This is a genomic window from Thermocladium modestius (genome assembly GCF_055398215.1).
This window is the reverse complement of record NZ_AP043731.1, coordinates 794145-851562: the sequence shown is the minus strand read 5'-3', so window position 1 is coordinate 851562 and position 57418 is coordinate 794145. Positions and strand designations below refer to the sequence as shown.

General features: G+C 49.0%; 57 protein-coding genes (2 of these 57 only partly in view). 34 read left to right on the top strand and 23 right to left on the bottom strand.

Features of this window, described 5'->3' with window-relative positions:
- Both ACZ5ZS_RS04275 and ACZ5ZS_RS04270 read left to right on the top strand, forming a co-directional pair.
- Positions 1-134: the 3' end of a tRNA pseudouridine(38-40) synthase TruA gene (locus ACZ5ZS_RS04275; RefSeq protein ID WP_188597114.1), read on the top strand. Its footprint begins 682 nt before the window's first position; 134 of the gene's 816 nt are visible here — the last part of the coding sequence; the start codon falls outside the window, past its left edge; the stop codon is at positions 132-134.
- Between the two features lie 186 nt (positions 135-320).
- Positions 321-1316 carry an AAA family ATPase gene (locus tag ACZ5ZS_RS04270; protein ID WP_075059316.1) on the top strand — a complete coding sequence of 332 codons (996 nt, stop codon included), beginning with the start codon at positions 321-323 and terminating at the stop codon, positions 1314-1316.
- 234 nt (positions 1317-1550) lie between these two features.
- Here the strand turns inward: ACZ5ZS_RS04270 and ACZ5ZS_RS04265 are convergent, their stop codons facing one another.
- A complete protein-coding gene (locus ACZ5ZS_RS04265) occupies positions 1551-2618 on the bottom strand; it encodes a GHMP family kinase ATP-binding protein (protein ID WP_188597113.1) in 1068 nt (355 codons plus the stop codon).
- 210 nt (positions 2619-2828) lie between these two features.
- Between ACZ5ZS_RS04265 and galT the strand changes: the two genes are divergently transcribed.
- The 3 genes from galT to ACZ5ZS_RS04250 all read left to right on the top strand — a co-directional run bounded on the left by galT (position 2829) and on the right by ACZ5ZS_RS04250 (position 8095).
- Positions 2829-3800, top strand: a complete 972-nt coding sequence (gene galT, locus ACZ5ZS_RS04260) for a galactose-1-phosphate uridylyltransferase (RefSeq protein ID WP_188597112.1) — start codon at positions 2829-2831, stop codon at positions 3798-3800.
- Between the two features lie 230 nt (positions 3801-4030).
- Positions 4031-6508: a hypothetical protein gene (locus ACZ5ZS_RS04255; RefSeq protein WP_188597111.1), complete on the top strand. Its 2478-nt coding sequence runs from the start codon at positions 4031-4033 to the stop codon at positions 6506-6508.
- A 207-nt stretch (positions 6509-6715) separates the two neighbouring features.
- Complete coding sequence (locus tag ACZ5ZS_RS04250; protein ID WP_188597110.1) at positions 6716-8095, top strand: acetyl ornithine aminotransferase family protein; 1380 nt, start codon at positions 6716-6718, stop codon at positions 8093-8095.
- A gap of 63 nt (positions 8096-8158) precedes the next feature.
- Here the strand turns inward: ACZ5ZS_RS04250 and ACZ5ZS_RS04245 are convergent, their stop codons facing one another.
- Entirely contained in the window at positions 8159-8377 is a 219-nt protein-coding gene (locus tag ACZ5ZS_RS04245) for a hypothetical protein (RefSeq protein WP_188597109.1), read from the bottom strand.
- Between the two features lie 164 nt (positions 8378-8541).
- On the opposite strand from ACZ5ZS_RS04245, the gene ACZ5ZS_RS04240 reads away from it, so the two are divergent.
- The 4 genes from ACZ5ZS_RS04240 (at position 8542) to ACZ5ZS_RS04225 (ending at position 11228) form a co-directional block, all read left to right on the top strand.
- Entirely contained in the window at positions 8542-9135 is a 594-nt protein-coding gene (locus ACZ5ZS_RS04240) for a hypothetical protein (RefSeq protein WP_188597108.1), read from the top strand.
- Positions 9120-9827 carry an ABC transporter ATP-binding protein gene (locus ACZ5ZS_RS04235; protein ID WP_188597107.1) on the top strand — a complete coding sequence of 236 codons (708 nt, stop codon included), beginning with the start codon at positions 9120-9122 and terminating at the stop codon, positions 9825-9827. The genes ACZ5ZS_RS04240 and ACZ5ZS_RS04235 overlap by 16 nt, the downstream gene beginning before the upstream one ends.
- Complete coding sequence (locus tag ACZ5ZS_RS04230) at positions 9814-10566, top strand: energy-coupling factor ABC transporter ATP-binding protein (RefSeq protein ID WP_188597106.1); 753 nt, start codon at positions 9814-9816, stop codon at positions 10564-10566. The genes ACZ5ZS_RS04235 and ACZ5ZS_RS04230 overlap by 14 nt, the downstream gene beginning before the upstream one ends.
- A gap of 65 nt (positions 10567-10631) precedes the next feature.
- Positions 10632-11228, top strand: coding sequence for an energy-coupling factor transporter transmembrane component T (locus ACZ5ZS_RS04225; RefSeq protein ID WP_229657763.1), 597 nt, complete (start codon positions 10632-10634; stop codon positions 11226-11228).
- On the opposite strand, the gene ACZ5ZS_RS04220 is transcribed toward ACZ5ZS_RS04225, so the two are convergent.
- Positions 11225-11875: a molybdopterin-dependent oxidoreductase gene (locus ACZ5ZS_RS04220; protein WP_188597104.1), complete on the bottom strand. Its 651-nt coding sequence runs from the start codon at positions 11873-11875 to the stop codon at positions 11225-11227. The two genes, ACZ5ZS_RS04225 and ACZ5ZS_RS04220, sit on opposite strands and share 4 nt — an antisense overlap.
- A 101-nt stretch (positions 11876-11976) precedes the next feature.
- Between ACZ5ZS_RS04220 and ACZ5ZS_RS04215 the strand changes: the two genes are divergently transcribed.
- Positions 11977-13116: a CofH family radical SAM protein gene (locus tag ACZ5ZS_RS04215; protein WP_229657762.1), complete on the top strand. Its 1140-nt coding sequence runs from the start codon at positions 11977-11979 to the stop codon at positions 13114-13116.
- Between the two features lie 4 nt (positions 13117-13120).
- Here ACZ5ZS_RS04215 and ACZ5ZS_RS04210 read toward each other — a convergent pair whose 3' ends face one another.
- Positions 13121-13459, bottom strand: a complete 339-nt coding sequence (locus ACZ5ZS_RS04210; protein WP_188597102.1) for a Rieske (2Fe-2S) protein — start codon at positions 13457-13459, stop codon at positions 13121-13123.
- Between the two features lie 272 nt (positions 13460-13731).
- On the opposite strand from ACZ5ZS_RS04210, the gene proC reads away from it, so the two are divergent.
- Together proC and ACZ5ZS_RS04200 are read left to right on the top strand one after the other, a co-directional pair.
- Positions 13732-14574 carry a pyrroline-5-carboxylate reductase gene (gene proC, locus ACZ5ZS_RS04205; protein WP_229657761.1) on the top strand — a complete coding sequence of 281 codons (843 nt, stop codon included), beginning with the start codon at positions 13732-13734 and terminating at the stop codon, positions 14572-14574.
- The gene (locus tag ACZ5ZS_RS04200) at positions 14571-15104 is read left to right on the top strand and encodes a class I SAM-dependent methyltransferase (protein WP_188597101.1); all 534 of its coding nucleotides are present in this window, start codon (positions 14571-14573) and stop codon (positions 15102-15104) included. Before proC ends, ACZ5ZS_RS04200 begins: the two co-directional genes overlap by 4 nt.
- On the opposite strand, the gene ACZ5ZS_RS04195 is transcribed toward ACZ5ZS_RS04200, so the two are convergent.
- On the bottom strand, positions 15074-16858 hold the full coding sequence (locus ACZ5ZS_RS04195) for a polysaccharide deacetylase family protein (RefSeq protein WP_188597100.1): 1785 nt from the start codon (positions 16856-16858) through the stop codon (positions 15074-15076). The genes ACZ5ZS_RS04200 and ACZ5ZS_RS04195 overlap by 31 nt on opposite strands.
- A 115-nt stretch (positions 16859-16973) precedes the next feature.
- On the opposite strand from ACZ5ZS_RS04195, the gene agl3 reads away from it, so the two are divergent.
- Genes agl3 through ACZ5ZS_RS04180 form a run of 3 tightly spaced genes read left to right on the top strand, consistent with a single transcriptional unit; the run spans position 16974 to position 20138 of the window.
- Complete coding sequence (agl3, locus tag ACZ5ZS_RS04190; RefSeq protein WP_188597099.1) at positions 16974-18128, top strand: UDP-sulfoquinovose synthase; 1155 nt, start codon at positions 16974-16976, stop codon at positions 18126-18128.
- A 1-nt stretch (position 18129) separates the two neighbouring features.
- Positions 18130-19098: a hypothetical protein gene (locus ACZ5ZS_RS04185; RefSeq protein WP_188597098.1), complete on the top strand. Its 969-nt coding sequence runs from the start codon at positions 18130-18132 to the stop codon at positions 19096-19098.
- Positions 19099-19133: 35 nt separating this feature from the next.
- Positions 19134-20138 carry a glycosyltransferase family 4 protein gene (locus ACZ5ZS_RS04180; RefSeq protein ID WP_188597097.1) on the top strand — a complete coding sequence of 335 codons (1005 nt, stop codon included), beginning with the start codon at positions 19134-19136 and terminating at the stop codon, positions 20136-20138.
- Here ACZ5ZS_RS04180 and queC read toward each other — a convergent pair.
- Positions 20114-21598, bottom strand: a complete 1485-nt coding sequence (gene queC, locus ACZ5ZS_RS04175; RefSeq protein WP_188597096.1) for a 7-cyano-7-deazaguanine synthase QueC — start codon at positions 21596-21598, stop codon at positions 20114-20116. The two genes, ACZ5ZS_RS04180 and queC, sit on opposite strands and share 25 nt — an antisense overlap.
- 230 nt (positions 21599-21828) lie before the next feature.
- Between queC and ACZ5ZS_RS04170 the strand changes: the two genes are divergently transcribed.
- Entirely contained in the window at positions 21829-22773 is a 945-nt protein-coding gene (locus ACZ5ZS_RS04170; RefSeq protein ID WP_188597095.1) for an isoaspartyl peptidase/L-asparaginase, read from the top strand.
- A gap of 55 nt (positions 22774-22828) precedes the next feature.
- Here ACZ5ZS_RS04170 and ACZ5ZS_RS04165 read toward each other — a convergent pair whose 3' ends face one another.
- Positions 22829-23485, bottom strand: a complete 657-nt coding sequence (locus ACZ5ZS_RS04165; protein ID WP_188597094.1) for a tRNA(His) guanylyltransferase Thg1 family protein — start codon at positions 23483-23485, stop codon at positions 22829-22831.
- A 5-nt stretch (positions 23486-23490) separates the two neighbouring features.
- Positions 23491-23730 (bottom strand): hypothetical protein, encoded by a 240-nt coding sequence (locus ACZ5ZS_RS04160; RefSeq protein ID WP_229657760.1) that lies wholly within the window; start codon positions 23728-23730, stop codon positions 23491-23493.
- Between the two features lie 187 nt (positions 23731-23917).
- On the opposite strand from ACZ5ZS_RS04160, the gene acs reads away from it, so the two are divergent.
- Both acs and ACZ5ZS_RS04150 read left to right on the top strand, forming a co-directional pair.
- Positions 23918-25921 carry an acetate--CoA ligase gene (gene acs / locus ACZ5ZS_RS04155; RefSeq protein ID WP_188597093.1) on the top strand — a complete coding sequence of 668 codons (2004 nt, stop codon included), beginning with the start codon at positions 23918-23920 and terminating at the stop codon, positions 25919-25921.
- 77 nt (positions 25922-25998) lie between these two features.
- Entirely contained in the window at positions 25999-26544 is a 546-nt protein-coding gene (locus ACZ5ZS_RS04150; RefSeq protein ID WP_188597092.1) for an acetate uptake transporter, read from the top strand.
- Between the two features lie 66 nt (positions 26545-26610).
- On the opposite strand, the gene ACZ5ZS_RS04145 is transcribed toward ACZ5ZS_RS04150, so the two are convergent.
- Positions 26611-28518: an arginine--tRNA ligase gene (locus ACZ5ZS_RS04145; RefSeq protein ID WP_188597091.1), complete on the bottom strand. Its 1908-nt coding sequence runs from the start codon at positions 28516-28518 to the stop codon at positions 26611-26613.
- Between the two features lie 154 nt (positions 28519-28672).
- Here ACZ5ZS_RS04145 and ACZ5ZS_RS04140 point away from each other — a divergent pair, with 154 nt between their 5' ends.
- The 4 genes from ACZ5ZS_RS04140 (at position 28673) to ACZ5ZS_RS04125 (ending at position 32882) form a co-directional block, all read left to right on the top strand.
- Positions 28673-29782, top strand: a complete 1110-nt coding sequence (locus ACZ5ZS_RS04140; RefSeq protein ID WP_188597090.1) for a hypothetical protein — start codon at positions 28673-28675, stop codon at positions 29780-29782.
- Between the two features lie 182 nt (positions 29783-29964).
- Positions 29965-30921 carry a helix-turn-helix transcriptional regulator gene (locus ACZ5ZS_RS04135; RefSeq protein WP_188597089.1) on the top strand — a complete coding sequence of 319 codons (957 nt, stop codon included), beginning with the start codon at positions 29965-29967 and terminating at the stop codon, positions 30919-30921.
- A gap of 88 nt (positions 30922-31009) precedes the next feature.
- On the top strand, positions 31010-32410 hold the full coding sequence (locus ACZ5ZS_RS04130) for a hypothetical protein (protein ID WP_188597088.1): 1401 nt from the start codon (positions 31010-31012) through the stop codon (positions 32408-32410).
- 37 nt (positions 32411-32447) lie between these two features.
- Positions 32448-32882: a 50S ribosomal protein L14 gene (locus tag ACZ5ZS_RS04125; protein ID WP_188597087.1), complete on the top strand. Its 435-nt coding sequence runs from the start codon at positions 32448-32450 to the stop codon at positions 32880-32882.
- 368 nt (positions 32883-33250) lie between these two features.
- Here ACZ5ZS_RS04125 and ACZ5ZS_RS04120 read toward each other — a convergent pair whose 3' ends face one another.
- Both ACZ5ZS_RS04120 and cas4 read right to left on the bottom strand, forming a co-directional pair.
- Positions 33251-33703 (bottom strand): hypothetical protein, encoded by a 453-nt coding sequence (locus ACZ5ZS_RS04120; RefSeq protein WP_075059276.1) that lies wholly within the window; start codon positions 33701-33703, stop codon positions 33251-33253.
- Positions 33704-34058: 355 nt separating this feature from the next.
- Positions 34059-34736, bottom strand: a complete 678-nt coding sequence (gene cas4, locus ACZ5ZS_RS04115; protein ID WP_188597086.1) for a CRISPR-associated protein Cas4 — start codon at positions 34734-34736, stop codon at positions 34059-34061.
- Positions 34737-34841: 105 nt separating this feature from the next.
- Between cas4 and ACZ5ZS_RS04110 the strand changes: the two genes are divergently transcribed.
- Positions 34842-35441 carry an alpha/beta hydrolase family protein gene (locus ACZ5ZS_RS04110; protein ID WP_188597085.1) on the top strand — a complete coding sequence of 200 codons (600 nt, stop codon included), beginning with the start codon at positions 34842-34844 and terminating at the stop codon, positions 35439-35441.
- 148 nt (positions 35442-35589) lie between these two features.
- Here ACZ5ZS_RS04110 and lysS read toward each other — a convergent pair whose 3' ends face one another.
- Positions 35590-37083, bottom strand: a complete 1494-nt coding sequence (gene lysS, locus ACZ5ZS_RS04105) for a lysine--tRNA ligase (protein ID WP_188597084.1) — start codon at positions 37081-37083, stop codon at positions 35590-35592.
- Positions 37084-37203: 120 nt separating this feature from the next.
- On the opposite strand from lysS, the gene ACZ5ZS_RS04100 reads away from it, so the two are divergent.
- Both ACZ5ZS_RS04100 and ACZ5ZS_RS04095 read left to right on the top strand, forming a co-directional pair.
- On the top strand, positions 37204-37665 hold the full coding sequence (locus tag ACZ5ZS_RS04100) for a YbhB/YbcL family Raf kinase inhibitor-like protein (protein ID WP_188597083.1): 462 nt from the start codon (positions 37204-37206) through the stop codon (positions 37663-37665).
- Positions 37649-38071: a GIY-YIG nuclease family protein gene (locus tag ACZ5ZS_RS04095; RefSeq protein ID WP_188597082.1), complete on the top strand. Its 423-nt coding sequence runs from the start codon at positions 37649-37651 to the stop codon at positions 38069-38071. The genes ACZ5ZS_RS04100 and ACZ5ZS_RS04095 overlap by 17 nt, the downstream gene beginning before the upstream one ends.
- Positions 38072-38113: 42 nt before the next feature.
- On the opposite strand, the gene ACZ5ZS_RS04090 is transcribed toward ACZ5ZS_RS04095, so the two are convergent.
- Complete coding sequence (locus ACZ5ZS_RS04090; protein WP_188597081.1) at positions 38114-38707, bottom strand: hypothetical protein; 594 nt, start codon at positions 38705-38707, stop codon at positions 38114-38116.
- 175 nt (positions 38708-38882) lie between these two features.
- Here ACZ5ZS_RS04090 and ACZ5ZS_RS04085 point away from each other — a divergent pair, with 175 nt between their 5' ends.
- The 8 genes from ACZ5ZS_RS04085 (at position 38883) to ACZ5ZS_RS04050 (ending at position 48086) form a co-directional block, all read left to right on the top strand.
- Complete coding sequence (locus ACZ5ZS_RS04085; protein WP_188597080.1) at positions 38883-40022, top strand: radical SAM protein; 1140 nt, start codon at positions 38883-38885, stop codon at positions 40020-40022.
- The gene (locus tag ACZ5ZS_RS04080; protein ID WP_188597079.1) at positions 40012-40734 is read left to right on the top strand and encodes an MqnA/MqnD/SBP family protein; all 723 of its coding nucleotides are present in this window, start codon (positions 40012-40014) and stop codon (positions 40732-40734) included. Before ACZ5ZS_RS04085 ends, ACZ5ZS_RS04080 begins: the two co-directional genes overlap by 11 nt.
- Before the next feature lie 167 nt (positions 40735-40901).
- On the top strand, positions 40902-41732 hold the full coding sequence (locus ACZ5ZS_RS04075) for a menaquinone biosynthesis family protein (RefSeq protein ID WP_188597078.1): 831 nt from the start codon (positions 40902-40904) through the stop codon (positions 41730-41732).
- Positions 41733-41927: 195 nt separating this feature from the next.
- A complete protein-coding gene (locus tag ACZ5ZS_RS04070; RefSeq protein WP_188597077.1) occupies positions 41928-44090 on the top strand; it encodes an ABC transporter substrate-binding protein in 2163 nt (720 codons plus the stop codon).
- A 105-nt stretch (positions 44091-44195) separates the two neighbouring features.
- Positions 44196-45248 carry an ABC transporter permease gene (locus tag ACZ5ZS_RS04065; protein ID WP_188597076.1) on the top strand — a complete coding sequence of 351 codons (1053 nt, stop codon included), beginning with the start codon at positions 44196-44198 and terminating at the stop codon, positions 45246-45248.
- Positions 45245-46162, top strand: a complete 918-nt coding sequence (locus ACZ5ZS_RS04060; RefSeq protein ID WP_188597075.1) for an ABC transporter permease — start codon at positions 45245-45247, stop codon at positions 46160-46162. Before ACZ5ZS_RS04065 ends, ACZ5ZS_RS04060 begins: the two co-directional genes overlap by 4 nt.
- Before the next feature lie 9 nt (positions 46163-46171).
- Positions 46172-47146 carry an ABC transporter ATP-binding protein gene (locus ACZ5ZS_RS04055; protein WP_229657759.1) on the top strand — a complete coding sequence of 325 codons (975 nt, stop codon included), beginning with the start codon at positions 46172-46174 and terminating at the stop codon, positions 47144-47146.
- Entirely contained in the window at positions 47139-48086 is a 948-nt protein-coding gene (locus ACZ5ZS_RS04050; RefSeq protein ID WP_188597074.1) for an ABC transporter ATP-binding protein, read from the top strand. Before ACZ5ZS_RS04055 ends, ACZ5ZS_RS04050 begins: the two co-directional genes overlap by 8 nt.
- A 52-nt stretch (positions 48087-48138) precedes the next feature.
- Here the strand turns inward: ACZ5ZS_RS04050 and ACZ5ZS_RS04045 are convergent, their stop codons facing one another.
- Both ACZ5ZS_RS04045 and ACZ5ZS_RS04040 read right to left on the bottom strand, forming a co-directional pair.
- Positions 48139-48894, bottom strand: coding sequence for a DedA family protein (locus ACZ5ZS_RS04045; RefSeq protein ID WP_188597073.1), 756 nt, complete (start codon positions 48892-48894; stop codon positions 48139-48141).
- Between the two features lie 54 nt (positions 48895-48948).
- On the bottom strand, positions 48949-49944 hold the full coding sequence (locus ACZ5ZS_RS04040) for a hypothetical protein (protein WP_188597072.1): 996 nt from the start codon (positions 49942-49944) through the stop codon (positions 48949-48951).
- Between the two features lie 603 nt (positions 49945-50547).
- On the opposite strand from ACZ5ZS_RS04040, the gene ACZ5ZS_RS04035 reads away from it, so the two are divergent.
- Complete coding sequence (locus ACZ5ZS_RS04035; RefSeq protein WP_188597071.1) at positions 50548-51117, top strand: hypothetical protein; 570 nt, start codon at positions 50548-50550, stop codon at positions 51115-51117.
- A gap of 51 nt (positions 51118-51168) precedes the next feature.
- Here the strand turns inward: ACZ5ZS_RS04035 and ACZ5ZS_RS04030 are convergent, their stop codons facing one another.
- The 8 genes from ACZ5ZS_RS04030 to ACZ5ZS_RS03995 form a co-directional block, all read right to left on the bottom strand.
- Complete coding sequence (locus ACZ5ZS_RS04030; protein WP_188597070.1) at positions 51169-51855, bottom strand: GNAT family N-acetyltransferase; 687 nt, start codon at positions 51853-51855, stop codon at positions 51169-51171.
- 51 nt (positions 51856-51906) lie between these two features.
- Positions 51907-52602: a peroxiredoxin gene (locus tag ACZ5ZS_RS04025; RefSeq protein WP_188597069.1), complete on the bottom strand. Its 696-nt coding sequence runs from the start codon at positions 52600-52602 to the stop codon at positions 51907-51909.
- 243 nt (positions 52603-52845) lie between these two features.
- Positions 52846-53040 carry a hypothetical protein gene (locus ACZ5ZS_RS04020; protein ID WP_075059262.1) on the bottom strand — a complete coding sequence of 65 codons (195 nt, stop codon included), beginning with the start codon at positions 53038-53040 and terminating at the stop codon, positions 52846-52848.
- Positions 53041-53159: 119 nt separating this feature from the next.
- Complete coding sequence (locus tag ACZ5ZS_RS04015; RefSeq protein WP_075059261.1) at positions 53160-54575, bottom strand: TM1812 family CRISPR-associated protein; 1416 nt, start codon at positions 54573-54575, stop codon at positions 53160-53162.
- A gap of 48 nt (positions 54576-54623) precedes the next feature.
- On the bottom strand, positions 54624-55418 hold the full coding sequence (locus ACZ5ZS_RS04010) for an RAMP superfamily CRISPR-associated protein (protein ID WP_188597068.1): 795 nt from the start codon (positions 55416-55418) through the stop codon (positions 54624-54626).
- A gap of 2 nt (positions 55419-55420) precedes the next feature.
- Entirely contained in the window at positions 55421-56371 is a 951-nt protein-coding gene (locus ACZ5ZS_RS04005) for an RAMP superfamily CRISPR-associated protein (protein ID WP_188597067.1), read from the bottom strand.
- Complete coding sequence (locus ACZ5ZS_RS04000) at positions 56362-56949, bottom strand: RAMP superfamily CRISPR-associated protein (RefSeq protein WP_075059257.1); 588 nt, start codon at positions 56947-56949, stop codon at positions 56362-56364. The genes ACZ5ZS_RS04005 and ACZ5ZS_RS04000 overlap by 10 nt, the downstream gene beginning before the upstream one ends.
- Positions 56946-57418: the 3' end of a hypothetical protein gene (locus tag ACZ5ZS_RS03995; protein ID WP_188597066.1), read on the bottom strand. The gene runs 1735 nt beyond the window's last position; the window shows 473 of its 2208 coding nt (coding positions 1736-2208); its start codon lies beyond the right edge, outside the window; its stop codon occupies positions 56946-56948. The genes ACZ5ZS_RS04000 and ACZ5ZS_RS03995 overlap by 4 nt, the downstream gene beginning before the upstream one ends.

Genomic DNA, 57418 nt, shown 5'->3' with positions numbered 1-57418 from the left:
ATAAGGCAGCGCTTTCATACTTCACTAGATATCTGAGGAGCAGGCTGGCCGAAATCAATGCGATGAGCGCCTCATACGAATTACTTCTGCGAGGTGCAATGTATGAGTACTGGGACGGAGACCTGAGACCCTAGTCTCATTCCTCATTACACGAATGCAATTTGACCGTTTTTCCGTTGCCGGTAGCCCTATTAGTTACTAATATAGCTATTTTTCCACTGAAACATCGCAGAGGAAAATGCATGCAACATGAATATAACGTCGAATTCGCCCTGCTTCCAAATGAAATCCTTATAAAAATAGCCCTATTAGTTACTAATATGGCTACTTGTGAAATATTTGACCCGTATCCTAAGACGGATAGGAGGGACTTCTTTGATAATGACGATGTGATAAATGAAGTAGAAAAACTAATTGAAGGGAAACTCTGGCCCCTAATAATAGGCCCTAAGAGGACTGGAAAAACCTCCATACTAAAAATAGTGAGCAAAGAAATTAACGGAATCTACATCGATGCCTCAGGGATTAGGAGTCTAAAAGAATTGGGGAGCTTGATGGTAAATTCAACTCAATTAAAGGTAGAAATCGACCTAAGGGTAGTACGAGTTGAAATTGAGAAGAAGCCAGTAAACGGGATACAAAGTCTCCTCAATAGGCTAGGCGATGCAGTCATCCTAATAGATGAAGCCCAGAACATAGTGACTCCATGGTTTATATCCTTACTTTCAAACTCCTATAATAACTCCCAGGTAAGATTTGCTTTTTCCGGGTCAATGATAGGACTATCGAAGACATTGACAGGGGAAGGGAGAGGAAAAAAGGTGGGGAATTCTTTCAAAGGCAGGCCAATAGTTGAGATAGAAGTCAAGCCGTTCAACGCGGAGCTCAGTAAGGAATTTCTAAGGACGGGATCAAGACTTTGTGGTTTCGACGTCTCAGAATCCGAAATAGAGGACGCAGTGAGAACATATAGAGGAATCCAAGGCTGGTTAACGTATTACGGTAACTTTAGGAGACTAGGGTATTCTCACGAGAGAGCCAAGGAATTGGTGTTGAACATTGCAAAAAACTTAATCAAAGAAGAATTAAAGCAGCTAAGCGAGACCCAGAGGCTCATAATTAGGGCCTTAGCCTTAGTTGAGGAAATAGGTTGGAAGGACTTAAAGAGGCTCACCGAGAGTTTCGGAGGGAAGGAAATTAGAGATGCGGTGTTTAACAACGCGTTAAAGCACTTAGTTGATGCAAAGATAGCCAGGAAAGAAAACGCCAAGTATAGCTTAATAGATCCCATATACAAGATCCTCGCTCCTCCTTAGGCGACTTAAAAGCTCCGCCCGGGCCAAGAAAACATGCGCCCAGTTCAAGTGCATTATATTATTGCAGCAAGATCAAACTGAGACAAAAACCCATTAACTATATTGGCGGCATTCTTGATCAAAGCACGCCTCTATTGATTCCCAGGTAAATGCCGATACTGGTTGCCCTGCCATGAAGTACGCGGGCGATGCGACACGTGAAGAGAGGGCTCGACCCATAGCAAACGGCAAGGCTTAGGGGATCACATCGGCTCCAGGCTCTACTGAGACGACCCAAGACCTACTGCCCACCCCCTCCACAGCCCGCGCGGCAGCGGCGGCGTCCTCGAATAGGGCCACCACGCTTCCCCCCATGCCTGCCCCGCTCAGCTTAGCCCCTAGGGCCCCCAAGTCAATTAACTTATTTCGTATAGCCTCTATCTCTGGAATGCTTACGTCGTATAGGTCCCTCAACATCTCGTGCTGCTCGTTCATGGCCCTCCCAACTATCCTCGGCGATGGCTTGGGCTTCCTCAACTCAACAAGAACGGCCTTGGTGGATTGATTCATCCTTATCGTGAACTCAATCCTCCGCCGCTGAACATCGCTCAGCGAGTCCAAATACTCCACCGCCTCCCTCCCAATCCAGTCCCAATCCACTCGATCCAATGGGAAATCTAGGTTACGGCCCATTGCCTCCCCCAATGCCCTCAATGCCCCCCTCAACTCCCTCTGCCTCTCCGAATGGATATTAGAGGTCCTATGCTTGACCCCGGAGTCCACAACGGCTAGGCTCAAGTCCTTAACCCCTAACTCCTCGACGGAGTAGGGCGGCCTGGTCTCCAACGCTATTAATCCCCCAAAGGCCGACGCGTATTGATCCAGCCTCCCACAGGGAATGCCCAGCTCCGCGTTCTCCGCCTCAAACGCCAGCTCGGCCAGCTCCCCCCGGGTCAGCCCTGCGCCAAGCGAGGCACCGAACCACTTGATTATGGCCACAAGCAAGGCCGAACTGCTGCCCAGGCCAGCCCCCATTGGAATCCCGCTCCTTACTATTAGCTCCGCGCCTCCCACCCGCATGCCCCGCCTCCTCATTGCCCTCAGCGCAGCTATCACGTAATCGCTCCACCGCCCCGTGAACTCGCTGTCGGCGTCAACCTCATCCCGCTCCCCCAAATCCATCGACTCGACCTTGACGCGGCCGGGCGCCTCCCGCCCCTCCACCTCGGTCCTCAAATTAATGGCGGCGGGCACTACTGGCAAGCCCTTATAGTCCTGGTGGGTATTAAATAAGTCCACCCTGCCCGGCGCTCGCGACTTCATGTATTGAGATGAATCTCGCTCCATTTATAAATAATAATTTATGAGGCTATGATTGATTAAACAGAAAGTAGGCCTGGCTGGCCTCCCGCTCACCCTGGAAGGGCGAGGCTTGTCCCCTCATTTATCACGGCCTCGGGCTTGCCATTACCATTATGGAGGCGTGAGGTGCCATCGTGAAAGATTAATACGGGTTCGTGGTTAATCGGTTTTATGGGAATGGAGTTGAGGTTCAATCCATTGATAGGGGAGTGGATAATGATATCCACGGTGAGGGAATCGAGGCCATGGCAGCCCTCCTCCGCGTGCCCCTTCGATCCAGGCAATGAGGAGACGGGCATCGGTTGGTCTTATCTAATATTGCCCAATAGGTATCCAATGCTTGTCCCCAGCCCTCCACGCAACTCGAGAACCCCTGGATTCAAGTCCCGCAGGTCTTTTGGGTATTGTAAGGTGGTCGTGGAGTCCCCTAACCACTCTTTAATTGATCTGCACTTGATGAGCCTAGATGAATTGACTAACGTGCTTCTTGGGGTGAGGAGGGAGGTGTCCGATATGGAGGGTCAAGGCTTCGTGAAATACGTCTACTTCTTCAGGAATAAGGGCAGGGAGATAGGGGTATCGTTGACCCACCCCCACAGCCAGATATACGCGCTCCCCTACGTTCCGCTCCGCGTTAGGCTGGAGGCGAGGAACATGAGGAGGTACATGAAGAGGCGCGGCTCCTGCATGCTGTGCGATGAGTTGAAAGCAGAGGCGGGGAGCGAGCGATTGATTTACATAAATGATGGATTCGCGATAATAAAGCCGTACTACTCCATGTGGCCCTACGAGATTCACGTAATTCCAAGGAGGCACGTCCAGAAGCTGACGCAGCTAACCGATGACGAGGTGAGGTTGATGGCGGACTCCCTCAGGGCCTCCACCTACATGCTGGACTCCGTGCTGGGCAGGGACATGCCGTACGTGATGGCTGTTCACCAGGCCCCGGTCAAGTTCCACGAGTCCTTCCACCTACACGTCGAGTTCTACCCAATGCTCAGGGACGCGGGTAAGATGAAGTACGCCGCGGGCGTTGAGTGGGGGCTCTGGACGTTCACGTACGACTCGTCACCTGAAGCCAAGGCGGCGGAGCTGAGGAGATCATGTGCTAGTGCGCGCGACCTAGTTGGGAGGTGCGTTTAATTACGCCTAGACCTATTGCAGCGATTATGGATCACGCGTGGATCGGCTTTTTCCTGAAACCAAGCCACGGATCATGGGATTGGGAGGAATGCGTGGAGTTGATCTATGAGGCGTGAAAGCATTAGGGCATGCTTTCAAAATTGGTCTGCAGCAAACTAACGCCCTCGCGGAGGGGTCCCTGGCGGCGGTATGAGAGAAAGAATATAAACAAGTACTAGAGCTTACTATTGATGAATAATTTATTATTAATAAAGCTTTTTGTAATGATATCCATAATAGTATTGCTGGGCATTTCATTATACCTCGAATCGCAGCCCCGCGTCGTATTCATCTATTACGGCCCCAATTACGTGGTCCGCTACGTGAAGCCGACTCTCCTATCAAGGCTTGTGAATGGCTTGGATCACGTAGATCCTCCAGTATTCCCCTCAATATCGATGCAGGTTAACGGTGTAGATAAGTACTACAACCTATCGCTTCCCATCACCAACGCCAGCCTCTACGCATTTGCCGTGGGCCCAGCTCCCGGCGGCTTCGTCGACGTGGGGGAGTGGGGAGGTAATGGGAGCACCATAATCATCAATTCGTCCAGTTACTTGCCCTACGCCGAGGAGCTGGATGAGGAGCTGGGCTATGGATCGACGGCGGGTCCCTCCCTCGTGGTGCTGTTAAGTACCATAAGCAATGCGAGCGATACTGCCTTCTCTCCCCTGGATCTAGTGACCATACCCATAATACCATCGCTGGCGGAGGGATCGGAGGTCCAGGTCCAGGTTAACTACACGGCGGCGGCTATGATAGACATGGGGCTCACCATGAACTTGACCCGCATATGCTCAGCATATCCAAGCCTTCCCAAGTGTCCCCGAGTCCCCGTCGCATCCATACCGCTAGGCCCGATAACCTCCCGCATCCCCCACATAAATAAACCAATGGCTGGAGCCTCCCAGCCGCGGTACTGGACGGAGTACTTCAACTTCACCTCGCCTCCCCTTGGGGGGACCGTGATGGGTTACTGGTTCGTGGCCTCCCCCGTGGGAGTGGAGGCTAGATTGAACGGTTTGGAGCTTGGCATCGGCATGAATAGGGGAGTTCTGGCCAGCGGTCAATCCAATGTAACGCTGTCCGTCTCCGTGACCGGTCCGCTGGTGCTCGATGCCCCCCTCTACGAGGTGGGGAGCCTTAACATTTACTACGCGATGCCGCAGGTATCGCTGGAGTGCGATGTTAACGGCAGCGTGGTGACCATATGGGGAACCCCCACCGTGCTGAGCAACGGCTCAGAGACTGTTGAACCAGGCTCCGGCGGGGAGGGCGGGCTTCAGCCTCAGCTCGCCGCAGTTCAATTAGCATCTGTGGAGTACCAGTTCCACGGCTTCGCTGTATCAACCGAGGCGCCCCAAGGCGGGAATTACACCGGGTCATTGATGTGTTGGCTGGTTGAGTCCCCTCCCGATAATCCATTCTCTGCCAGGGTGAATGTATCTGATCCCTATGGGGCTGGATGGGAGGTAATGAGCTCCGTGGCCTCCGTCTCGGGCAATGGCAGCGTCGCGGATTCCGTGGTGAGGCTGGGGGGATTCCGAGATGAATTGAGCGCCGTGGTAACTAAGGACCCGCCCGGTAAGGAGTGCGTAATAAATCCGAGCTCCGTGGCTGTGGCCAATGGCTCCGCCGCGTCCTTCACAGTATCATGCGTTGCCCAGCCCCCCAAGACAGGGGTCTCAGCTTGCCCGTGGTTTACCTTGTTCGATGCATGTATTGAATGGTATAGGGGGAACATAATGTTCAATGGAACAATGCCGGCCCCAATAATGGGCGTCTATTTCACCCCGGCTCAACTAAAACACATTGAATTGGTTGAGGAATATCCATACATAACCGTGGGTTCCGAGACCTCCTATGATTTGAGCTTTGCGGTATCATTTGCTGCTCCGATTAGGTTGGGTAAAATAGGAATAGAAACAAGCGGGTCTGGGTTCACCATATGGTCTAGCCACAACGAAGTGGTATTGTTGGATTATGTATGCATGTGGGGCTCGGTGGGCAATTATTGTGGTTATTTCAATAGCAATTTAAGCCAAGTCACAAGCATCTCTCCTGGTTTCACCACTATCGATTTGATCGGCATCGGTTACCTGGTTAATTACACCCTACAAATTGGATTTCTGCCGTTTCTCAAGATGGGCAATATCACGCTAGTGTGGTTTGCTCCATTTAATAATACTAAGACTCATCAATTCGAGGCTACCTACTCCACTGGCGATTCGGGCTGGGGATACATCATATCGACGGCGTTCCATGACATAAATGGCAGTTCCATAAACGCACTAAAAAAGGTACAGCTAAGCCCTACGGTTAACAATTTAGCTGAGAACACAGGCGATATAATAGAGAATGCAAAGTACACCAATTATTTCAGCATAAGCATTCCGGTGGGCGCGATAGTAATGGCTATGTCAGATGGACCATCCGGTTTCAGTATGCCGAGCTATTTACCGGAGTTAAATGTAGGTGTATCAGCGGGCAGCATGCATGATGTGGCCACAGCATATGACTTATCGATAATCGTTATGGGTAGGAATGGTACTTGTTTCTCCCCTGTATATTATGTTACCAATTACTTGATTTACGTGGAGCCGCAATCCGGTTACTTCCCCTCTCCCTTCTATCTGGTGCAGCCCAATCCATCTGGATGTGATCGATGATGGGATTGCGAGTCCGATCCCCCGCAATTGGGGCAGTGCGTTAAGTCATCAATAATATTAAATCATCGAGCCCGTTCTGGAAATGCGTTTCTTGCTTCGCTCTGCTAGTTGATGGTTAACTATAGGGTTATATTCATTACTTATTTACTTTAGCTGAAAGGATTGGCTTGGAGTATTATTTATAAATGGCCCCCATCTCCGTCAACTATGTCAATGTGGCATTGGCCCATAGATCCGAAGGATGTCCCTAAGATAAAGGTAGAACCCCCGGGTCCCAAAGCCCTTGATGTGGTTAAACGAGACGAGAAGCTCATAATGCAGTCATTCGGTCGATGGTACCCCCTGGTGATTAGGGCTGGCTACGGCCCAGTGGTGGAGGACGTGGATGGCAATCTATACATAGATATGAATGCCGGCATAGCCGTGATGGGCGTAGGCCACAGTCACCCCAGGATAGTTAAGGCAATAAAGGAGCAGAGCGAGTTGTTCACCCACTACAGCTTGACGGATTTCTATTACGACGTTGCCGTAAAGCACGCGGAGGAGTTGATTGGAATAACCCCGATAAGCGGGGAGAAGAGGGTGTTCTACACGAACTCGGGCACCGAGTCCATAGAGGGCTCGCTAAAAATAAGTAGAGGGCACTTCCAGAACCAGAGACCGTACGTCATAGCGTTCCTGGGCGCCTTCCACGGCAGGACCTACGGCTCCATGTCCCTCACCGCCAGCAAGCCCGTCCAGAGGCGGGGCTTCAATCCGATCACGCCCAACGTGATCCACGTGCCGTATCCATACCCCTACAGGTGCCCCTTCGGTAACCTGGATGAGGCGGCGTGCGGAGATGCAGTGATAGGGTATATGGAGGATTGGATATTCGGAAAACTGGTAGATCCAAGCGAGGTCGCGGCCGTATTCTTTGAGCCCATCCAGGGAGAGGGGGGCTACGTGGTTCCCCCGAGGAACTTCTTCCCCAAGCTGAGGAGCTTGGCGGATAAGCATGGTTTTCTCCTCGTAGATGATGAGGTGCAGGCCGGCTTCGGCAGGACCGGTAAGTGGATGGCGATAGAGCATTGGGGAGTGGAGCCCGACTTGATAGCCACGGCCAAGGCGATAGCCGCGGGGCTGCCTCTCGGCGCCATAATAGGGAGGAGCAAGGTGATGGATCTCCCCAAGGGATCACATGCCAACACGTTCGGCGGGAACCCCGTGGCATTGGCTGCAGGGATAGAGGTGATAAACGTGATCAAGGATGAGGGGTTGCTGGAGAACGCGTCCAGGGTGGGCGAGTTCATACGAAACAGGTTCAGGGAAGAGATGGACTCCATAGATCTAATAGGTGACGTGAGGGGGCTTGGCTTGATGATAGGCGTGGAGCTGGTCAGGGATAGGAAGACAAAGGAGTACGCAAAGAAGGAGATAGAGGAGGTACTCATGGGGAGCTTCAAGAGAGGGGTCGCCGTCATATCGTCTGGCTACTCCACCATAAGGATAGCGCCGCCGCTTAACCTACCCATGGAGCTGGCGGAGAAGGCCGTCAATGTGATAATAGACGTGTTGAGGAAGGTGGACAGGGAGAGAGTTAAGTGATGAATGGCTCGAGACTCTTGATTGCAATTGAAAATTAAAATTATCGAATGGTTGGATTTACCGTTAATTAGATGGAACAGGTGTCTCTTCCTCTAAGTACCACTCAAGTATGTAGTCGCGCTCGTCGGCGATATCCCTGGCCCTTTCGTATGCCTCCCTCCATGTCTGGAATGATCCAATGATGGACCAGCCAACCCCGGCGAGCTCCTTGTCCTGCTCCCGGCCAGTCACCAACACTCGCGCTGCTTCCTCGTTTATCAATATCATATATTTTCCAGTCATATCTAGTATTCTGAACAACCCATTTATAAACCCAGACGATAATTGTTTACCTGAGTTTGATAAAACTTTCAGTAAGCTATATTCACCCCCATCGATTAATTACAATGCTCGGCTGGAATTGCCAGGGAAATGCTTAAAAATAGGCTTAAACAATAGTTTAGCAAATGGCCATAGGCATAAAAAAAAGTTTACACAGAAGCCCGCTACGCCTATCGCTGCTGGCCGTGCTGAGCGCAGCCGCGGTCTCGCTGGAGTTGCTGAGAATAGAGTTCCCATTCCCGCTCGCCCCATTCCTTAAGTACGACTTAGTCGGGGTACCCCTACTATTATTGGCATTGCTGAGCGGCAGGAGGGATGCACTGCTTGGAGCCAGCATCACGGCCATAGCCATATTCCTGGCAACGGGAGACCCAGTGGGGGCCTCTATGAAGTGGTTAGCCGAAGTCGCCACATTCATTCCATTCGCATCAATTTATGGATATGGAGGCAAGATCAGGACAGCGGCGGCCAGCGCAGTAGCCGTTGCATCCAGGGTGGCCGTGATGGATGTGGCCAACATCGCGGTGACCCCGTATTGGTTAATGATATTCGCCCACGCCTGCTCGACATACGCTCAATGCCTGACCTCCGTGGAGGTTCTATTGCCCGTCATATCAATATTCAACGCCTCCCTGGCGCTTATCTACATAGCGATAACGGTTCCGCTCTATGAATACATAGCTAGGTACTTGAGGTCACAGCTATGGGAGTTGAGGTAACCGATCTTTGGTTTAAGTACAATGGAGCCGATAAATGGACACTGCGGGGAATCAACCTGGGCCTATCGAGCGGCCGCCTCCTATTGCTCGTGGGTAAGTCCGGCGCGGGTAAGTCGACCCTAATCAAGGCCATCGCCGGATTACTTGCTGGGAAGGGGGAAATGAGAGGATCGATTCGCGTCGGCAAGGTATACCCAGTCCTCCAAAACCCTGAGAATCAATTATTGGAGTTGACGGTCAGAGACGAGTTGGAGGGAGTCGATGAAGACATAATTAGTGCAATGGGGATTCTGGATCTAATGGATCGCCCAACGTTTGAGTTAAGCGGTGGAGAGCAGCAGAGGGTGGTCTTGGCGAAGGCATTGGCCAGCGGGGCGGACGTGTTGTTGCTGGACGAGCCCACCATGTGGCTTGACTTGGATGGAGTGTCCAATCTGCTCAGCGTAATTTGGTACATACGAGGAATGGGGAGGGCAGTGATCGTGAGCGAGCATAGGTATCACTACTTCCTCCCAATAGCGGATGAGGTTGCATTGCTGGCGAATGGATCCATTACATTCCGCGGCCCTCCCAGGGACGCCATCGAGTCAAGCGAGCTATCGAGAGAGGTGGGCGCTCCCCTCTTCATGAAGCTCTGGAGATCTATGGGAGGCGCGCCTGCATTAACGGTGAGCGAGATTGCACGCAATTGAGGCGCGGAATCTTTGGTTCAGGTACGAGGGCGAGTGGGTGATACGGGGCGTGAGTTGGGTCGTGGAGCCATCTAGGGCGGTAGGGTTGATTGGGAGAAGCGGGTCCGGCAAGACCACGCTGCTGAGGATACTCGCCGGGGCCAGAAGGCCGAGCAGGGGCAGCGTGTTCATAATGGGCATGGATCCCCGCAAGGCAAGGGGAATCCTCGCGTACGTGCCGCAGAACCCCTCCCACTCGTTCTACATGCCGACTGCGTTGGAGGAAGTGATGGATTCATTGATTGGCATAAAGGGACTCTCCAAGAGGGATGCCGCAACCGCTGCAATGAATATATTGAACGCGTTCGGGCTGGGCGAGTATGCTGGGGAGAACCCGTTCAACCTATCCTGGGGCGAGCAGAGGCGATTGTCCCTGGCCGTGGTAGCGGCCTACGGTCCCCGCGTGATACTGCTTGACGAGCCATCCACTGGCCTTTCGTATAGGGACAAGGAATGGGTGGCAGCGCTGCTCAACGGGTTGGATTCCACCATGGTGATTGCCACGCATGACGTGGATTTCCTGCTTCTCATGGGCGTCGATGAGGCTGTCGAGCTGGAGAACGGGGTTCTCGAGCCCCTCAGCTGCGGCAGGCTAGTGTCTAGGTCGGAGGTGTACATGGTTTTAAGGACGGCCGAGCTGCCTGAGCCTGTGAGATGCAGTTCAGCGGTACCTTGGGGTGACCCACTGCGTCGGCCATAATGGGCTTAACGTATATCCCCGGGCGTACTGTTCTACACAGGTCAAGCATATGGGGCAAGATGGTAATGCTGGGAGTCCTAGTGGCTGGTCTACTGCTTGGCTATAGATCGATGTTATTGTCGATGGGGGTAATAGCCGCCTTCACTGTGATCTCGGGTCGATCCAGGAGGTTCTTGTCCTTGTTGGGATATATATCGCCAATCATAGCGGCTACAGTGGTTCTATACGCGATCACGGCCATAATTAATAAGTCCACCAGCGTGGAATCGCTTTTATTCATTGGCATAAACACGGCCAGGCTCGTAGCGTCGCTCTCCATGGTTGTCGTGATCGTGGGCACCACGAATCCCAGGGAGGCGGAGGCGTTGCTTCAACGAATCGGTTTATCCGACTTCGCCCTGGCCCTGCACCTCACGATTCGCATGGTTCCGATAATAGCTGGGGAGATCGAGAACATACGCACCGCAACCAGGCTGAGGGGCTCCGGCTCCAGCTCCCTTAGGTTCCTGATCCCAGTCATGGTTAACTCCATAATGAGGGCCAGGGAGTTGGCGGATGCATTGATGTTCAGGGAGCAGCGTTTTTTGAGGGTGCCGAGGCCGGGTAAGTACGACGTGTTGCTGGCCTTGGCGGCGGCCATCCCATTGATGGCGGCCATCTAGAAACTAACCCTTCTCCTCATCATCAATGCATCCCTGGCCCTAAACCTCTCCTCCAGCCATGGATCTCCATTATCGTGGTAGCCCAGCATTTCCCAGTAGCCCTGCTCGTCTTCATTCATCACCACCAGCTTGGATAGGTACTTCGCCGACTTCCAGGCGTACCGGCTGGGAACCACTAGTCGAAGCGGGTATCCATGCTTCCTCGGAAGAATGGCTCCATTCATGGCGTACGCGACTATGCTTTCCTCGCTGGTCAACGCGTCCAGCGGCATGTTAGTGGTGTACCCATCCAACCCCACCGCCATAGCGAATCGCCCCCGCGGGCCGGCTAGGCCCAGCAAGTATTTTGTTTGAACCCCTCTCCACTTCACATTGCTCACGCTCCAGCCGGTCACGCAGTGGAAATCCATCACCAAGTCGACGCAGGGCAGCTTGGTCATCATGTCGATTAAGGTCACCTCCAGCCTCCTGTCCACCGCTCCGGTCACCTCCAGCTTCACCTCATCCACGCTGGGCGGACGGCCCGGATCGAACGCGTCGTATATGACGAATTTATTCGCCCTAACCTGGTTCGGCGGCCACTCCCTGGAGTATACCACCTCCCCGCACTTCCTGGTCAACGCCTCCTCGATCGCCTGCTGCTCCATCGTTGATACTAGATGAACTAATAAATAATTGCTGCATCGGTGTCGCTTTCACATTAATTAACTGGAAATCCTTAAATGCACGTCTTCCGTTTATGATGAAGATGGTGGATTTTGCGAGTTTGCCCGGCATGGATCCCATCCTCAAGTCGGCGGATGAGCTGGGATTCGGCGACGCCATTGCCCATGCATTGAGCGGCAAGGCATCCATAAAGGATGTAGTGGAGTTGTACAGGGCCCCTCTTTGGTTGGTGGGCGCTGCAGCGCGGGCGGTGACGGATAGCGTGAGCGGTAGGAGAGTGGGCTTCATAGTGAACGTGATATTCAATTACACCAACGTATGCGTGATAGGATGCAAGTTCTGCGCGTTCTATAGGAAGCCCGGATCCCCGGATTCGTATAGGATAGCGGTTAGGGATGCCGTGGCCTCCATAAAGGATTATTGGGAGAGGTACGGCATAAGGCAGGTCCTATTCCAGGGAGGAGTGGATCCAAGCATTCCCCTTGAGTACTACGAGGAGGCATTCAAGGGAATAAAGGAGGCCACGCGGGGGGAGGTCGCGATTCACGGCTTGAGCGTGGTGGAGATAGAGTGGTTGGCCAAGACCAGCGGCTTGAGCATAAAGGAACTGGTGTCCAGGCTGCGGGAGGCCGGCTTGGACAGCGTTCCAGGCGGCGGCGCCGAGATTCTAAGCGATAGGGTGAGGAGGTTAGTGTCCCCCATAAAGAGCACGGCTGGGACTTGGCTTGATGTAATGGATCAAGTAATGGAGATGGGAATTCCGATAAGCGCAACCATGGTGTACGGGCACGTGGAGACGCTCGAGGAGAGGGCGGAGCACCTATTGAAGCTCCTCGACCTGCAGAGGCGGCGCGGCTTAATTATGGCATTCACGGCTTGGAATTTCGAGCCGGAGAACACGGAGCTGGCCAGCGAGGTTCCGTACCCAGTGGGGGGAACGGAGCTGCTGAGAACTGTCGCGATCGCCAGATTGGTGTTCAGGGACGAATTGAAATGGATACAGGCCGGTTGGTTAACGGCGGGCACGAGGCTCGGCCAAGTCTCCCTGGATTACGGAGCCAACGACTGGGGGGGAACGCTTTACGAGGAGAGGGTGATGCCGGCCGCCGGGGTTCCCCTTCCCCACTTGGCCCGAGAGTTCATAAAGAAGACAATAGCGGGGGCAGGTTACGTGGGCTATGAGAGGGATAATTGGTACAGGCCGTTAGAGCCCGTTAATTAACTGGTCAATCCATCTTCAGCTCAATGAATCCATCGCTGGTCTCGCTTGCCTGGTAAGTCTTGAGCGGCGGGGTTATCTTCTCCGTCTCGCATCCCTCCTCCGGCCTTATCTTGGCCTTAGCTATTAATTGCCCCGTCCTTATATCGTACTGAGCCTCGTGGGCTGGGCAAGTAACTGTGTACCCATTCACCTTGGTCAGCAATGCGCACCCCATGTGGGCGCACACGGCATCCATGGCGTAGAGGCGGCCCTCCACCTTAGCCACCAGGACGGGCCTATTGTTAACCCATGTTATTATTGAATTCTCTCGCTCAAATACCTTGGTAGATATGCGTACCTTCATGGGGTGGGGCTATAAGGTTAATTATTTAAATATTTTATCATTAATTTATCGATAAAGCAAACGGCAAGCCCAGCCCTTAAGGGCAATGAAGGAGGTCATGATATGAACTTGCAGTTAAGGCGGTCCTCTTCCTCCAGTACACCATGTGGATGGACCGTCGTCAAACTAACCAAAACCAATTTCTTTCCTTCCTAACGTAGATGGCGACCGGATTAGTCACAGCTTCAATACGACGTGTCAGCTTTTAAAGAGGGCCTCGCGTGCCCCACTCAGTGGGTAGGCGAGTAGCGATTATTGGAATGGGAAGGATCGGAACCGCGATAGCGCGTGGGTACCTATTGGCCGGGGCCTCCCCGGAGGATCTTATCGGCACGGTGAAGCGCGCGGAAAGCGTGGAGCGGGTCAAGGCGCAGGTCCCAATAAGGGTTACCACCGACAATTCCGCGGCTGCCGACGCGGACGTGGTGGTGCTGGCCGTGAAGCCCCGGCAAGCATTCGAGGTATTGGAGGAGATAAAGCCTAGCCTGGGGCCGGATCAATTGATGATTTCCGTGGTGGCTGGCGTTCCATTACAAGCAATGGAGGGCTTAATCCCATGCAGGATAATAAGGGCTATGCCCAACATAGGCATAATCAAGTCCAGGGGGGTGACCGTCATATCAAAGGGGATCAGGGCCAGCGATGATGACGTAAATGAGACATGCGGCGTGTTCAAGTCCTTGGGCAAGTGCTATGTAATGGATGAATCATACATGAATGCCGTAACGTCGTTAAGTGGAAGCGGGCCTGCCTTCATTGCAATGGTGATGGATGCCATGCAGGAGGCGGGCGTCCTGATAGGGCTTCCCAGCGATATATCGTGGATGCTCGTCATGGACACGCTTGAATCTACGTTGGAGTTGCTCAGAGACTATGAGCCGGCCAGCTTGATGCGGAGCGTCGCCACGCCGGGCGGGGTGACCATAAATGGGATATGGAGGGGCGAGGAAAGGGGGTTGCGGGGAACCATAATGGATATGATAGAGGCCACGAACAGGAAGGGAGCTGAGATAAGCAGGGAGTTAATGGAGGAACTCAAGCGATACATAGGCGAGGAATTGGGGAGCCGGCGATGAGTAGCTTGGCGACGCTGGCCCGCATTGCTTGGGCGTACTCCGCCTTGATAAGCAAGGCATTGAGGGGGCTCCACAGGATTGTGGAAAAACAAGTGCCGCCGGGCTCCTCCGTGTTGGACGTGGGATGCGGGCCGGGCATCCTTGATTCAATGCTTCAATCGAGGGGAAGCAGGGTAGTCTGCATAGACGTGCTGCCCCAAATGGCTGAGCTGGCGTTTAGAAGGGGGGTTGACGTCGCCGTCGGCAGTGCGGAGATGATTCCGACCAGGAGGGCTAGCTTCGATGCCGCGATAACGGTTCTCGTGATGCATCAAGTAAAGGATAGGGAAAGGGCCGTCGGCGAAATACTCTCCTCCCTAAAGCCCGGCGGTCGCTGGATAGCTGCGGAGTTCGCGCGGCGATCCGCCGTGAATCGAGTATTCATGGATTACGGTCCATTCAAATCGCCAGGCAAGCCCGTGGCCAAGTGGTGGTTCGGGGTGGAGGTGACGGTGTCCTCTCAGGGAAACGCCCTGACCAGCAGCAATTGATAGAGGATCCTATAGCCGTATCCCTTTGATGATAAGATGACGGGAATTCTATACTCCCCCGCCACGGAGGGGAGAATCGTCACCCTAATTACGGACTCGCCCGGCCCCACCACGTGGGTCGCTGCGTCCCTACAGCAAACCACGTCAAGCCGAACCGGGGCCCCAGTCTCATTACTTATGCGTATTCCCACGCTGGTTTCCCTATTCGCTAGGGTTTCAATTACCTCCCTCTCCAAGCTGGCCCTCACGCCGCTCATTGAGTTAGCCACCTCCTCCCTAACCCTCCTCAGCCACTCGTCTATCATGTACCCGCTCCAGAAATCGCTCCACCAGAAATCGCTATCCACGGCGTGCCAAAGCGCGTACCTGGCGGTCCCCAATCGGCGCCCCAGCGCCGCCTCCGCGCCCACTATGGATCTGTAGGAGTCTATCGCCTTGATCCAGTACTGCTCGTGCTCCGGCCTCTCCCCCCTCCACTTGGAGAAGCCCCCCAGCCACGACGTGGTCGGTATGAATGTGAGCCGTCGCTTAGCCGAGCTGGCCTCGCTCAGCCTTATCGTGGACAGCACGCCATCCCTCTGAAGCAGGTCCAGGTAGGAGTATAATGCGTTCATTTCCGCCGCCACCAAGCCGGGGGTCTTCGACATGGCTATGAAGTTCTCCCCATCCAATGCTATCACCACTAGGGGATCCTCCCCATCTGCCCTGGCCGCCTCCATTAGGATCCTCCTGGCCATCCTATCCGCGTGCCTCTCATCAAACAAATTATTCTCAAACGCCAGCACATCGCTTAGCCTCTGGTCCCTGAAGAACACGGTGAAGCCGTCCACGTCGTATGGTTCATAGATGGAACCCTTATCGCCGACGGACCCCGGGAAGTGATTTCTGCCGCACAACACTGTGTAGTGAAGACCGGCAGCGGTGTAGATGCCCAACAATGACATGTCCCAAGCCATCTCGGGGGTCCACACGCCGACTGGGTCTATTCCAATCACATTCTTGGTGACGTCGATGCCGGCCTTCACCTCCTCATCAATGACATCGACCATTCCATGCGTGGCGGCAAGATATCCGGCTATTGTATGCGCGTAGAGACTTGTCAACACCTCAACTTGGCCCCGCTTGGCTTGCGACCTGAATAGATCCAGCGCCTCGCCCACTCTCTTCACTTGAATTGAATCCACGCCGTAGACGTGGCCATCCATTAAGGCGTATCCCCTCTCCACAGCATCTACCCATTGATGCAGTAGGCTGGGCGATAGGTTTACGTTTATTTTGACCTCGCCGTATTTCTCGTTCAATTTAGCATGAAATAAATACGGACCTCCATCGAAGAACGGCGATAATAAATTATCAGACACATACCTGAACGCCCAATCCATGTAATAAGCCCCATTGGGCAAATACCAGGGCGGTTGATGCATGTGATAAACCAACGCGAGCCTAATTCGCTTACCTCCATCCAATACGTATGCCCTGACGCTGTCAGTCGTTGACTTCCCATCGTAATCCACATCGGCGTTAGCCATCAAGACGCCTGGCCCCGGCAAGTCCACTTGGGTCTCTATAACCTTGGTCTCTCCCCTCAATAATGAGATCCTCTCCTCCCTCGAAACCAGCCTATCGTTATTGAGGGACGCGGTGATCCTGGCATTGACGGTTATTCCCCTGTCCTCCTCGTTTGACACCTTGACCCTTATAGCCGCGCTGTCGCCAGCCCTATAGAGAGGCTTATCAGTAGTTATGTATATCATTGCGATTGAACCCACGTCAATGAATCGGATTAAAACATTGTGTTGGAAATCATGAGGTATTCCCCCTCTCCTCCGGTGAGCAATGTTTATAATGAGTCCTTGAAATGGATCGTCAGTGAAGATAGTCATATTTGGCATTGACGGTTATCTCGGCTGGCCCCTCGCCTTGAGATTGGCGGCAAGGGGGCACGACGTGATTGGGGTCGATAATTACAGCACCAGGCGCGGGGTGGAGGAGGTAGGCTCCTGGTCTGCTCTGCCCATAGGAACCATGGAGGAGCGGCTGCGCGCTGCCAAGGAGGTGATGGGGGTCGATATCTCATTCATAGAGGGCGATGTGACGGATTATGGCGTGGTCAAGAAGGTGATGCAGGAAAAGCCAGATGCCGTGGTTCACTTCGCTGAGCAGAAATCCGCTCCTTACTCTATGATGGATCTAGACCATGCTAAATATACGTTTACCAATAACATAATTGGGACCTTAAACATAGTGTATGCTGCCAGGGATCTATCTCCACGAACCCACATACTTAAGATGGGCACTCTTGGGGAGTACGGCACTCCAAACTTCGACATACCTGAGACGGCCATGGTTAAGGCGATCATAGGTGATAGGGAGGACGAGATAGTTGTCCCGAGGTGGGCCGGCAGTTGGTATCATTGGTCAAAGGTATATGATAGTTACAATTTAATGTACGCCAACAAATTGTGGGGGCTCACCGTGACCGATATACATCAGGGCCCGGTCTACGGCACCCGGACCCCAGAGATAATTGATGAGAGGCTGTTCACCAGGTTCGACTTCGACGATGTGTGGGGGACCGTGATAAATAGGTACTGCGCTCAAGCCGTCATAGGCCATCCATTGACTGTCTACGGAAGCGGGAAGCAGATTAGGGGCTTCATATCGCTTGAGGATAGCATTGATTCCATTTACTTGCTGTTAACGCATCCCCCGGAGGAGGGGGAGTACAGGGTCGTGCATCAATATAGGGAGGCCCACTCCGTGATCGAGATAGCCCACATTGTGCGGAACGCCGCAGCTGAGCTTGGCATGGAGGTCTCCATAGACCACATACAGAATCCCAGGGCCGAGAAGGAGGAGCATTACTATAATCCCATACGCAGGGTGCTGCCCAGCCTGGGCATGTTCGGGCTGCGCAAGGATTTCAGGAGCGAGGTTAAGGTAATGCTGCAAGACATAATTCCATATAGACACAGAATAGAGGAGAAGCGATCAATAATAATGCCCAGAGTGCGGTGGCGGTAGGGTGGGGGCCAGGCGGGACGTGTTGGTGATAGCGGCGTATAGGATGCTGCTCAACCTAGCCGGACTGCTCTTGCCGTTGTCATCGCCGATGGATCCCAGCATCTGGGTGTCGCTAAACTACGGGACATTGGCGGCGGGGGGCTTGGTGGGGTATCTATTTGGCTTCAGGAGGCCCCAGAAGATTATGCTCGCCATGACTCCGCTCCTATTTATTTGGTATCCATATACGATGCCAATAGCCATGTTCGGGCTTGGCATTTTGGATCCGCTGGCGACGCCGATGATTTACGAGAAGCACGGCGATAAGGCGGTCTCGCTCGTTTCGTCGCTTACCTCGTTCGGCATAGCGGCGAGCGGATTGCTTCTGCTTCTGCCCCCATTCATTCCATTCCTACTTCTACCCTCTGTCTTGTTGTTGCCATCTATGTCCAGGAAGACGAACGTGAAGCAAGCCGTAGCGTCGTCCCTCAACGTAGAAACCGCGCTATTCGCCGCCTCCACATTCATATTGGGGGGCCTGTACACGATATTTCTGGCTAGAATGAGTGGGATTCCCTATGCTAAGTACATGCTGGCCGCGGCCGCGGTATCCATGGGAATGATCAGGCTAGCATCGCATAAATTGCAGAAATGGCTATATGCATTCATAATTGCCGCGGGGCTGGGCTTCATCATGTTTGCGTTCAATTACGCGCTATTCCTGCTCTTCATCTTGCCATACGCGGTGATTTACCCCATGATAACCATGCTGGCCGGCAAGCATGGGAGAAAGGATCCCACGACGGCCATAAACGCCGCATTCGCTGGGGTGGGCACTGGATCCGCGGTTCTCCCTGCAGCCTCAAGATCCATAAACGTGCTCGTATTCCCAAGCGTTTTAATAGCAATAGGAGCATTAATGGCAATAGTTAATAGGTTACAGCTTGTATCCTTTTATAGGGTAAATAAAAAATTTGCTAATCGGCTCTGAGCATTCCTTTAAAAACCGGCAATCAGCATCATTTGGTGCATGTAGAGTTCCTTGTGCAGTACGGCAGGGTTGGCCGCTCGATTCGCTCAGGCATACGCATGCGGCTATCCGCGTTGCCAGACGGAGTGGATTACAGCGTAAGGGGGGAGCCGCTAATGCCCGCCAGATTCAACGAGTACGGGATCAGCATGTCATCGATGGCCAAGGGCCTCCTCAGGATATTATTCGATAATTTAATGCAATTGAAGGCAGACGTATTTCACGCATTCTTTTGGTGGTACCGCAGGATGGGAGATAATTGGATACTAGAGAATGACCAAAGCCTAAGCCAGTTTCTACACATGAGCGGTGGACTGGGTCGTGCACCCCGCTTTCTGAGCAGTTTCACGTATGGAAGGGCCACCGTGATCACGTGGACAAACTGGGCCAAATCGGGTTTCATAAGGGATGGATTCCCAGAGGAGTCGATTCACGTGATAGACCTGCCGGTATGGCCTCAATGGATTAAGCTGGAAAGAAAAATCGATAACAGCATAATATTTGTCGGCATTGATTTCCACTTAAAGGGAGGCGACATAGCGCTCGGCGTTTTCAAGTATCTAAAGGAGCGGTGGGGAAGCTCCGTGAGAACCATCTATATAGGATCAGTGCCAGATGAGTATAGAAAACAATTGAAATACGTGGATGAGTACCTCCCCCCCTCCCCGTCCAGCACGGTACTGGATAGGATAGGAAAATCAAAGGTGCTCCTCCTTCCCTCTCGATGGGAAGCATACGGAATAACGGCGATCGAGGCAATGATGAGGGGCACTGCCGTTGTTTCCTCCAATGCCGGAGGCCTGGGAGAAGTGGTGGAGGGAGCAGGCACAGCGTGCGGTGATGTTGCATGCATGGCGGAGACCGCGGAGGACTTGCTGACCTCCCCCTCCACGTGGAAGAGCCAGGTGAACAGGCAATTGGAGTCATTGGTGAACAAGCATAGCCCAAACGATGTCATGGACTCCCTGAGCAAAGTCTATGAATTATTCATGCGGCGATGATAATCCCTAGTTCCCCTCCAGAACGCCTCCTCATCATCCGGCGGCAATGAGTAAGGCACGGGGTCCCTCACCCCGTTCACCTTGAATGCCACCCGCCTCATATAGCATGGACCGCACAAGCCGCAATGCTTATCGCCGTTCTCGTAGCAGCTCCATGTATGCTCCAATGGGGCGCCTATCTCCAGGCCCAACTTAACTATCTCGTGCTTGACTAAATGTCCCACCGGCATCAATAGCTCCACTCGCCTCTGGGGCCCAGTTGCGTAAGGCATGACGCTGTTGAGCAGCCTTATGAACTCCATTTCATTATCGGGGTACGCGCCGCTCTCCTCCAAATTGACGCCAGTAGCCACGGCATCGAATCCCCATGCCTCCGCAATTGCGGTGGCCAGCGATATGAACACGAAGTTCCTGGCCGGCACCCACTCGTGAGCGAATTCAGCGCCGGCCTCCCCCATCCTCGCCTTATTGACGTCGCCCTCCCCCAGCAGTGGGGAGTGGCCTACCAATTTGAAGAAATCCATGTTCACCTCTATTAACGGGACCTCCAATGCCTTCGCTACTTCCCTCACCGCCTCCCTCTCCCGCTCCTCGGATTTATGCCTATAATTGAAGTGGAGAAGCGATACATCGTAACCATCCCTCTTCAAGCTGGTCGCCGCTACCGTGGAATCCAATCCCCCGCTCGCTATCACCAAGACCCTTCGTCTATTCCCAGAGCCGCTTCTCCAGAGACTTGCCTCCCTCCACGTCCCATCCACGCCGATCTCCACCACTGTGTATGGATTGACTCTCCTCACTACGTTGCTCTCCCAGGGAGCCTTGTCTGGATCCTGCATGTAGTAATCCATGCTTGAGAAGAAAAGGGCATTGGCGCTCCAATCCCACATTACATAGAGCGGCTTGAAATTAGTGGCTAACCAAAGCCGCCCCGGCCTAGATCTATCCAACACGGCAACTGCATAGGACCCCGTCACCTCATCCCTCAATATGCGTTGCAAATCCTCGAGCGATCCATTCCACGCCCGTTCCAACAATGGGGGGAGCACTGAAGAATCTATTCTGCTGCGCTTGCGTATCCCATACCTCCTCTCCAATTCCGAGTCGTTCGCTATGGTGCCGTTATGGGTCACGGCTATTCTATCTCCCACAAATGGTTGGATATCATCTATTCCCTTCTCCACAACCACCTCGGTGGTGGGCTCTGCCCTATTGTTAGCTATGACGGCTACAGCGTCGGGACCCAGGAATCCCCGTTTCCCTGCCAACGAAGAAGAAGCAGGCCCCACTCCCTTCTCCTCCCTGAATTCCCCCTTCTTGGTAAGGTATACAATGCCCCAACTATCACGCCCCCTTTCCTCCGCCCTAATCAATATGTCGATCAATTTATCCTCTATTATGCTGGCCCTCCTTTCATCCATTTCGCCGAATATTAGGACGCCGCTGATGGAGCAATCCATCGCGGCGGTGCATAGCCTGGTCTATTTATTGATTATGCCCTGGTTTTTGATTTTCTATTTATAATTAATAGAGGTGGACTATTAGACTAAGCAATATGGGCAAGAATTGCCTGAATCAATCGATGTAAACGAGGGAAAACGTAAGTAAAATGATGAAAAACGGAATAAAATCGTCAATTAGACCTAACCACCTCAATAGTTATTTAGGGGCCGCCCCACTCCGTCACAGTATGATGCCCACTATAGCGGTTCACGCAGGAGCAGGCCGAGCTAGATTTGAGGAAGACGACTTAAGGATGTATAGGTCTGGCCTCAGGGATGCCGCCCTCAATGGATTGAAAGCATTGAGGAACGGCAATGCCATTGATGCGGTGGTCGAGGCAATATCAACCTTGGAATCCAACCCAGTCAACGACGCTGGAGTGGGGAGCGTCTTCAACATAGCCGGCGAGGTCGAGGTGGATGCTGGTTTAATGAATGGATCAACCATGAGCATAGGGGCCGTGGCATCAGTCAAGCACGTTGCAAACCCAATTCGCTTGGCTAAGTTCATAATGAATAACACAGATCACGTGATGGTGGTCGGGGAAGGCGCAGAGGAATTGGCTAGAATTGCCGGGCTATGGGTGCCCGAGTTCGTCTTCGTCAATGAGAAGAAGGTGAATAGGTACAGATCAATGATACGAGAAGTAGATTCCGGCAGCGTGCCATACAAGAGGGTTTTGAAGCTGGCAAAGGAAGCCGGCATAATGGATACCGTTGGAGCGGTGGCCTTGGACTCCGACGGTAACCTGGCCGCCGGCACCTCGACGGGCGGAGTCTGGCTCAAGTGGAGGGGCCGCGTTGGCGATTCCCCAATACCGGGAGCAGGCTATTGGGCCGATAGGCGGTGTGCCTTATCGGCAACGGGGCTCGGCGAGGTAATAATACGCCACATGGCGTCCCTAAGGGCAGCTACGGCCGTGGAGGCGGGCAGCGACATAATAACCGCAATAAATGCATCCGTTAACGGCGCAAGCACCATATTTGGCACAGGCACTATAGGATTGATAGGAATCGACTCCCTTGGGAACGTTCACGCCGCATTCAACACCGAAATGATGGGGCGCGGATTCATTAGGATGGATATGAGCGAGCCAGTGGTAGCCGTGCTCCCTGAGGAGAGATTCCCGTGAACTGAATAAAAAATGAAGTTGCAATTGATTCCAAGAGCGAGGGAGGAGGTCGGATTCAAGTTGTGCCGCGGCGTTTTTCACCATAGCCATCTGTTGAGGATGGTATTCTCCACATTTCTATTACATCGATGGCTGGGTACTCCATTATGACTCGCCTACTCGGTTTGTTGCCTATCCATTTCCTGGCCAATACCTTGCCGCAGCAATCCAGGTAGTTGATGCCATCCATGTATATTGCCTCTTTGAACGGCTTCCTGGCAAAGTTTGATAAGTAATTCCCAGCGGCCAGCCGAGCCCTCCAAACTATGTAGGGCAGTTCATCCCCGTGGTCAAGCCTAACTATCCTTGAATCGAAGTAGAGAGGCCTTCCCAGCGCGATCGATACATGAGCCGATGCAATGCCGGCGGAGACTGAGGTCAACTTGAATTCGCGGCTCCCGAATGGTACATGCTCTCCCAGGAATAGATTTATCTCGTCGGAAACCACGTAGGCAACAGCGGCGCCGAATCCTCTCATCAATTCTCTCGCCGCGGTCTCAATAGCGGCCATAACTCTCTCATCCCTGGGCTTCCGGAAACCGTTTAGCCTGGTCCTAAACGACACGCCGTCCAGCCTCAATACCATTAATTGACCTTTCACCACACTGATGGATTCCCTCGACTCGAAGTACTCCTTTGCCCTCCTCAGATCCACCTCGAGCAATCTATCCATGGCCCTCAACATATCGATTTCACAAATCGCTTGGCTACCTCCCGCGCCTCATCGATGGTGCTAGCTTCCTCTATGCATACTCTCTCTTCGTCCTTCATATAAACCACGTATATATCCCCAAGCAAGTATATTCCAGCATATGCAAAGCAGTTCTCCTCATCCATGGTACCCTCCTCCTCAATTGGCGGAACATCAAATCCTATCTTGGACCTAACGGCGTTAACATACTCCAGCTCGCATCGCACCAATGTATTGCCGCTAATAATGTAAAAAGTTTTCGTCCATATTTTACATGGATTTTTCAAATCGATCCAATGTGGTTTGCCCCCAATTTTCGTATTGCCCCGTCATTTCTACATTTTATATATTCCTTAAACCATATTTAAATAGAGCCGCAATGTTTAAATATAACATTAGAAAATAATTATAGATATGTCGATTGAAGAAAAAGATCTTCCGTTTGATGAAAAGATAATAATAAATAAATGGGCCAATAAAAATCTCTCAGTCGAGGATTATAAGAAACTGCACGAAAGAACCATCTCCAATATAGAGGAGTTCTGGTCGGGCGTTGCCAAGGAATTGGATTGGTTCAGTCCGTGGAGCAAGACCTTGACGGCGGACCCCCAGCCGCCCTTCTATAGATGGTTCGTCGGCGGCAAATTAAATGCATCCTACTTAACGCTGGATAGGCACGTCGCGTCATGGAGGAAAAACAAGGTGGCATACATATGGGAGGGGGAGCCCGTTGATGGGAAGGGCAACCCAGTAGAGGTCAGGCGATTGACCTACTACGACCTCTATAGGGAGGTGAACAAGCTTGCATACGTTATGAAGACTAAGTTAGGACTCAAGAAGGGAGACACAATAACTATCTACATGCCTATGATTCCGGAATTACCGATAGTTATGCTGGCGGCAGCCAGGTTGGGAGTAATATTCTCGGTCGTTTTCTCCGGCTTCAGCGCGTCGGCGTTGTCGGATAGGATAAACGATGCCAAGGCTCGCGTGGTGTTCACGGTGGATGGCTTCTGGAGGCGGGGAAAGCAGGTTAGATTGAAGGAGATAGTCGACGATGCATTGAAGACCAGTCCAAGCGTGGAGAAGGTGGTTGTCTACAAGAGGCTCGGCTTGGGCGATACTCCAATGACGGCGGGGCGGGATCATTGGTGGAGCGATTTAATGGAGGGCATCCCCGTCAACGCCTACATACCGCCGGAACCCGTTGAAAGCGAGCATCCCCTTTACATCCTGTACACATCCGGCACCACGGGCAAGCCAAAGGGAATAGTGCACGACACTGGGGGCTATTTAACCGAGCTTCATGCCACGATGAAGTGGGTCTTCGATATAAAAGATGACGATGTGTATTGGTGCGTTGCCGATATAGGCTGGGTCACCGGCCACAGCTATATAGTGTTTGGGCCCCTCTTGGAGGGCGCTACGATAGTTATGTATGAGGGTGCGCCGGATTACCCAGCGCCAGATAGGTGGTGGCAAATAATTGAGAGGTATGGCGTAACGGTTTACTACACCACGCCGACGGCGATAAGGACATTCATGAGGTACGGAGACGAGTGGGTGAGCAAGCACGACTTCTCCACTATTAGGCTGATGCACAGCGTGGGGGAGCCCATCAATCCAGAGGCGTGGAGGTGGGCGTGGAAATGGATAGGCAGGGGCGAGGTGCCCTTCGGCTCCACGTGGTGGATGACGGAGACCGGCGGCATAATGATAAGCCACGTGCCTGGTTGGGGATTAATCCCACTGAAGCCGGGAACAAATGGTTGGCCCATCCCAGGCGTGGAGGCGGATGTGGTCGATGATGAGGGCAAGCCAGTGCAGGGACGGCGGGGCTATCTCATAATCAAGAAACCATGGCCTGGAATGCCATTAACAATATGGGGAGACCCATCCAGATACGTTAATGTCTATTTCTCCAAGTTCCCAGGAGCATTCTATGCAGGTGATTGGGCAATAAAGGATGGGGATGGCTATATATGGGTGCTGGGCCGCGCCGACGAGGTGATAAAGGTGGCCGGCCATAGGTTGGGCACGTACGAGATAGAGTCCGCCCTCATATCCCATAAGAGCGTGGCCGAGGCCGCAGTGGTCGGCGTTCCAGATCAAGTTAAGGGGGAAGTGCCAATTGCCTTCGTCGTGTTGAGAAGCGGCAATGCCCCATCCGATGAGCTTAGGAAGGAATTGAGAGCATGGGTAAGGCAAGTCGTGGGGCCCATTGCCGAGCCATCCAATATAATCTTCGTGACGAAACTGCCGAAGACCAGGAGCGGCAAGATAATGAGGAGACTGGTGAAGCAAGTCGTCATGAATCAACCGCTGGGCGATGCAACCACCTTAGAGGATGAGACTAGCATAGATGAGGCAAAGCGTGCATATGAGGAATTACGCAAGGAAATTGGCGGTAATATGTGAATTAAATAATACCATAAGAGAATATTAAATATTTATCAAAAAGCAAAGCTTAAAAATATCTATATTTCAATAAATACATGTCTCAAAAAACCGCAAATCCAGCCGTGCTTGGCTTGTCCGGCTTCGCGACGACCACTCTCGTGCTGAGCGCCGTGAATGCCGGACTAGTCTCCAATTCGACCGCCGTGCTTGGCTTGGCAGCGTTCTACGGCGGTTTGGCTCAACTAGTGGCCGCGATATATGAATTCAAGGCCGGGAATACATTTGGCTACCTAGCGTTCTTTACATACGGGGCCTTCTGGGAGTGGTTCTTCACAACGATACTATTGATAGGACTTCACGTGATAGGGCCCAGCCCCGCGATAAATACGGTGCTAATCGCCTTCGGCATATTCACCTTCATTATGTGGATAGCCACGTTTAAGCTGAGCTGGGCGCTTTGGTTAACTTTCCTATTGCTGTGGATAACGTTCTTCCTGCTGGGGCTAGGCTACACAATGGCTGGGGGCTATGTTGGCATATTAACGGCTTTGGCGGCTTGGTACGCGGCGTTCGCATCGGTAATACAGGAAGTATTCAATAGGCCAATGCCAATGCTATCAACTGCGCCATTAAGAAAGTGAAGCAATACAGATTACCAGCATCGCTTCTAAATAAATGATTTTTCCAGAACGAATCACGTAATCGATTTACATATGCTCTATTATTGGTATTCCCATTATATTCATCATGTTGCCCAGCGCTATTCGGAATGCGGTAACCAGTGCCAGCCTGAAATCCCTTAGCTCTGGCTCCGCGTTTATGACCGGGTTCTTCTCATAGAATACGTTGAAGTCGGTGGCCATCCTATTGACGTAATCCACCAAGTTCTCCAGCCTCAGGTTTGAGGATACCTCCGCCAATGCCCTGGGCAATCCCCCCAAGTCGCTTATTAGCTTGACCTCCTCCTCGCTGAGAGACTTTGGGGCGGCGACGCTGGTTATGGTTGGGTACCCGGCCTTCTCCAGTATAGATGACGCGCGGACATATGAGTATTGAATGAAGGGGCCGCTGTTCTGCTTTAAATCGAGCAGCTTATCCCAGTTAAACTCGAGCACCTTCAAGGGAGAAATCGAGAGGAAGGAGAACCGAATGGCTCCCACCGCCACAGCCTTCACTACCTTGCCTGCCTCCTCCTTGCCTAGCCTATCCTTCACTATCTTCCAAACCCTCTCCTCAGCCTCCTCCAGCAAGTCATCCATTGATACTATCCGCCCCCTCCTGCTGCTCATTTTGGCTCCAGGCATGTTGACCATCTCGTATGAGTAATGCATTATTCTCCCGGCGTCGTACCCCATCATGTGGAGCAACACCCTCAGTTGTGCTTGTGGATGGGTTTGCTCCGATCCTATTACCCTTATTATCCTGCTTGGCCTGCATGAATCCAGACACCAAACGGCATACGCCAAATCCCTGGTGAGGTATAGAGTGGATCCATCGCTTCTCGTCAGCATGGCCTTCGGCAGGAACTTGGGTAGGGATAGCGAATTCATTAAGTTGTGATCCTTGGCATACCTCTCCACATCCACGGTCACAGCGCCGCCCAGTCTCTCCACATAGTCGGCTCCCGCAGCGGCTATTCTATCTACGAGGGCTTTCGCGAGCCCCGTGTCTAGCGCTATCTCTGATTCCCAATCAAACGCATCAAATGATACTCCAAATGAGCTCAGGGTAGATTTAAAGCCATCGAATATGCGCTCTATCCCCTCCCTCACCTTGCCCCGTATCTCCGGGTTTCCCCGCTCGTACTCCCTGACCCACCTGCCCACCTCCTCAGTCACGTTAACTCCGCCCAGGGATGAGGCAAGCGCGTTCACCAACTCTTCATCCTCGGAGCTCCATTTAGCCAGTATACCCACCCACTCATCCCTCTCGGCTATTAACTTGCGCTTCTCCTCATCGCCCTCAACGGTCTTCTCCGCCGTAGATAGCCTCTGGATCTCCCCTATTGCATATGTTATGGAATACACGGCCCCTAATACCTTATCCGGCTTCGTTCCCCTCTCGATTCTTTCATTTATTAATCCCTTCGCGCTTTGATATCCTAATGCCATGTACATCACTTGAGGACCGCAATCATCGACGTAGAACCTAGTGCTGACCTCGCTGCCGCAGAAGCGGTGAAGGCGGGATAACGTGTCCCCAATTATCATGTTTCTGCCATGACCCGTGTGCAGCTGGTGTATTGGATTGGCGCTCGTATGCTCTATAACAACCTTAGAACCCCCGCACCTGGGGGACCAGCCGTACTTACTTCCCGCGGATAGGATAGAATTAATCACCAACTCTGCGTATGCGTAATTATCTATATCTATGTTGAGAAAGCCATTTACTAAATCAATGCTCTTTATCAATCCCCGCGGACGCAGCGATTTCACGGCATCGGCAATGCCTGGATTGCTCTTCAGATACGTATGGAGGGGAACTGCCATGAAGCCAAACCCCTCCCTGGCCCTGCTTGGCTTGACCCCGCTAAAATCAATCCCAGTCGCGCTGCCCAACTCAGCCAACAATGCCTTGAAATCCATCTCCACTTGCTCCTCAGGGTCATAAATCATGAATAGCTGGACTCCTTTAAATTAAATAAATATTCCCTCGACACCGAACCAGCTTTCAACTGATTTATTTCCAATATATGAATCCCCAACGCTCAGAGGCAGGAGGAGGTGACTGCCGACAAAGGTTTTTAGGGAAGGTGAAAAATGTAGAATTATGTGGAGGCCGTTGATTGTGGCTGTGGCCATATTAGTTGCGTCAATGGGCATATCACTTCATGCAGCATTGATACCGGTCATAATACCGCCGGTCTCAACGCCTTGCCTCAATTACTCCATATCGCTCAACTTGACCTATGCATCGTTGCCCAACTCTGTATTGAGCGAACTTAATGGGTCGAACCCTGTTTTGTATAGATCCATTGAGCTCATATCGAGAACCGTGCCTCCATGGTTTGGACTGGAAAACGAGAATTTATCCTTGATCATATATGGTGGATCAATTCATGTAACGGACTGGGCAGTGTCCAACTCCACGGGGGGAATCGAGTGGCATGTATGCATAGGGAGAGATGAGCTGAACGCCGTTAATTCTTGGACGGTGGTTATAGGAAGCGGAGGCAGATACCCATTATCAGTGCTGTTTGGGTTCAGAACAGGAAATGAAAGCCTTGGATCGCTGCTGGGGAATCTTTCCAGGGTAGGCGGCGTCCTGCTGGGCGAAAACAACCATACATATAGTTTATGGCATCGGGTGGGCAATTACTATGGAGTGCCGATGCCAATGCATGTCGTCCTCTATGCTTGGCTGGGCAATGATTTATCTACAGGCAAACGCATATCGCCGTTGCCGACTTACTTTAATGGAGCCTCGTTCCCATATTATGGCAAATACATATATCTACACCTATCCAGCGTCGTGGATGGAAGCGTGGAGTTCAGTGCCAGCTATGGAGTCAACTTTACCGTTGGCAACATGACCGGATTTGGGCTTTCCATTTATGGAATCGAGCGATTGCTTCCATATGGCCCCTTGCAGTACAATTCCTTGCTTTTCATCTATGGAAATGGAACCATTGCCAGCGCATCGTGCTTGGGCGAATCCTTCTACGATACGGAGGTAACCCTTCAATTCATTAACCCGGCTTATGGCGATTACATTACTATACCCATCTATGATTATAAGTCGCCGCCCACCGGCATTGCTTTAATAAATGGATCGTTAATATTGGGCGGATACCTGACCGAGTATGACTTCTACAACGACTCGTCCATAGTGGAGGCTCCTTTATTCAACGCGTCAACGAGCATTTGCAGGCTAACTTGAAGGGCAATGAGCCCTCATAATGTAATACCCATTTTCAGGAAAGCGGGCGGATTGAGGCATTTCAATCGGGCAGGGACAGCCGCTGGAAAGCTTGTCCTATTTGGGGAGAGGCATCTATCTTAAAGGGCGTGATTTGTTAATGTATGGGGAAAGTTTTAAACTAAGGAATCGACCGTAGTTCCATGCTGGAGATGATGATTGCATTGCTGGTGACGATAAAGGCAAGCGGGGTGCCATTCATAAATTACACTATTTACCTTAATCCGAACTCCACGCTGGTGACGGTGAACCTACCGTCCCAGCCCATACAGGGAACCTTGGAGGTGGTCAACGATAGCGATGGTTCATTAATACCCGCCAGCCTATACTCCAATGGTTCCCTATCAATATTTGCGTTTGGAGGCGGGTATGTATCGGTGCTTTATTATGCTAATTATACTATCAACCAAGAAACGCTGACTTACTACTTTAACTTGACGAGCCCCATAAAATTCGGCCTAGCGTTTCCAAGCAACATAGTGATACTCAACCTACCCAGCACTGTGCTGAGTTACGAGAGGATCAATAACTCGGTGGAGGTCATGCTGCCGCCGGGGCAATACGGGATACAGTACGTATATGTTCCCGCGACGCAACAAAACAAATCGCTCACCACATCGACCACGGCTACTACCGCCACGCCGGTGACTCGAACAGCATCGCCTCAATCAACATCGCCAACAACATCCACATCATCTGCCGTGGTACCGCCAGTCACCTCATCAACTGAGGCATCGTCTAAGAGCCAATCATCAACTCCAACAACTCGGGCATCCACATTGACCCAAAGCAGCGGAGCCGGCGGGGAAACCAGGGATTTAGCGATAATAGTTACCGTGGCCATTCTAGTCGCTATCGGAGCGTTGGTGGCATATTGGAGGAGGAAGCAGAATAGACCTGTCTTGGAGGCGTTGGACGACGTGGATCAGGCAATATTGAATGCGTTGAGGGAAAACGGAGGCTCGCTGTATCAATCGCAGCTGCAGCAATTGACTAATATACCGAAAACCACGCTGTGGAGACACGTTCAGCGACTGCAGGAAAGGGGATTGGTTAGAGTGGAAAAGGTAGGAGGCCAGAATAAGGTTATCCTAAGGTAAGGACTAAGATGAAACCAGCGTTTCTCAATAGGTTTCATGAATTGCCATATTAGCATCCCTAATAAAGGGGTAACTCGCGGCTACACGCATGAGCGTCGGGCGGGCCGCTGCGATGATGGCGCTGGCAGCATTATTCATGGGAGCGGCCTTAATGGCTTCGCAGGCCAACTCGACGTCGGCTAACTCCCAAGGCATCTGTAATGCGGCGGCGGTCAACATAATGATAGGAAAGGCATTTTACGGCGAACTACAAAGCCTGGGACCATTCATTTATCCTAACTCGACTCTATCCATGGCGCTGAGCCTTAACTACAAGGCAGAGACTTACTTAAACGAATCCAATTGTCAAGCCGCGCTCAATTACAGCGTGGAGGCCATAAATATGGAGCGATCTATCTTCTATTCCATTATAAAGAACCCACCCAACTCTGAACCAGAACTATTTTGCCCCCTCAATATTGGAATCGCATATGCTTACCTCAACTACGCCAAGGAGATTGGAACGAGGCTGGGCAATGCCTCGCTGGTCCTGTCTGCATCTAACGCGTTGAGATCAGCCTCATGCAATGAATCATTCATTGCCAAGGCCAGGGAGATATACTTAATGGCATATTCGGAAGCCATTGCGAGCTATAATTCATCGATTTACGGCATCACTGCCAAGCTTCTCGGGAAGTTCATTGCAGATAACTCAACCGGTTCGCTGAGATCCGTGACCTACATAATTAAATCCCAATATGGAAAGGCAGCTGAAGCCGCAGTGATGGCCAGCATGAAGGGATTAATTAATTATCTAAACGTCACTTTCTCAGAGTATCTTTCAAGCGGAAATATAGTTGGCTTGGCATCTATGAACGGGAAAGCCAAGTTACTTGCCTCGCTGATAGGGCTCGCTAGACAAGCCGGCATAAATGCCAGCCAATACTCCAGCGAATTGAACAGCATTTACAATTACATAAATTCATCTCGAGACATTGAGGGCAATGGGCTCAACGAGACCCAGCTACAGCAGGTGGAAAATGAGCTGCGGTTATTAACTAAGATAGGACATGGAGGATTGAGGTCTCTTTGGCTCAATGTTTCTTCGCAGTTCAATGTAGCATCAGCCATGATGAATCTATCAAATTATGAGGCATTCATAGAATCGCTGAGGGAAAGCCAAGGGGTATCATCCAACATAGTCGGAGTACCAATTCCAGAACCCATGCGTGAGGAGCTGAGCCGCATGTTCAATATAACAATAGGAAATGCCTCCCTGGCTTACCAATACCTCAACCTATGCGGGAACTACCTAAACGAGCTTAAGCAGAGCATCGAGGATAATTCCACATTAGTGGAAATCGCCTATTACTCATGGAGAGTCCACGTTTATTGCCCGATGGCTTTCAATTATTTAATGCTGACAAAGCTGGATCTAGCATTGATTGAGAGAATGAGAGCAAACCATTTGGGATCCAGCGGTAACTCAACGTCATCGATGCCGGGCTGAAGGATAAATTTTAAAAAGCGGCTGTCTACGTCATGCCATGGCGAAGAGAGGAGGCCCTAAGACAGTGGGAGTGTCTCATAGATACCACGTGACTCCCGGCGTTTTTGCCAATAGTTTAGTATCAGTGGTGGACAACAGCGGAGCTAAGGTGGCCAGGGTCATAAGCGTAATAGGCAATAGATCACATGGGGTTCACAGGAAGATACATAACGCCGGCGTCGGCGATATGATAGTGGTGAGCGTTGTTGAGGGGAGGCCAGAGGTCAGAAAGCAAAAGCTAAGGGCCATAGTTGTGAGACAAAGGAGACCGTTTAGGAGACATGATGGAACTTGGGTCGCGTTCGACGATAATGCGGTGGTCATAGTGAGCGAGGAGGGTCAACCGAAGGGCACTGAGATTCATGGCCCCATAGCCATGGAGGCAGCCCAGCGCTGGCCCCAGATAGCATCTCTTGCGGCACTTGTGATTTAAATTAAATTAAAAGATCAGTGATGATAGATCACTAACTGAGCTGTGACTGAGGGATTTGAACGCTGATCAATCTTAGAGATGGATCAACATTACTTCTCTGCCGGGTTCCTCACCTAATGGAGTGATCTATGGTACGAGCATCGTGCCTACGCCACGTGAATTTTTAGGCTTTAATCGATGGGCCGCTTATGGGAATAATCTTCCCAGCCCGTGGGGCGATCAGCCTAGGCGAATGGAAATCCTTAAATTACAGTAACATATGAAATCGCCAGTGATGATCACCAGACCACTGAGAGATGAGGAGTGGTATTACATCTGACGCGATCAATTTCATTATCTAGTAATTAAAGAATCTCGGGCCGTGATGGTTAGGAGAAAGTTCTATATTCATTTATGTTAAGAACGGATAATTCACTGTTGAGCGAATTTATTAGCCTAATGCCGGAATCCAAATCGAGGCTCGCATACAGCACTGCATCATAGCCATGAACCTCTACCTTATATTTCACCCAGCTGTAATATCGTTTCATGTAGTAATCTATCATGGCCAGATCACCGCTTACTGCCTTGTCGCCGGATCCTATGAAGAACCCATTCCTGAGGAGCAGCCTATACCTAAGCGTTAGCTCGCCTAGCCTAGACCTGAGGCCAGCGAACCTGCCGAGCATGAAATAACCAATCACTAGTCCAAACAATACCTCCACCAGCGCTATAACCATTATTTCAGCCGGGCTACTGCCGACAGCCCTTAACAATAGGATGGCAATCAATAATATCACCATAGTGAATGCGATAGACGCTCCCAAGTCTCTCACATTCATAAGGGTGAAATGCATTAAACAGTATTAAATCTTTTTGAATATTGGCAAAAAATAATAAACAATGATTCAAGAAATAAGGGAAAGAATGGATTTAATCCATTCTTAAATGCTTGCCTCCCCTTAAAATCCAGGCCAAAAATGGAGAATCAAAATCACGTTAGGCTCCCTTGTCTAGGCACCTAGGTCTAGCTTGCTCTCTCCAGGCATTTTATTTGTTGGAGGACAGAGCCAGCATTTGGGCTCCAGGAATAGCAAAAAGACAGCAAGCCTCGCTCCATTAAGGAGAGGAAGGCATATTTGTCCAGGATCGCAGTTTTCGCGTTTTCATGTTATTCAATTCAGCATGGTAGAGCGATCACCGCGGCATCATGCTTCTAATTATGGGGGTTTCGTGTATTTTCTTGCATACCCCTCTCAATGGGCAATCCCCGCAGTTCCTCTGCGGCGGGGATTGAGCTGATAGCATGATCTTGACCTGCTTGACCCGCCTTATTGCATCGATCACGTCGCTCTGGGTCACGTTGACCTGCTCCCGCATGTTCATGTAGATCAATTCAGCATCGTTCACCTCCTCATTGAGTAGACCGACGTAGGTCAGTACCTGAATGCGGTGGGCTGGGTGTGGTTTCCCGGTTTTGAGCTCAAGCACATCTATCGTGTCATCATCGTTGTACACAACGACATCCGGCTTCCCAACCACATCGTCATCCTCTATCTTCATCTCGGAAATCACGGTCTTGCCAAGGGTTGATCTCAAGTAATCTTGATATTGAGCATGAGCCAGCTCACCAAAGGCTATGCGGTGGAGCCAGGCTGTCTTGGTTATCATCACGCCGTACCTATGCTCCACCCACGCCTTGAGGGGACAGAAGTCGAATGATGATACCATGCTTGGCGATGCATTGACTCCTCCTCGTGGGATCACAACTATGTCTCCCCAGAATGTCAATATGGCCGACTTGACGTATTCCTCGACCACCTTCTTGACGGCATCATCGTTAACCCTCACCACATCCCTCAAAAGCGGGTACACGTCTTGGGAATCACTGGATCCAATATAAAGATTGCACTTAGCATACCATTTGATGGCGCTGCGTCCAGCGGTTAGTTTAATAATTCCCCAGACATCGATCAACTAATGAAAGCCTTAGTGTTCCACGGGCGCGGCAGCAGCCCGGATAAAATAAATTGGTTGACCAGGCCATTCAAGGAGGCCGGACTGGAGGTGATTGCGCCCACCATATCTGAGGTGGATGATGGGCTTGAGATAGGCGCGCAGGTAATAAAGGATAGCCAGGATAAATTAGTAGTATCCGGTCACTCAATGGGGGGAACAGTCGCGTTGCTGCTGGCCGCTAAGATGCCTAACAAGGTGCGGTGCGCGATAGTTGTGTCGGCTCCCGTCGATAGGCTGCTCCAGCTAAAGTACTTGGAGGAGGGAGCAGAGGGGACTCCCCGCAGGGCGATCTACGAGGAGCTTCGGAGGAAGTACCCCAAGGATGACTACTTCATACAAACATCTCCAATAAACTACATAAATGATGATACGCCGCCCATACTTTATATTTGGGGCACTGCCGACGAGATAGTTCCTCGGAATCAATTGACAACGATTGAGGCTAAGGCCCATAGGTTCGCCAAGGTGGTGGTGAACGGCATGGGACACACACCGCGATCCCAGCATTTAAGGGAGATAAGCAGCGCAATAAAGCAATTCCTCAACGATCAATGCAAATAAAACCTATCTAATTCGCTTGATTCAAAAATGGCGAAGGCCGATCTCTCGCAGTGCAGGGGGAGGGCATAGAGTATAGCAGGTACGTGTTTTACGTGGTCGCGAAGACCTTGGGAAACCCAAGCCGCTGAGCATTGGGAGGGGGGGTTGGTCACTGCTGGCCTCCCGTTTTCTTTATCATTGGAAATGGAATTACTTCCTTTATCGATTCATTGTCGGTGAGTATCATTGCCAACCTATCCACTCCCAGCCCAAGGCCTCCCGTGGGCGGCATGCCGTAGCTCATGGCAACCACGAAATCGAAATCGTATGGGTGGGCCTCCTCATCCCCCCTCTGGAACCTTCTCTGCTCGTCCTCAAAGAGCTTGTGCTGGAGTATTGGATCGTTTAGCTCCGTGTATGCATTAGCCAGCTCCATTCCAGCTATGTAGAGCTCGAACCGCTCTATCAGGCCGGGCTTCGACCTGTGAGGCTTGCAGAGCGGCGTCGTCTCCAGCGGGTAATCCGTTATAAACGTGGGTTGGATTAGGCTGGGGGTGACGAGCTTATCGAATAACTTCTCGATCATTAACCCCCTCACGTACTCGCCGCCTCTAGGCACCAATCCATGCTTATCCATCAATGCCTTCAATTCAGCATCGCTCAAGGAATCCACGTCCAGACCCAATGCATTGCTGAGGGATTCGCTCATGGTTATTCTCTTGAATGGGGGCTCCAACGATATCTCGATCGATCCGTACTTCACCGTGCTAGTTCCCAGCGTCTTCACAGCAACACTGCTTATCATCTCCTCCGTTAACTTCATCAAGTCATTATAATCCGCATAGGCCCAGTAAAGCTCCATCAAGGTATACTCAGGGTTATGCGTGACGTCTATATCCTCATTCCTGAACACCTTGCCTATCTCGAACACCTTATCAAAGCCCCCTATTATGAACCTCTTCAGGTAAAGTTCAAGGCTTATCCTGAGGTACCAGTCCTCATCTAAGGCATTGACGTGAGTTCTGAACGGCTTAGCCAAGGCACCGCCATAAACGGGTTGAACCACCGGCGTCTCCACCTCCATGAATCCCCTCTCGAAAAGGAACTCCCGGATTGTTTGTGTAGCCTTGAACCTGATGGATATGCTCCTCCTGGCTGATGGATTGTACAGGAAATCTAAGTATCTATGGGAGTACCGCCACTCCGTGGTGTAATTAGTCCAATCGGGTGGGTCTAGGAGGGCCTTGGATAGCAACCTATAGTCCTCCACCAATAAAGTGAGCTCGCCCTTCATGGTGTAAAACAGATTTCCCCTCACTCCTACTATATCGCCTCTATCTATGAAGCGGAGGAATTCATCGTACCTATTTCCCAACTCATTGACTCTGAGATACAATTGAAGCTTTTCCCCCTCATCGAATATATCCACAAACGATGCCTTTCCATGTGGCCTGATATTGGCTATCCTGCCCGCAGTGCTTATGTTGGTCTCTATGAACGTCATCTCCTTGGAGGGAGCCGTGAATGGGCGTGACTTAGCGATCTCCCTTATCTCATGGATTGTATGCGTTATCTCGTACTTATGAGGATATGGATCTATCCCAGCCTCCCGAAGCGACTGCAATGCCTGCAGCCTCTCCTGGTTCCATGGTGGTGTCGGCACTATCGCGTTATCTGCATCCGCTTTAAAGCTTATCAGGTTTAAGGCCAATGTAATCTAGACAAATAATTGTGGGTTCCAATTAACCGAATGATTTATAACGAATCGATGCAATTGCCTCACATGGATCTCTGGAGTCCGGCTTTCAAGAACGGGGAAATGATACCGGTTAAGTTCACGTGCGATGGAGACGATATATCAATGCCATTATCGTGGAACGGTGTACCTGGTGGGGTTAAATCATTCGCATTGATAATGGATGACCCCGATGCGCCAATGCAGGTATTCACGCACTGGGTTCTCTATAATATTCCCCCCACGCTAGCCTCGCTGCCGGAGGGCATCAGCAAGGAAAAGGAGGTGCCCCAGGGATTGCAGGGAGTCAACGATTTCGGCGAGATCGGTTACGGCGGTCCTTGCCCGCCAAGGACTCACCAACCTCATAGATACTTCATAAGGTTGTACGCCCTAGATTCCATGCTTCAATTAAGAGGGGGTGCGCGGGTCGGAGATGTTAGGCGATCCATGGAGGGCCACGTAATGGCATCCGCTGAGTTGATGGGTCGGTATGGCAGGAAGAGATAAAGGCGTGTATGTATTGGAAATAGAGCTTCAACTGCCTCTTCACATATTAGGACGCGAATTAAGTCGAGGAGTTTACCTGTATGTTGGTCGAGCCATGAATGGATTATCGGTTAGGTTAGGCAGGTATATGAGACCCATAACGAAGCCGCACTGGCACGTGGATTGGCTATTGATGGCTGGAAGGCTACTTGGGGTGGCGTCGGCATTGACTAATGATCCAGAAATGGAACACAAGCTGGCCTGCCTGCTGGCCTCTTCGCACGAGTACGTGCCGCGATTCGGGTCGTCAGATGATGACTGCCCCTCCCATTTATTCAGGGGCGGAATGGATAATGCCGTGAACGCGATGAGGACATTAGGGCTTGAGCCGCGTGTTTATCGGGAATTACAGGGCAGGCAGGAATGAGAGTCATTTCGACAATCAGAAATATTTCATTGAGGAAATTTATTACATGAGCTCGCGGGACACGAATGTATACCTGCTCCCCGCCACCTCGCTCAGCTCCACGCCGAATGCCCTGCCAATCGCTGTATTTAAGGTGCCATTTATGAAGCCCAACATGAATTGCGAACCAATTGCCGCATCGAATGGATTGGACAGGTAAATCCTAGAGAAGCCTTGCGATGCGCTATAATCATCGAAGTAACCCATAGCCCACGCCACGTCCATTATTAACTCGACTGCGTTATAACCACCTTGAGCCATGGATAGGCTGTCCAGCATGGATGATGCATAGTCGAATCCAACCCTAAACAATGCATGGCTTGAGTACATATCGCCGAACCTCCTGGATAACGCGTTTACCAAGCTTCCCCTGCCAAGCGCTATTATGTCCATGTTATCCTGAATCGGCCTTGCATATATCACCTCAGGCATTCCAATTACAGCATTGACTGCCGCCGAGACGTCTCCCTCCACTTCAACCAGGGCCGCCCGCCCCCTTCTTATTATCTGGAGCAAGACCACGGATACCGGCAATGCATTCACGAGCCCGACCAGATTGGTTTTATCGCTCCGCAGCTTGACTAGAATGAATGCCATAAATCAACAGCCATAGCGTAAAATAAAAAACTAATACGAATTATGGGCTCACGTTAATTTACATTGCTGTATGAAGAGTGCCATAGCGTAACCATCGCTAACGGCCTACGCGATCCATTGAGTATATCACTCGTAGAAGTTAAAGTATTTAAGAGAGAAGCGGGAGGGCTGTTTCATGTTTGATCCTCCCCGTTGGTTGGAGGAATTAACCAAGGATTCAAGGCCCTTGGAGAAGGCAATACATGGCGATAGATTGGACGTGACAGACGTGGAGGGACTCCTTAATGCTCCCTTCCACCCCCTCGCCGCCGCCGCGGATTACTACGCTAGGTCAGTTAAGGGCAATAGGGGCAGCTTCATTAGGAACATATATGTTACATACACCAACGTATGCGTGACCAATTGCACGTTCTGCGCGTTTTATGCCAGGCCAGGAAGTGAAAAGGGGTACCTAATCGAGCCCAAGAAAATGGCTGCGCTGGTTGGAAAGGCTTGGAGGGATCTCGGCATCGCGGAGATTCATATGGTTGGAGGGAACAATCCAAGCATAGGGCTTGATTATTATGAGGAATTGATAAAAAGCATAAAGGAGGCCGCGCCAAGAGCATCCCTTAAGGCATTCACTGCGGAGGAGATATGGTTCATAGCAAAAACAACAGGCAACAGCGTGCGGGAGGTACTTCAACGATTCAAGGAACTGGGGCTGGATGCTATGCCAGGGGGAGGAACCGAGATACTGGACGAGGAGATACAGAGGAGGATAGCGCCATTAAAGGCAAGCCCAGAGGAATACCTATCTGTTCAGGAGGAGGCGCATAGGCTCGGGATAAAGACCAACTCGATAATGATGTACGGGCACATAGAGGAGCCAATACACATAGCGCGTCATATAACTAGGCTAACAGAGCTCCAACGAAGGGCGCCGGGCTTGGTGTCATTCATACCCGTCAGATTCAATCCAGGAAGCACTCCCCTGGGCAAGCTGTCGGCCGGCAAAGCAAGGCTAGATGGGCAGTATGACTTGAGGATAATAGCTGCGTCCCGGCTAGCATTGCTTGGGTTGGTTGATAATATAGTGGCTTACTGGGTATCCATGGGGGATAAATTGGCGCAGGCCGCGCTATCTCATGGAGCAAATGATTTGGGCGGCACGTTCTATAATGAGGCTGTAATATCTGCGGCTAGCGGCAGGGAAAGCGCTGGGAAGAGGGCCGATGAGTTGGCTTACATGCTGAAGACGGCTGGTTGGGAACCCTACGAGCGGGACACGACTTATGAAAAGTACTACAGGGCCGGCGATCAGGTTGCCCATTAAGTACGCAGTCCCTCCCTACAGGTACGCGGCTCCCCTCAAGCGATCCCTCACGGATTCCGGAATTGAAGTCTTAACAGCGCTGCCGCCCGATGCGCATGCATTGATAAGCAATGGAATTATAACGGCGGGTCTAGTTCCCATATTCATGTTAATCGACGGAAAGTTACAACCGGCGCCGGGCCCCATGGTATATAGCGAGGCCGAGACAATGAGTGTCCTAGTGGTATCAAGGAACCCAGTGCCGCTCAGGGAGTGCGGATCCATAGCCGCCTCCCCCGAGAGTCGATCTGCCGTGGCATACCTGGGCATAGTCATGGATAGGGCCGGAATTAAATCGAGGATAATTACTGGATTCAGCGCCAATGCTGGTCTCCTCCTTTCTGTTTATAGATGCGCATTGGTGCTCGGGGATGAGGCACTTAAGGCGCGCACATCGTTCCACGTGGTGGCGGATGTGGGCGAGTTGGTGAGAGACGTATTGGGAATAAATCCCGTCTACGCGGCCACCGGCGCCAGGGATGCATCGATTGATCTAAGCCATATTAGGCCAATTCCCATTGATGAGGATGCAGCAGAGACGTCCAGGATAACAGGAATAAGCCTAGACGAGGCTAAAAGATACCATGAATCGATAAAATTGGGATACGATGAAGCTAAGCTAAGCACTGCATTGAGGACTCTGGCCGAGCTACTCAATGAAAGCCCAAAGTGAGCGGTCTAATCATTTCTTTAGGTGCGATCCACCAATTCCATCTAGGACTTGGGAGCCGCCTTTTAATTGAAGTTGCGGTACGCCAAGTTTCAGCCAAAAATCAGAACCGGGGCCAGGAGCCAGCGTTATGGCGTAATTATTTTTAATGCCTCCAGTCAGCTTCAAGCATGGGCAAGCTTATCATAGCTCACACCCCTGATCCGGACGATGCCTATATGTTCTACGGAATAGCGAGCGGCGCCGTGTCGGTGCCCGGCTTCGAGGGGATAGAGCAGGTGGTGGAGGACATAGAGACCCTCAATAAGAAGATAATAGGGGGATGGAATGTGGATGTGACAGCAATGAGCGCACATGGATTCGCGTACGTCGTGGATAAGTTCTACCTGCTTAGGACCGGGGTGAGCATGGGGGAGGGGTATGGACCCATGGTTGTGGCCAAGCGGAGAATGGGATTGAGGGGGCTAAAAGTAGCGGTTCCGGGCGAGTACACCACTGCACGACTATTGTTGAGACTGGCCACTGGGGGAGGGTACACGGAGGTCTTCGCCAGGTTCGACCTAATACCTGATATGGTACTGAGGGGAGAAGTTGATGCTGGCCTGCTCATACATGATGCGCAGCTCACGTATAGCGACATGGGGCTCGTCAATATCTTGGATTTATGGGATTGGTGGAGAAGCGAGTCAAATGGATTGCCGATGCCGCTGGGGGTCGACGTGGTGAACAAGAGACTGGGCAGGGACGCCGCGTTAAGGATTAGGAATGCGCTTCAAGAAAGCATACGGTATGCGTGGAGCCATGAGGAGGAGGCGCTAAAGTATGCATCCAAGTTCTCCAGAAGCGGCAAGAAAATAGGCGAGTTCGTTAAGATGTACGTCAACCAAAGAACTCTCGATATGGGCGAGGAGGGAATCAAGGCTCATCAATTGCTGCTCAAGATGGCCAGCGATAATGGATTAATTGATTCTGCCTTATTGCCTAGAATGGAAATAATTTAATCCTTAATATCTCATTGATCTACCATATGATTGAGAACCATCCTTGATCAAGATCATAATTGAAATGTATTCTATATTATATAGGATACTATATTGATATAAGATTGGCTACTATATTAATTATAGATTGTACAAATAAAGGTATAATACGTTTTTGTGGAAAAATTTTTAAAAAGGTATCTATCACAAGCACGTATGCGCAGATCGCACACAAATAAAGGAATATCAAAAACGCTTCTAGCGACAATAGTTGTGGTGGTGGTAGTGGTGGTGATAGTGGGCGTAGTAGCAGCCACTTATCACCCCAAGGTCACCACTACTACGACTACGACTCCAACTACCACAACCACGACAACTCCAACTACCACTACTCCTACTACGACTACGACTCCAACTACCACAACCACCACGGCGCCAGCCGTATCCATAGTATCAAACAAGACAATAGTGCTGGCTCCACCCAACTCAAGCGAATTAATCGATATATCGCTAACCTACTCGCCCGATGCGCTTGACCCAGCCACGGGATTCTATACAATAGATACAAGCACATTCAACTCAGTGTATCAAGGATTAGTCACGTGGAACCCCAGCAATTACTTCCAGGTCGAACCGGCGCTGGCCACTAACTGGACGATTAGCCCTACATATCAGAACTATACATTTACCCTGAGGAAGGGCGTCTACTTCTCCGACGGTGAGGCATTCAACTCCTCGGTGGTCTGGTTCAGCCTATACCGCACAATAGTTATGGGGCAGGGAGTCGGAATAAGTAATTACCTAAGGTTATTGTTCAGTGCATCCAAGTTCTTGGCCACGGGCTTTACCATACCGTGGGGTGCCTGCCATGCGTTGGCCAGCGTTACCGGCAATGATGCATACCTAACCAATGCATCCCTTTGCGCCAATGCCTTGGCAAACGTATTAAGTAATTTCAACGTCCATAACTCCACCATACAAAAGCTAATGAGCTATCCGAATCAAGCAGTTGTGGTACTTGGTCCATATACTGTGGAATTGAATACGCTTCATCCGTATAGATTCTTCCTCTTAGACTTAGCTGCTTGGTGGGGCGCCATGGTGCCTCCGGGCTACGTTGACGCACACGGAGGTGTTCAACCCATGACGTCCAACAGCTACATAAATCAGTACGGAGCGCCAGGCACTGGTCCCTACGAGATCTATAAGGTGGTTGGGACCCCAGGCGAGTTCACTGAGATAATATTGAAGGCGAATCCCAACTATTGGGGCAACAATTACCCAGCCGGCAGCCTGCCCGTGCTTCTTCAACCAGCTCACATTCCGATAATAGAGGAGGAGATAGCTCTATCTCACACGGACAGGGTCAGCCTCTTCGATACAAATGCTGCTCAGATCTCGACCGTATCGCCGCAGTTCTTCGGTCAAATATATGATGGATATGAGTATGCTAAGTACTTGCCTCCACAAGACATAATTTCCTTCTTTGGATACATGCCGGCAGGCGTTCTCTACATATCCATGAATAATGCCAGATGGCCCACCAATATAACCGATTTCAGATTGGCTGTGGTGCATGCCATAAACAGCACGGCTGTTTTGTATACCTACTACTCCCCACTGCTGCATAAGCTGCTGGCCGAGGAGTACCTAGGACCATCGGATCCGCAATACGCGCCTCTCGGATTCTATGACCCAGAGAACCTACCCAACTATACCTACTCGCCCAACTTGGCAATAGAATACCTTAATAAATCTGGATGGCAGGGCGACTTCTATACCGTGCTGCCCAATGGCACTGTGATAGGAAACCCGAATGGGCAGAAGCTACCCACAATACCGATAACCGTGATACCGCCAATAACCCCATTAGCAGAGGCCCAGCTAACCATAATAACCCAAGACCTTAATCAAATAGGCATACCCACTACCATCAGCTACGCCACTACTGCGGAGACCGATCAATGGACCGCGCCCTCCACCACCGCTAGAATGGTGTCCCTAGGATGGGTTCCCGATTGGCCGGACCCGATATATCAATTGATGTATTCCATACTCAACGTGGCGAACGGTGGCATATCGGGCAACATGGCCTGGTTCAATAACTCGGTGGTGAATAATCTAACCGCCACTGCCCCCTTCGTAGCCAACGCCACGGAGCAGCAGCACATGGTTGCAGAGATATACAATATAACCTATAATGAGGCCCCGTACTACTGGATGCCTTGGCCGGAGTACTACCTCTTTACTCAGCCCTACTTGAAGGGAATAACTTGGACGTGGGATGACTACTTCTACAACACAATGTATTACCAGCCCGTTACCATAAACGTGATACAATACTCGAATGGGACTCAAGTGACTAAGGTACTGAATTAGACGCGTTCTTCACAAGTTTATTTAAAAATCCTTTCTTTTTTTATAAATCTATAATATAAATGGAAATAAGTAAAACTTATAAATTAATGCTATTTGCTTAGGTGGATGGCCGAGACCGGATTTCTGGTGTTCGTGATAAGGCGTATCATAAATGCATTCGTGACTTTAATATTATTGATCCTATTGATGTTTATATTGGTGCATGCAATATACAGAACGCCGCTATCCCTGGCCCGCTTGTATGCAGGCCCTAGGCCAACCATGGCGCAGTTGGAGGCAATAGTTCATGAGTATCACTTAAATGCGCCACTTTACATTCAATTTGTAAATTACTTAATTGATATATTCAGGGGAAATTTGGGGTATGACCCCATATACAAGGAACCTGAGTCTCAAATAATCCTACATTATCTTCCGATAACATTATCATTCACTATACCTGCTGTTATCTTGACAGTGTTGATAGGCATGGCACTTGGCGCCGTGGCCGCAAGCAATAGGAATAAAGTGCACGATTACTTGACGAGGGCTTTCTACATATTCACATGGTCATCTCCTCCCTACTTCATAGCGCTCCTACTATTGCTTATATTCGCTTTTTGGCTGCCTGGATTGACTCACGGCATGATAGGACTACCGCCTTCTGGCTATGTTAATGAACTACTGCCAGCTCCCAAACCTATTACCGGCGTTCCATTAATAGATTCACTGATAGAGGGCGACTGGCCATACTTCACCAGCTACCTTCAGCATATGATACTGCCCATGCTGGCCGTAGCGCTTTATAGTTTTGGAATATATACTAGGATGGCTAGGAATACCATGCTTGACGTGTTGGACAGCGATTATGCAAAATTGGGCTACGCTAAGGGGCTGCCGAAGCGCAAGGTAGTGTATGGAATAGGGCTTCGCAATGCCATGATACCGCTCGTCACATTGATGGTATTGGCATTCGCGTTGTCGTGGTCCGGGGCATTCGTCGCGGAGGACGTATTTGCCTATCATGGTATGGGTTACATAACTACCGTGGCTATAACGAGCGTGGATCCGCTAATGATATACGACATAACGTTTTTCGTTGGAGTATCGGTTATAATAGCTAACTTCATAGCGGATATATTGTATGGAATCTTGGATCCACGGGTGAGGATATCATGATGGAGCAAGCAACTAAGCGCAGAAATGCTTTGGTTGAGTGGGTGAGGCTTATCGCCAAGGACCCAGCGGGATTATTGGGACTGATAATAGTAACGCTGTTCGTAGTGTGGGCATTAATTCAAGGTTCCCTTGAGATAGCCGCGGTTGAGACCCATGATCCACGCCTAGCCTTTGTCTTGCTTCCCCACAATCCAATGGTGATTTCCCAGTCCACCTCGCTTCTGCCGCCCTCGTTTAAGTACATCATGGGAACCAACGCAGATGGCCAGGATATATGGTCAAGGATACTGTATTCCATACCGTACAGCGCGGCTTATCCTGCATTCGTGGTAGTGCTCTCAGCAATACTCATAGGTGCAGTGCTTGGCATAGCGGCTGGTTACTTCGGGGGTTGGTGGGATGAGATATTGATGAGGATCACAGACGCATTTCTATCCGTGCCGGCAATAGTGCTGGCAATAGTGGTGGCGGTCCTGCTGCATGCCAGCTTCATAGGGATGATTTACGCCTTCATAATAATTTGGTGGCCAATATACGCTAGGTTATTCAGGGCGGAGACCTTGAAGGTTAAATCGATGGATTACATAGCGGCTGCGCAATTGTACAGAGTGTCTCCCCTAAAGTTATTCACTAAATACCTCTTCATGAACGCGGTCGATCCGATAATAGCGTATGCAATGCTTGATTTCGGCAACGTGATATTAACTGCTTCCGTGCTTAACTTCATTGGGGTAGGCATACAGCCGGGCACTCCAATACTTGGCACCATGGCATCGGACGGCGTCTCCTACGGATTCCCCAGGTATTGGTGGTGGGCAATATATCCAAGCCTGGCGGTGCTGGTCATAGCGCTTGGCTTCGTGTTGCTGGGGGACCGGCTGCAAGACATAATAGGTGGTAGGGCGGCGTACTAGGTGATCAATGTGTTGCTCAGCATAAGAAACCTAAGCGTTAGTTATAGGACAATTTATGGAAAATTGAATGTACTCGATAATGTGGACTTGGATATAGATAGGGGAGAAATAGTTGGAATAGTGGGCGAGAGCGGCAGCGGCAAGTCCACGTTGGGCCAAGCCATTACTAGGTTACTGCCGCCCAGCGCTGTAGTTAATGGATCTATTCAAATAGATGGAAAGGACTTATTATCGCTCAGCGAGGGCGAGGTAACCAAGTATAGGGGAACGTCCGTCTTCATGGTGCTTCAAAACCCGTTCACCAGCCTAAACCCAGTTAAGACAGTTGGTTATCAACTTTTGGAGGCTGCTCGAATAAAAATGGAGCGGAGCGGTGAGAAGTGGAACGAGGATAAGGGATATGAGATGTCCATAAATGCGCTGAAGGACCTGAGATTTCCTGATCCCGACGTGATAATGCGAAAATATCCGCACCAACTCTCGGGCGGCCAAATACAGAGGGTGGTGTTGGCGATGTCATTAATACTAAAGCCCAAGGTCTTGATAGCAGACGAACCGACGTCCGCCCTTGATGTAACGATACAAGCACAGGTGGTCAATCTATTCAAGGAGCTCAATAAGAAGCTGGACATATCCATTTTATTCATAACACACGACATAAGTTTGGCATACGTTATCTCGAGCAGATTGGTGGTATTATATGCTGGGAGGATAATGGAGGATGGGGATGTAGAATCCGTGATCAGGGAACCATCTCACCCATACACTCAGAAATTAATTGCCGGCGTCCCGGATATGTCCAAGTTCGTCAGTCCAGACGTGAAGCTGGAGTCCATTCCAGGCCAACCCCCATCATTCATGCAGCTCCCCAGCGGCTGTAAGTTCAACCCCAGATGTCCATTCGTGATGGATGTATGCAAACAACGGGAGCCGGAATTAATTAAAATGGATAAGAGAAGGGTAAGGTGTTGGCTGTATGAGTGAGGTCATAAGCGTTGAGAACATCCGTAAATATTACATGGCGTATAAGATAGGAATACTGGATAGGCTGGCCGGGCGAAAGCCGGTCTACGTGAGGGCAGTGGATGATGTCACGCTGGACATAAACAGTGGAGAAACCATGGGGCTCATCGGAGAAAGCGGCAGCGGGAAGACGACCCTTGGTAAACTATTGGTTACCCTAGAGGAGCCTGACAGCGGGAAATACATATTCATGGGCAGAGAGGTTAATCGATCGTCAATTTCATGGGTTAGAGATAATGTAGCCATGATATTTCAAAACCCGTATAGTTCATTGAATCCAAGGTTAACCGTTAAGGAGATAATATCCGAACCCTTGGGTCACATGGATGAGAAGAGGGTCATTGAAGTAATGGAGTTAGTAGGGCTTAATTACAAAGAACACGGGGGCAAGCGACCCAGGGAATTATCCGGGGGTCAGGTTCAGAGGGTTGCCGTGGCTCGGGCAATAGCTAAGAAGAACGCAAAATTCATAGTCCTGGATGAGCCTACTTCCGCGCTAGACGCTTCTCTTCAGGCCCAGGTATTGAACCTATTGATCGATATAAAGAGAAAGCTTGGCTTGACATACTTATTCATAACTCACAACATTGCTGTGGCGTATTATATATCTGATAGGGTGGCGATAATGTACGCAGGAAAGGTGGTTGAATACGGGGATAAGGAGGAGATATTCAGGAATCCAGCCCATCCATATACTCAGTCATTGATGGCATCCATACCTACCATGAATAAGAAGGAACTACAGCCACCAACAGGGGAGGTGCCGAGCTTGATTAATCCACCATCTGGTTGCAGATTTCACCCTAGGTGTCCCTTTGCAATGGATATATGCAAGCAAAAGGAACCGCCCCTGGTTCAATACGGTAAGCGAAAGGTGGCTTGCTGGTTGCATAATCAATGATCCCCCAAACCTAAATCTCGCTAGAACAACTGAAAAGCCAAGATGGGATAACTCACTTATCCTTGCTTCTTATCTTTAAAACCATATAAATCGCGCCGATGGCGGTGATTATCAAGGCTATTGATGTATAATCCGTTTTGATGAATGAATAGATCAACCCCCAATTCTGGCCTAGGTAGTAGCCCATCACTACCAATCCTGCATTCCACGCGCCAGAGCCTATAGTTGTGTAGATGAGGAACTCCCAGACGTTCATTTCGGCTATGCCGGCCGGTATAGATATTATGGACCTAAGGCCAGGCACAAATCTAGCAAGCAGTACTGCGAATCTACCCCTTGAGTCGAACCACTTCTCAGCCTTGGAGAGATGATCCTCGCGTATTCCAATATACCGCCCAAGCCTCAACACTATGGGCCTGCCGGCGATCAGTCCAAGCCAGTAGTCGATCAGGGATCCAACAAGGGAGGCAAGCGTTGATACAAGTATTGTCTGGGTCAACCCCAAGTAGCCCAGGAACGCCAAGTACCCAGCGTAGGGAAGAACCAGCTCGCTGGGGACGGGAAGCGAGGCTGATTCCATCACCATTAGGGAGAACACGCCAGCATAGCCTGTATGCGTCAATACATATATTGGGCCATCGAATAGGATCAACTTCACGAAGTAAAACGGGTAAATCGAGTATTGAGCGATGATGGAGGCGATTTTATCAATCAATGGATCCACGAACGGCATCTCGACAGCATCCATCACTGCTAGAGCGGATGCGACGGCCAGGAAGCTTAGGCCGAGCATGGCCTTGCGATTCATTGATTGCTCGCGAATTCATCGTTTAAAAACCTACCTATGAGGCGCTTGCTATTTTCAGCCTGGCTTCATTACCTCTAATATACAGGTCTGGGACACTATGTTGGCTGCATTGAGCAGCGAGAGGGCGTTTGTCCCCGGCACTATAGCTATGGCGGCTATGTATTTATTGCCTTCCTGCAGAGTCGTGTGTATGGTCAGCGTCTTTATGTAAGCATTCACTGAGCTCTCCATCGTTATATAACCCCCATTGCTGGTGGATGGCAGCACCGTCGATAGGCTCCATGATGATGAGCCGATGCTTAGCACTGTTGAGAACGCGGCTAGAGGGGCCGACTCATCTGGGATTAGGAGCAGCACGTATACTTGGGGAGCGGAGGATTGATCCCAGCCTAGCATTTCGCTCCTCACCGGTTGGCTAGCCGAGCCGCTCGCTATGAGCGTCGTGTTATTGGCTTGTGGTATTAGCGTTATGTTGCATGAAACGCCGTTGCTGGCATTACCGTATACTTCATAGTAATACTTGGTAACCGCGTACCTGGCTAGGAGGGAGTTGTAGCTGGAGTTAATGGAGTATATTGTGGAGTTCAGTTGATTTACCTGGCTTTGGAGCAGCGAGTTATTGGCCTTAAGGGATGAATCGATCTGTATCAATTTATTCAGCTCCATGCTGAGCGACTCGTTTTTGCTGGTCAATATGTTCAGCGACTCCTTATAGTAACTCAACTCCTGGGCCAGCTGGGTGTTGTTGCTCACAGCAATTGTCAGATTACTCCTGCAGTAATTTAATTGATTGCTGGTCTCAACCACCTTCTCGGTCAAGCCCATATAAGTGGAGTTCAGCCCAGCGTAGTAACTGCTCAGCTTAGTGAATGAACTGCTTAATTGATTGTAGCTCAAGTAAAGGTTGGCGTAGGACGACTCCAGCGCGGCATACTTCTGAGTCAATTGGTTATAGGAGTAGTAGGTCTCCACGTATAGGTCGGCGTACATGGCTATCATGATGGCCAGCGCAATTGCGAGCATTATGAGGAGCGCTCTCTCCGTGTCCACTCAGCCATGATTGAAAACGGTTTATTAAACTTAGCTATGGTCATTCCGTATGGGAAGATAAATAAATTATATATACATTCCAGGCCATGCCGCTCCCCCAACCCTGTGCGCGGGGGCTCGGACTCACACATCGCGGCTGTTCCATTGCTGCTTCTTATCCTGAGTGCGTCAGTAATCCCTCAATAGAAAAAGACTAGAGGTAAACCCCTCTATTAACCAGAATTAACTGATGCACGCCATAATGTTGTTTTCTTTAATATACTTAGAAAGTTCCCTGATAAATGCGCTGAGGAGGTCATTGTGAAGACCGAGAATTAGGTCTACTTATTGATATACATTACCAAGAAAGCTATTCGGGGGTTCGGCGACGTGATTAGAATTGGGAATTCTATTTATGATCAAGCCATGCAAATGTGTAATGATGTGAACCTTAAGCTGATCGTCTCGTTCTGTTTCGAATAATGGTATTTATATAGGTATCAGTTATTATAAACGTTATATTTATAAATACTTTCCATTAAATCAAAGGATTTTATTCTAATTTTATAAAAATACTTTATGGTATAGAAAAATTTTTAAATATGTGTACTTCTATACTGAACGATGGGCTTAAATAGCAGATTTGACGGGGGGAGGATAATATTGGTGATCCTATCTTCCGTTACCATCGCCACAATGATGAGCGTGGACGCCGTGTTGATGCAGGTATTCCTGACAGGCTCATCTAATCTAGGCATAGTCCTGTTCGTGCCGACAGCATTGTTCTTAGTAATGATAGAGGCATTCACGTTTATATCGATCCTCAGAGCAATGCTGATAAATCTGGAGGCACACGATGGATCCAAACCATTGAAATTGGCATGGCTCCTCACAATCGCATTTCTGATAATCATGATGGGAACAATAGATATGTCCCTGTTTAATTCATATGCAGGCATTTCAGTCCAGGTAAGCGCTCCGAGCCTGGTGATGGATAAGTCAGTGGGAATGGGATTAGCGTTTTACAATGGTGGACTAGCAATAGTAATTTATTCAGTGATTAACTTCCTCAGATCCGGCATGCTGGAACCCAATCGCCTCAATAAGTCAATGAGGAGTAATTCCACTCCGCTCCCCATAACTGGCTTCACAGATGACGACGATGACGACGATGAGAGGGAGGAGGTAATCTAGGCTTTATTCCTAAAGGCGAACTAATTGCCGGCTGGGGACTGGCTCGCGCTCCTAGATATCGAGTTCGAACATGGTGTACATGCCATACCTATTCTTGAAGTCTCCATCCTTGGTCGCCACTACGGACGCATCGACTCCAGCCGTCGGCGACCCCACCGAGAAACGCCCAATTCCTATGCCTGGACCCCTATACACTGGGGGAGCCAGAGATAACGCGTCCTCAATGGAGGCCTTAGTGCACGTCCAAGGATCATCCGGTAAGCATAAGTAGCCGCCTGTCGCCGTCAATGCATCCCTCACGTAGTCCTTTATCTCGTCGTCGCCAACCCTCGCGGCGTTAGCTGTTACATCACCTCCCCACAAATTCATCACTGGGCGAAAACCCATTGATGTAACCAGCGACCTGCTCGCATCGTTCCACTCGGCTACCATCAGCATGGCTCGCCTGGCACCCATTTTCTTGGCGGTCTCTATCATGTTGCTGGTGATTGCGCGCCCAATCCCCCTCCGCCTCTCTTCCCTCCTAACTCTAAGGCCGCGGAACCAGGCAGTTCCCTGAAATAAAATCAATAAGGAAGCCACGGCCAGTATTCGTCCATTATCCTCCATAACATATGCGTTCCCCTCCCTTATCCATTCATCTATCTCGTTAGGTAGGTAATCGCCCCAAGGAAATGTATCCGCAGTGAATGATTTTATCTCGGCCGAATCGGTGGGAATGGCCTTCCTGAAATTCATTTATAGTTAATGAAGCGAGGAGTAAATTAGTTTTACGCGTTTTCCGATCGCTCACACCTTTATTTTAAGTATGCTCTTGGCTTCCTCCACGTCCGTCCTGGGCACTTCCCTATAGGTGAGCCACCACGCGTATCCCTTGTACTCCTTCAGTCTAGTCGCGGCGCCGTCCACCGTGTGAGGCGGTGGGTTTATCGCGTTATCGCCTATCACCTCGTTCTCCGGCCAGTTCGCTGGAAGCGCGACGCCGTATTTATCGACTACCTGAAGGGCCTTTATCACCCTCAACAATTCATTGACGCTCCTCCCTATCTCCAGCGGGTAGTACAGTATCAGCCTAACAATCCCTTTATCATCTACTATGAACACCGCCCGTACGGTGCTAGTGGATGATTCTGCATGTATCATGCCGAGCCTCCTCGCCACGTTGCCCATGGGATCCGCTATTATTGGGAACGGTACTTTCACCTTAAGATTATCCTCTATCCACCTAACCCACTCCACATGGGATATCACGCTATCCACCGAAAGCCCTATTAATTCCGTGTTCAACTTTCTAAAATCATCGTATCGCTTGGAGAAGCTCACGAACTCCGTCGTGCAGACGGGAGTGAAGTCCCCCGGATGGCTGAACAGCATGAACCATTTACCCTTAAATTGATCCGGCAATTTAATCTTACCGTGCGTGGTTTCCACCTCCATTTCAGGGAACTTCTCCCCTATCAGGGGAAGCTTGTATTCAGAACTCATATACTTCCTTTCAGTATATACACTTAAATCCTTTTCGTCTAAACCCAAAATTTATACCAACTAATGGCTTGGGCATTGTTTCAGAAGCTTACGGTAAACTTAAGGTCAATGCAGTCAGGTCTGGGAGGTTCAGTGACTACCTCAAGCGGGTGAGGTGGATTGAGAAGCGGACTCATTGTGCTCACTGGTTCTAGGAATCTTCAACGTCATTGTTCATAGGGATTTCCCTAGTATTTCAAAAGTTTATAGCGTAGTATTACCAATTACGTCCGTAAGGGCGTGGTAGTTCACCAGTCTTTCTAGAGCTTCTTTCTCGTCATCTCCTCTCTTGCTTTGAGGGAAGGAATCTACTGAAATTGAAGTACCGAGATAAGGCTGATCAATTGAAATCCTTGAAAGAAGCTTCATGAGATTAAGGATAGCGTCCTCAATTTCCATAAAATAATTTATAGAACATGTTTTAAAACTTTACTTCAGTTTATAATATTATTCGTAAAAATTTTGTATTAAAATACACAATAAAAAGATAAGATACTAAAAATATTTATACACGAAATTCATCCTTTAGATATTCTGATTATATCTTCTAAATCGCTTTTTAAGGATCCCTTTATGTATTCCTCTATTATTTTCTTATCTATTTGGTTCTTCTCGTTTAGCATACCGTTTTTTACCTCTACCTTCATATCCTTAGATAATCCGCCATGCATTAAATAATTTCTATTTTGTATTAAATTACTGTATTTTAGTCTTAAATAAGACGTCACTAAATCTTCACAATCCTTATATTTTCTGTCATCGTCTTCAAACGTTCCTCCACCATTAGAGTCTAAACATATTGCAACGGGTAATTCTCTTGATAAAGATATAGCTTTATCGTAAAGTTTTGCTTTAATGTATAATGAGACTAATTCGTGTAACTTATCTATATCATTCCCTCTAAAAATGATATTTTTAACTTCCAGTGTCGAGTAAAAATTGGAAACAATTAATTCTTTTACATTTTCTAATCTTGGATGATTATACCACTCTCTATAAAATTTGGAAAGTTCATTTACGTCTTTCTCAAGTTGTTGTGAATACTGTTCAACATCAGACATTGAATGTACAGCTCTTACTGTAAAACCGTTTCTTAAGTTCCATAATAGTTCTATTACTTTACTAGGATCTTTACCTTTTATTTTACTAATAATAGTTTTTTCCTCATTAAAATTATTAGGATTAAGATTAGGACTATTTAATTTATCTCTATAGTCTTTAAAATATCTTTCATCCAACGCTTGTATTGAAGAACTTATCATTAATGAATCTTTCATCGCTTCTACTATGTCCGTAAGCTCCACGATGTTTACTTGATTTACTTGATCTTGAGTAGGCGGTCCCATCACAGGAGCTGCAAAAAACCTAGTTTCAAATAAAGACCCTACTGCCATGACTATTGATGTTAAAACGTTAGTTCCATGAGTTAAATCTAAAATTATTTCGTTATTAATTAGATCGTGAAGTATTGTATAAACTACATTAAAGATAAAAACTGGGCTTCTAGATTTAGAGCAGGAATATCTTTGGAATTTATTTTCATTCTTGTCTGTCTTTAATAGTTCTCCATTATAATTTACTTTAATTGCTTGGCCTATTCCAACGTTAGGTATAACTTCAATGATAAGATTATCAACGAAAGACTTAATGTCTGACTCAATTTGCTGGTCTATTTTCCCTTGATCTTTAAGAATACTAGCTTTATCCAAGATAAGTTTTCTATAACCTTTCTTCATAGTTTCTACTTTTTCCTCTTCCGATTGATCTGGAGCCTGTATCAAGCTATCTGGTAGCAGTGCTATTGTCTTTTCTACTCCAAATATTTTAGATAGAGCATGAGCCGAAAAGAACGTCTTTTCTTTTTTATCTTCAAATTTATACTCAACTGGGCTATAATTTGATACATCTCCTGCTATATATACCAGAGATCCCATATGTATTTTTACAGATTAACAGTTTTAAAACTTCTCTAAAAAGACTAATTATTTTAGAAAGTCATCCATATTACGAGATATTTTATTGAAATTTTCAATTTCCACTACTGTACTCTCTTTATCTAATTGCAATAATCCCAATCCTCTAGATTTACCTGCACCTATTTGTAAACCTTCAGTATTTATGAACCTTAGCGTATTCTTCCATACTTTTAGTTCTTCTTCATTTGGTATTCTAAGGATAATTTTAAGAGTGATTTTACTAGGTCTTAATATCTCTTCATCAAATAGATGCCCACCTTTTTCTTCTTCATGAGACTTCATAGTCTTTCTATTTATAGTTACGTGGGTAATGAAATCGGTAGTTTCTTCAAAATAGGAATCGCTAAACGTTAATTTTGAAGCGAAGAAATTAGAACCATAAAGCCCATCTATAGGACATTTAATAGACGCTATATATTCAGTTATCTTATTTTCTACATCTTTAATACTGTACTCGTTCTCTGGAGAAAATATTGATGTCAAATAAGGATATTCTTGGCTAACAATGTTTTTTCCTTTTATTTTCCCATTTTGTGATTTATTTCTCACGTTATTCATTATCTTAGCTATGTCAGAATCTGTATACCCTGGATGGCTATCATTTTTATGGAATGAAGAACTTCCCACATTCATAGATTTTGCCACGTATTCAGTTATCCTTTTAAATGACCCTTTCCACGAGCTGTACGGTATTATATATGTATTTTCGTATTTTAGGAAATATAAAACGTTCTTATCGGTTTCTCCGCCTATTCTTAATCCGCTTGTTTTAAATAATAGATTAAATAGATAAAATTTCATTTTTATTGCACCTCCATTAGGAAAGATCTTAAGTCCTTAATTTTTATTATAAAATTAAGTCCTGCGGGCTTTAATTCATCCAAGTCATTGATCTTCTTCATTTTTACTATAGAGCCTGGAGACAATACCTTCAACAGTGGCTTTCTACCCATAATATCTTTATAGGTAAACCATGCATTGTATAATTCTTCTTTACCTAAAGCATTATCGTACTCAAAATAGGTTTTATCGAGGAATTTATCTAAACATGGACTCAAACAGTATGCCCATTCCCCTTCTGTCGGATTCTGTATTTTATAATCCTTAATCTTCTTTATCTCTACTTTTCCAGCTCCTTTGTATCTGGATTTTCCAATGTAAGCCTCGTCTATTTCTAGATCTTCACTTGCAATAGCCCATAAATCTCCGACTTCCTTATATTCGTATGCAAATAACATCCCAGCTTCCGAAGAACCATGGAATTTGTTTATGGCTACGTGCATATTAATTATTGAGCTAAATTTATTGCTAACGTATCGGTATGGAGTAGACTCATGATCTATCAATTTCACTATAGTACCTATTTTCGGCTTAGGATATTGTCCTTCTTCTGTCTCCGACTTTTCTTTTATATCGTTCAAAGTTTTTTCTAAATATTTGCTCACATTATTTTTGCTCAAATTTTGAAGTGAGTTAGGTTCTTCCATGAATTTTTCACTCTTCCTTGTAATAGCAGGTAAGAATGGATGTGCGGGAGCAGAGTTTAATGGAAATGCCGGACTAACATAAAAATTTAGAGATTTCTTGTAAAAATCATTAATATTATTATTATTTTTCCTTAGATAAGCTTCAAGTAAAGCTCCTCTAATAGTTGTAGCAGGAATATAGTCCTTTGTAGTAAAGTAATATGTCTTTATTGCTCTAGTATAGAATGATATGGGTTCTTTTGGAGTTATTCTAAGGATTATTGCCATAACCAATCACCTAAATATTTCTTTACTTCTAGAGAAGGACATTCCTTTATTTCATCTATCTTTAAATCTATCATTCCTCCTCTACCTAATCTCCAGAGTCTTAGGAAGTATAATGAAAATAAGGTTAATTCAAGCATCTTGCAATCGTTAGTATAAAGTTCTATTTCGAAAGTTAGATCTTGATTCGGAGGCATAACTTCCTGTTTAAATAACGCATGTTCCTTTGAAGTGTTAGTAGTGTCTTCTATTGAAACCCTAGTTAGTATGTTCATTTTGCTTACATTAATTGAAGATACTCTTAGAACTCCTTCATGGTCTGGATATCCCAACAGTTTGCATATATCGCAAGCTCCATTCTTATGTGCCTCTTTTATTTTTTCTGGCCTTACTTCACCGCACGAAGTAAATCCTTTAATTAATCCATTTTTTATTGCCCAAGATATAGCAGTCCTCATTGCTCCTTTAATGCTTGAGCCTGGAATACCCATATCGTTAAATCCTATATCTACATAAGCTATCCTTGAACTATTACCTACAGTTAAAGAACTTAGATTTTTTAAATGAACTTTAAATTTCATGTCTTACTCACCTTAGAGAATCCTGATTGTATATTTTTTAAAATAAAATATGTATCTAGTAAGTTTATCTTTTTATTCTTAGAATCATAACTTTTAAGAATCAAGTCTATAAGTTGAGAATATTTTCTATATCTAATTCTTTCTCTTATTAAATAAATCAATGTCTCATTAATGTTTTTATGCCTATAATGGAATTCTACAATATCTTCTAGCTCTCTTACATAATCCTTTAAATTATCATCGTCTTCCTTAGAAACATCAATTGATACGTCATTAAGTATTTCTTCAATTTGAGAGAAAGTATTTTGGAACGTTAATATTGTAAAATCTCCTGCCTTCTGAAAACTTTCTACCACTGATGGTGAGATAAAAGAAGGCGAAAATATTATGCCAATACTGTTATCTCCTTTTCCTTCTTTTATCTTTGCTTTATCCATAATTTTTTCTGCAGTAAATATTGCAAACTGTA

What these genes read in the sequence shown, in the direction of transcription:
- ACZ5ZS_RS04120 (WP_075059276.1), bottom strand. Translation starts at nt 33,703, where the DNA reads ATGAATGTGAGAGACTTGGGAGCGTCTATCGCATTCACTATGGTGATA.
- ACZ5ZS_RS04045 (WP_188597073.1), bottom strand. Translation starts at nt 48,894, where the DNA reads ATGAATCGCAAGGCCATGCTCGGCCTAAGCTTCCTGGCCGTCGCATCC.
- ACZ5ZS_RS04255 (WP_188597111.1), top strand. Translation starts at nt 4,031, where the DNA reads ATGAATAATTTATTATTAATAAAGCTTTTTGTAATGATATCCATAATA.
- ACZ5ZS_RS04090 (WP_188597081.1), bottom strand. Translation starts at nt 38,707, where the DNA reads ATGGCATTCATTCTAGTCAAGCTGCGGAGCGATAAAACCAATCTGGTC.
- ACZ5ZS_RS04110 (WP_188597085.1), top strand. Translation starts at nt 34,842, where the DNA reads ATGAAAGCCTTAGTGTTCCACGGGCGCGGCAGCAGCCCGGATAAAATA.
- ACZ5ZS_RS04025 (WP_188597069.1), bottom strand. Translation starts at nt 52,602, where the DNA reads ATGAGTTCTGAATACAAGCTTCCCCTGATAGGGGAGAAGTTCCCTGAA.
- ACZ5ZS_RS04125 (WP_188597087.1), top strand. Translation starts at nt 32,448, where the DNA reads ATGGCGAAGAGAGGAGGCCCTAAGACAGTGGGAGTGTCTCATAGATAC.
- ACZ5ZS_RS04170 (WP_188597095.1), top strand. Translation starts at nt 21,829, where the DNA reads ATGATGCCCACTATAGCGGTTCACGCAGGAGCAGGCCGAGCTAGATTT.
- ACZ5ZS_RS04100 (WP_188597083.1), top strand. Translation starts at nt 37,204, where the DNA reads ATGGATCTCTGGAGTCCGGCTTTCAAGAACGGGGAAATGATACCGGTT.
- ACZ5ZS_RS04030 (WP_188597070.1), bottom strand. Translation starts at nt 51,855, where the DNA reads ATGAATTTCAGGAAGGCCATTCCCACCGATTCGGCCGAGATAAAATCA.
- ACZ5ZS_RS04010 (WP_188597068.1), bottom strand. Translation starts at nt 55,418, where the DNA reads ATGAAATTTTATCTATTTAATCTATTATTTAAAACAAGCGGATTAAGA.
- ACZ5ZS_RS04140 (WP_188597090.1), top strand. Translation starts at nt 28,673, where the DNA reads ATGTGGAGGCCGTTGATTGTGGCTGTGGCCATATTAGTTGCGTCAATG.
- ACZ5ZS_RS04095 (WP_188597082.1), top strand. Translation starts at nt 37,649, where the DNA reads ATGGCAGGAAGAGATAAAGGCGTGTATGTATTGGAAATAGAGCTTCAA.
- ACZ5ZS_RS04210 (WP_188597102.1), bottom strand. Translation starts at nt 13,459, where the DNA reads ATGAAGGTACGCATATCTACCAAGGTATTTGAGCGAGAGAATTCAATA.
- ACZ5ZS_RS04195 (WP_188597100.1), bottom strand. Translation starts at nt 16,858, where the DNA reads ATGATATACATAACTACTGATAAGCCTCTCTATAGGGCTGGCGACAGC.
- ACZ5ZS_RS04060 (WP_188597075.1), top strand. Translation starts at nt 45,245, where the DNA reads ATGATGGAGCAAGCAACTAAGCGCAGAAATGCTTTGGTTGAGTGGGTG.
- ACZ5ZS_RS04070 (WP_188597077.1), top strand. Translation starts at nt 41,928, where the DNA reads ATGCGCAGATCGCACACAAATAAAGGAATATCAAAAACGCTTCTAGCG.
- acs (WP_188597093.1), top strand. Translation starts at nt 23,918, where the DNA reads ATGTCGATTGAAGAAAAAGATCTTCCGTTTGATGAAAAGATAATAATA.
- ACZ5ZS_RS04215 (WP_229657762.1), top strand. Translation starts at nt 11,977, where the DNA reads ATGGTGGATTTTGCGAGTTTGCCCGGCATGGATCCCATCCTCAAGTCG.
- ACZ5ZS_RS04150 (WP_188597092.1), top strand. Translation starts at nt 25,999, where the DNA reads ATGTCTCAAAAAACCGCAAATCCAGCCGTGCTTGGCTTGTCCGGCTTC.
- ACZ5ZS_RS04000 (WP_075059257.1), bottom strand. Translation starts at nt 56,949, where the DNA reads ATGAAATTTAAAGTTCATTTAAAAAATCTAAGTTCTTTAACTGTAGGT.
- ACZ5ZS_RS04165 (WP_188597094.1), bottom strand. Translation starts at nt 23,485, where the DNA reads ATGGATAGATTGCTCGAGGTGGATCTGAGGAGGGCAAAGGAGTACTTC.
- ACZ5ZS_RS04200 (WP_188597101.1), top strand. Translation starts at nt 14,571, where the DNA reads ATGAGTAGCTTGGCGACGCTGGCCCGCATTGCTTGGGCGTACTCCGCC.
- ACZ5ZS_RS04015 (WP_075059261.1), bottom strand. Translation starts at nt 54,575, where the DNA reads ATGGGATCTCTGGTATATATAGCAGGAGATGTATCAAATTATAGCCCA.
- ACZ5ZS_RS04035 (WP_188597071.1), top strand. Translation starts at nt 50,548, where the DNA reads ATGGGCTTAAATAGCAGATTTGACGGGGGGAGGATAATATTGGTGATC.
- ACZ5ZS_RS04085 (WP_188597080.1), top strand. Translation starts at nt 38,883, where the DNA reads ATGTTTGATCCTCCCCGTTGGTTGGAGGAATTAACCAAGGATTCAAGG.
- ACZ5ZS_RS04265 (WP_188597113.1), bottom strand. Translation starts at nt 2,618, where the DNA reads ATGAAGTCGCGAGCGCCGGGCAGGGTGGACTTATTTAATACCCACCAG.
- ACZ5ZS_RS04220 (WP_188597104.1), bottom strand. Translation starts at nt 11,875, where the DNA reads ATGGAGCAGCAGGCGATCGAGGAGGCGTTGACCAGGAAGTGCGGGGAG.
- ACZ5ZS_RS04245 (WP_188597109.1), bottom strand. Translation starts at nt 8,377, where the DNA reads ATGACTGGAAAATATATGATATTGATAAACGAGGAAGCAGCGCGAGTG.
- ACZ5ZS_RS04065 (WP_188597076.1), top strand. Translation starts at nt 44,196, where the DNA reads ATGGCCGAGACCGGATTTCTGGTGTTCGTGATAAGGCGTATCATAAAT.
- ACZ5ZS_RS04145 (WP_188597091.1), bottom strand. Translation starts at nt 28,518, where the DNA reads ATGATTTATGACCCTGAGGAGCAAGTGGAGATGGATTTCAAGGCATTG.
- ACZ5ZS_RS04020 (WP_075059262.1), bottom strand. Translation starts at nt 53,040, where the DNA reads ATGGAAATTGAGGACGCTATCCTTAATCTCATGAAGCTTCTTTCAAGG.
- ACZ5ZS_RS04225 (WP_229657763.1), top strand. Translation starts at nt 10,632, where the DNA reads ATGCTGGGAGTCCTAGTGGCTGGTCTACTGCTTGGCTATAGATCGATG.
- ACZ5ZS_RS04250 (WP_188597110.1), top strand. Translation starts at nt 6,716, where the DNA reads ATGTCAATGTGGCATTGGCCCATAGATCCGAAGGATGTCCCTAAGATA.
- queC (WP_188597096.1), bottom strand. Translation starts at nt 21,598, where the DNA reads ATGGATTGCTCCATCAGCGGCGTCCTAATATTCGGCGAAATGGATGAA.
- ACZ5ZS_RS04050 (WP_188597074.1), top strand. Translation starts at nt 47,139, where the DNA reads ATGAGTGAGGTCATAAGCGTTGAGAACATCCGTAAATATTACATGGCG.
- ACZ5ZS_RS04270 (WP_075059316.1), top strand. Translation starts at nt 321, where the DNA reads ATGGCTACTTGTGAAATATTTGACCCGTATCCTAAGACGGATAGGAGG.
- ACZ5ZS_RS04235 (WP_188597107.1), top strand. Translation starts at nt 9,120, where the DNA reads ATGGGAGTTGAGGTAACCGATCTTTGGTTTAAGTACAATGGAGCCGAT.
- ACZ5ZS_RS04130 (WP_188597088.1), top strand. Translation starts at nt 31,010, where the DNA reads ATGAGCGTCGGGCGGGCCGCTGCGATGATGGCGCTGGCAGCATTATTC.
- ACZ5ZS_RS04005 (WP_188597067.1), bottom strand. Translation starts at nt 56,371, where the DNA reads ATGGCAATAATCCTTAGAATAACTCCAAAAGAACCCATATCATTCTAT.
- ACZ5ZS_RS04135 (WP_188597089.1), top strand. Translation starts at nt 29,965, where the DNA reads ATGCTGGAGATGATGATTGCATTGCTGGTGACGATAAAGGCAAGCGGG.
- galT (WP_188597112.1), top strand. Translation starts at nt 2,829, where the DNA reads ATGGGAATGGAGTTGAGGTTCAATCCATTGATAGGGGAGTGGATAATG.
- ACZ5ZS_RS04075 (WP_188597078.1), top strand. Translation starts at nt 40,902, where the DNA reads ATGGGCAAGCTTATCATAGCTCACACCCCTGATCCGGACGATGCCTAT.
- ACZ5ZS_RS04240 (WP_188597108.1), top strand. Translation starts at nt 8,542, where the DNA reads ATGGCCATAGGCATAAAAAAAAGTTTACACAGAAGCCCGCTACGCCTA.